At 60.0% G+C, this 54,931-nt stretch carries 58 protein-coding genes and 2 pseudogenes (2 of these 60 running past the window's edge); 22 read left to right on the top strand and 38 right to left on the bottom strand.

The annotated features are described in order from the left end of the window. Positions 1-435: the 5' portion of a glutarate dioxygenase GlaH gene (gene glaH / locus AC1Q6D_RS12050; protein WP_103406592.1), read on the bottom strand. 552 nt of this gene lie to the left of the window's left edge; the window shows 435 of its 987 coding nt (coding positions 1-435); its start codon is at positions 433-435; its stop codon lies beyond the left edge, outside the window. Between the two features lie 190 nt (positions 436-625). Here glaH and csiR point away from each other — a divergent pair, with 190 nt between their 5' ends. Together csiR and AC1Q6D_RS12040 are read left to right on the top strand one after the other, a co-directional pair. Next, positions 626-1,324, top strand: a complete 699-nt coding sequence (gene csiR, locus AC1Q6D_RS12045) for a DNA-binding transcriptional regulator CsiR (protein ID WP_103406591.1) — start codon at positions 626-628, stop codon at positions 1,322-1,324. Positions 1,325-1,407: 83 nt separating this feature from the next. Further along, positions 1,408-1,899, top strand: coding sequence for a GNAT family N-acetyltransferase (locus AC1Q6D_RS12040; RefSeq protein ID WP_103406590.1), 492 nt, complete (start codon positions 1,408-1,410; stop codon positions 1,897-1,899). A 441-nt stretch (positions 1,900-2,340) separates the two neighbouring features. Here the strand turns inward: AC1Q6D_RS12040 and tam are convergent, their stop codons facing one another. Next, positions 2,341-3,111, bottom strand: coding sequence for a trans-aconitate 2-methyltransferase (gene tam / locus AC1Q6D_RS12035; protein ID WP_103406589.1), 771 nt, complete (start codon positions 3,109-3,111; stop codon positions 2,341-2,343). A 181-nt stretch (positions 3,112-3,292) separates the two neighbouring features. Here tam and AC1Q6D_RS12030 point away from each other — a divergent pair. After that, a pseudogene (locus AC1Q6D_RS12030) lies at positions 3,293-3,379 on the top strand (low affinity iron permease family protein); the annotation flags it as partial. A gap of 31 nt (positions 3,380-3,410) precedes the next feature. On the opposite strand, the gene AC1Q6D_RS12025 reads toward AC1Q6D_RS12030, so the two are convergent. From AC1Q6D_RS12025 to AC1Q6D_RS12005, 5 genes are all read right to left on the bottom strand, one after another. Beyond that, positions 3,411-3,914, bottom strand: a complete 504-nt coding sequence (locus AC1Q6D_RS12025; protein ID WP_103406588.1) for a DUF4142 domain-containing protein — start codon at positions 3,912-3,914, stop codon at positions 3,411-3,413. A gap of 74 nt (positions 3,915-3,988) precedes the next feature. Further along, on the bottom strand, positions 3,989-4,147 hold the full coding sequence (locus tag AC1Q6D_RS12020; RefSeq protein ID WP_103406587.1) for a con-10 family general stress protein: 159 nt from the start codon (positions 4,145-4,147) through the stop codon (positions 3,989-3,991). 117 nt (positions 4,148-4,264) lie between these two features. Beyond that, positions 4,265-5,605 (bottom strand): sensor domain-containing protein, encoded by a 1,341-nt coding sequence (locus tag AC1Q6D_RS12015; RefSeq protein ID WP_103406603.1) that lies wholly within the window; start codon positions 5,603-5,605, stop codon positions 4,265-4,267. Between the two features lie 89 nt (positions 5,606-5,694). Next, on the bottom strand, positions 5,695-6,333 hold the full coding sequence (locus AC1Q6D_RS12010) for a LysE family translocator (protein WP_103406586.1): 639 nt from the start codon (positions 6,331-6,333) through the stop codon (positions 5,695-5,697). Between the two features lie 87 nt (positions 6,334-6,420). Then, positions 6,421-7,329, bottom strand: coding sequence for a LysR family transcriptional regulator (locus tag AC1Q6D_RS12005; RefSeq protein ID WP_103406585.1), 909 nt, complete (start codon positions 7,327-7,329; stop codon positions 6,421-6,423). Positions 7,330-7,406: 77 nt separating this feature from the next. Here AC1Q6D_RS12005 and AC1Q6D_RS12000 point away from each other — a divergent pair, with 77 nt between their 5' ends. Beyond that, positions 7,407-7,895, top strand: a complete 489-nt coding sequence (locus tag AC1Q6D_RS12000; RefSeq protein ID WP_103406584.1) for a DMT family transporter — start codon at positions 7,407-7,409, stop codon at positions 7,893-7,895. A 139-nt stretch (positions 7,896-8,034) separates the two neighbouring features. On the opposite strand, the gene yiaY is transcribed toward AC1Q6D_RS12000, so the two are convergent. Continuing rightward, positions 8,035-9,183, bottom strand: a complete 1,149-nt coding sequence (gene yiaY, locus AC1Q6D_RS11995; protein ID WP_103406583.1) for an L-threonine dehydrogenase — start codon at positions 9,181-9,183, stop codon at positions 8,035-8,037. Between the two features lie 157 nt (positions 9,184-9,340). On the opposite strand from yiaY, the gene AC1Q6D_RS11990 reads away from it, so the two are divergent. Then, positions 9,341-10,360, top strand: coding sequence for a DUF4917 family protein (locus AC1Q6D_RS11990; RefSeq protein WP_103406582.1), 1,020 nt, complete (start codon positions 9,341-9,343; stop codon positions 10,358-10,360). A gap of 58 nt (positions 10,361-10,418) precedes the next feature. On the opposite strand, the gene AC1Q6D_RS11985 is transcribed toward AC1Q6D_RS11990, so the two are convergent. Beyond that, positions 10,419-10,961 (bottom strand): helix-turn-helix domain-containing protein, encoded by a 543-nt coding sequence (locus AC1Q6D_RS11985; protein ID WP_103406581.1) that lies wholly within the window; start codon positions 10,959-10,961, stop codon positions 10,419-10,421. A 110-nt stretch (positions 10,962-11,071) separates the two neighbouring features. Between AC1Q6D_RS11985 and AC1Q6D_RS11980 the strand changes: the two genes are divergently transcribed. Beyond that, positions 11,072-11,854 carry an aldolase gene (locus tag AC1Q6D_RS11980; protein WP_103406580.1) on the top strand — a complete coding sequence of 261 codons (783 nt, stop codon included), beginning with the start codon at positions 11,072-11,074 and terminating at the stop codon, positions 11,852-11,854. A 29-nt stretch (positions 11,855-11,883) separates the two neighbouring features. Next, entirely contained in the window at positions 11,884-12,771 is an 888-nt protein-coding gene (locus AC1Q6D_RS11975; protein ID WP_103406579.1) for a dihydrodipicolinate synthase family protein, read from the top strand. A gap of 55 nt (positions 12,772-12,826) precedes the next feature. On the opposite strand, the gene AC1Q6D_RS11970 is transcribed toward AC1Q6D_RS11975, so the two are convergent. The 3 genes from AC1Q6D_RS11970 to AC1Q6D_RS11960 form a co-directional block, all read right to left on the bottom strand. Next, on the bottom strand, positions 12,827-13,171 hold the full coding sequence (locus AC1Q6D_RS11970; protein WP_103406578.1) for a YegP family protein: 345 nt from the start codon (positions 13,169-13,171) through the stop codon (positions 12,827-12,829). A 114-nt stretch (positions 13,172-13,285) separates the two neighbouring features. After that, positions 13,286-13,591, bottom strand: a complete 306-nt coding sequence (locus tag AC1Q6D_RS11965; protein WP_103406577.1) for a ribbon-helix-helix domain-containing protein — start codon at positions 13,589-13,591, stop codon at positions 13,286-13,288. Positions 13,592-13,605: 14 nt separating this feature from the next. Continuing rightward, on the bottom strand, positions 13,606-14,187 hold the full coding sequence (locus AC1Q6D_RS11960) for a DJ-1/PfpI family protein (RefSeq protein WP_047526566.1): 582 nt from the start codon (positions 14,185-14,187) through the stop codon (positions 13,606-13,608). A 238-nt stretch (positions 14,188-14,425) separates the two neighbouring features. Here AC1Q6D_RS11960 and AC1Q6D_RS11955 point away from each other — a divergent pair, with 238 nt between their 5' ends. Further along, the gene (locus tag AC1Q6D_RS11955) at positions 14,426-15,316 is read left to right on the top strand and encodes a DMT family transporter (protein WP_103406576.1); all 891 of its coding nucleotides are present in this window, start codon (positions 14,426-14,428) and stop codon (positions 15,314-15,316) included. Between the two features lie 75 nt (positions 15,317-15,391). Here AC1Q6D_RS11955 and AC1Q6D_RS11950 read toward each other — a convergent pair whose 3' ends face one another. From AC1Q6D_RS11950 to AC1Q6D_RS11940, 3 genes are all read right to left on the bottom strand, one after another. After that, entirely contained in the window at positions 15,392-16,606 is a 1,215-nt protein-coding gene (locus AC1Q6D_RS11950; RefSeq protein ID WP_103406575.1) for a class I SAM-dependent methyltransferase, read from the bottom strand. A 135-nt stretch (positions 16,607-16,741) separates the two neighbouring features. Further along, on the bottom strand, positions 16,742-17,104 hold the full coding sequence (locus AC1Q6D_RS11945) for a hypothetical protein (protein ID WP_103406913.1): 363 nt from the start codon (positions 17,102-17,104) through the stop codon (positions 16,742-16,744). Positions 17,105-17,106: 2 nt separating this feature from the next. Then, a complete protein-coding gene (locus AC1Q6D_RS11940) occupies positions 17,107-17,385 on the bottom strand; it encodes an Ogr/Delta-like zinc finger protein (protein WP_103406914.1) in 279 nt (92 codons plus the stop codon). Positions 17,386-17,685: 300 nt separating this feature from the next. Here AC1Q6D_RS11940 and AC1Q6D_RS11935 point away from each other — a divergent pair, with 300 nt between their 5' ends. Continuing rightward, positions 17,686-18,111, top strand: a complete 426-nt coding sequence (locus tag AC1Q6D_RS11935) for a helix-turn-helix domain-containing protein (protein WP_103406915.1) — start codon at positions 17,686-17,688, stop codon at positions 18,109-18,111. Between the two features lie 24 nt (positions 18,112-18,135). On the opposite strand, the gene AC1Q6D_RS11930 is transcribed toward AC1Q6D_RS11935, so the two are convergent. The 6 genes from AC1Q6D_RS11930 to AC1Q6D_RS11905 form a co-directional block, all read right to left on the bottom strand. Beyond that, complete coding sequence (locus tag AC1Q6D_RS11930; RefSeq protein ID WP_103406919.1) at positions 18,136-18,414, bottom strand: phage holin family protein; 279 nt, start codon at positions 18,412-18,414, stop codon at positions 18,136-18,138. After that, positions 18,414-18,770 carry a putative holin gene (locus AC1Q6D_RS11925; protein ID WP_103406916.1) on the bottom strand — a complete coding sequence of 119 codons (357 nt, stop codon included), beginning with the start codon at positions 18,768-18,770 and terminating at the stop codon, positions 18,414-18,416. Before AC1Q6D_RS11925 ends, AC1Q6D_RS11930 begins: the two co-directional genes overlap by 1 nt. Next, on the bottom strand, positions 18,757-19,053 hold the full coding sequence (locus AC1Q6D_RS11920) for a helix-turn-helix domain-containing protein (protein WP_103406917.1): 297 nt from the start codon (positions 19,051-19,053) through the stop codon (positions 18,757-18,759). Before AC1Q6D_RS11920 ends, AC1Q6D_RS11925 begins: the two co-directional genes overlap by 14 nt. A 132-nt stretch (positions 19,054-19,185) precedes the next feature. Beyond that, complete coding sequence (locus AC1Q6D_RS11915; protein ID WP_103406918.1) at positions 19,186-19,803, bottom strand: TPM domain-containing protein; 618 nt, start codon at positions 19,801-19,803, stop codon at positions 19,186-19,188. Between the two features lie 32 nt (positions 19,804-19,835). Next, complete coding sequence (locus tag AC1Q6D_RS11910) at positions 19,836-20,588, bottom strand: TPM domain-containing protein (RefSeq protein WP_492618467.1); 753 nt, start codon at positions 20,586-20,588, stop codon at positions 19,836-19,838. Between the two features lie 28 nt (positions 20,589-20,616). Next, complete coding sequence (locus AC1Q6D_RS11905) at positions 20,617-21,222, bottom strand: LemA family protein (RefSeq protein WP_103403521.1); 606 nt, start codon at positions 21,220-21,222, stop codon at positions 20,617-20,619. A 263-nt stretch (positions 21,223-21,485) separates the two neighbouring features. Here AC1Q6D_RS11905 and bglX point away from each other — a divergent pair, with 263 nt between their 5' ends. After that, on the top strand, positions 21,486-23,777 hold the full coding sequence (gene bglX, locus AC1Q6D_RS11900; protein ID WP_103403522.1) for a beta-glucosidase BglX: 2,292 nt from the start codon (positions 21,486-21,488) through the stop codon (positions 23,775-23,777). 66 nt (positions 23,778-23,843) lie between these two features. Here bglX and AC1Q6D_RS11895 read toward each other — a convergent pair whose 3' ends face one another. From AC1Q6D_RS11895 to AC1Q6D_RS11875, 5 genes are all read right to left on the bottom strand, one after another. After that, positions 23,844-25,001, bottom strand: a complete 1,158-nt coding sequence (locus AC1Q6D_RS11895) for a phospholipase D-like domain-containing protein (protein ID WP_103403523.1) — start codon at positions 24,999-25,001, stop codon at positions 23,844-23,846. A 1-nt stretch (position 25,002) separates the two neighbouring features. Further along, positions 25,003-25,593 (bottom strand): YceI family protein, encoded by a 591-nt coding sequence (locus AC1Q6D_RS11890; protein ID WP_103403524.1) that lies wholly within the window; start codon positions 25,591-25,593, stop codon positions 25,003-25,005. 132 nt (positions 25,594-25,725) lie between these two features. Beyond that, on the bottom strand, positions 25,726-26,052 hold the full coding sequence (locus AC1Q6D_RS11885) for a hypothetical protein (RefSeq protein WP_047526539.1): 327 nt from the start codon (positions 26,050-26,052) through the stop codon (positions 25,726-25,728). After that, positions 26,049-27,143: a serine hydrolase domain-containing protein gene (locus AC1Q6D_RS11880; protein ID WP_103403525.1), complete on the bottom strand. Its 1,095-nt coding sequence runs from the start codon at positions 27,141-27,143 to the stop codon at positions 26,049-26,051. The genes AC1Q6D_RS11885 and AC1Q6D_RS11880 overlap by 4 nt, the downstream gene beginning before the upstream one ends. 99 nt (positions 27,144-27,242) lie before the next feature. Continuing rightward, positions 27,243-28,121 (bottom strand): acyl-CoA dehydrogenase family protein, encoded by an 879-nt coding sequence (locus AC1Q6D_RS11875; protein WP_103403526.1) that lies wholly within the window; start codon positions 28,119-28,121, stop codon positions 27,243-27,245. A gap of 154 nt (positions 28,122-28,275) precedes the next feature. Between AC1Q6D_RS11875 and olsB the strand changes: the two genes are divergently transcribed. Together olsB and AC1Q6D_RS11865 are read left to right on the top strand one after the other, a co-directional pair. After that, on the top strand, positions 28,276-29,031 hold the full coding sequence (olsB, locus tag AC1Q6D_RS11870) for an L-ornithine N(alpha)-acyltransferase (RefSeq protein WP_103403527.1): 756 nt from the start codon (positions 28,276-28,278) through the stop codon (positions 29,029-29,031). Then, positions 29,031-29,822 carry a lysophospholipid acyltransferase family protein gene (locus AC1Q6D_RS11865; protein ID WP_103403528.1) on the top strand — a complete coding sequence of 264 codons (792 nt, stop codon included), beginning with the start codon at positions 29,031-29,033 and terminating at the stop codon, positions 29,820-29,822. The genes olsB and AC1Q6D_RS11865 overlap by 1 nt, the downstream gene beginning before the upstream one ends. 107 nt (positions 29,823-29,929) lie before the next feature. Here AC1Q6D_RS11865 and AC1Q6D_RS11860 read toward each other — a convergent pair whose 3' ends face one another. Then, positions 29,930-30,508, bottom strand: coding sequence for an acyl carrier protein phosphodiesterase (locus AC1Q6D_RS11860; protein ID WP_103403529.1), 579 nt, complete (start codon positions 30,506-30,508; stop codon positions 29,930-29,932). Between the two features lie 169 nt (positions 30,509-30,677). Here AC1Q6D_RS11860 and AC1Q6D_RS11855 point away from each other — a divergent pair, with 169 nt between their 5' ends. The 4 genes from AC1Q6D_RS11855 (at position 30,678) to AC1Q6D_RS11840 (ending at position 34,062) form a co-directional block, all read left to right on the top strand. Beyond that, positions 30,678-30,980 carry an ArsR/SmtB family transcription factor gene (locus tag AC1Q6D_RS11855; protein ID WP_103403530.1) on the top strand — a complete coding sequence of 101 codons (303 nt, stop codon included), beginning with the start codon at positions 30,678-30,680 and terminating at the stop codon, positions 30,978-30,980. 37 nt (positions 30,981-31,017) lie between these two features. Beyond that, positions 31,018-32,184, top strand: coding sequence for an MFS transporter (locus AC1Q6D_RS11850; RefSeq protein ID WP_103403531.1), 1,167 nt, complete (start codon positions 31,018-31,020; stop codon positions 32,182-32,184). A gap of 30 nt (positions 32,185-32,214) precedes the next feature. Beyond that, a complete protein-coding gene (locus tag AC1Q6D_RS11845; protein WP_103403532.1) occupies positions 32,215-33,264 on the top strand; it encodes an alkene reductase in 1,050 nt (349 codons plus the stop codon). A gap of 366 nt (positions 33,265-33,630) precedes the next feature. Further along, complete coding sequence (locus AC1Q6D_RS11840) at positions 33,631-34,062, top strand: bleomycin resistance protein (protein ID WP_103403533.1); 432 nt, start codon at positions 33,631-33,633, stop codon at positions 34,060-34,062. Between the two features lie 405 nt (positions 34,063-34,467). On the opposite strand, the gene emhR is transcribed toward AC1Q6D_RS11840, so the two are convergent. Beyond that, positions 34,468-35,100, bottom strand: coding sequence for an efflux system transcriptional repressor EmhR (gene emhR / locus AC1Q6D_RS11835; protein ID WP_103403534.1), 633 nt, complete (start codon positions 35,098-35,100; stop codon positions 34,468-34,470). 266 nt (positions 35,101-35,366) lie between these two features. Between emhR and emhA the strand changes: the two genes are divergently transcribed. From emhA to AC1Q6D_RS11815, 4 genes are all read left to right on the top strand, one after another. Beyond that, positions 35,367-36,524 (top strand): efflux RND transporter periplasmic adaptor subunit EmhA, encoded by a 1,158-nt coding sequence (gene emhA / locus AC1Q6D_RS11830; RefSeq protein WP_103403535.1) that lies wholly within the window; start codon positions 35,367-35,369, stop codon positions 36,522-36,524. 3 nt (positions 36,525-36,527) lie between these two features. Then, positions 36,528-39,689 carry an efflux RND transporter permease subunit EmhB gene (gene emhB, locus AC1Q6D_RS11825; RefSeq protein WP_103403536.1) on the top strand — a complete coding sequence of 1,054 codons (3,162 nt, stop codon included), beginning with the start codon at positions 36,528-36,530 and terminating at the stop codon, positions 39,687-39,689. Beyond that, positions 39,689-41,149, top strand: coding sequence for an efflux RND transporter outer membrane subunit EmhC (gene emhC / locus AC1Q6D_RS11820; RefSeq protein ID WP_103403537.1), 1,461 nt, complete (start codon positions 39,689-39,691; stop codon positions 41,147-41,149). Before emhB ends, emhC begins: the two co-directional genes overlap by 1 nt. 356 nt (positions 41,150-41,505) lie before the next feature. After that, positions 41,506-42,765 (top strand): OprD family porin, encoded by a 1,260-nt coding sequence (locus tag AC1Q6D_RS11815; protein ID WP_103403538.1) that lies wholly within the window; start codon positions 41,506-41,508, stop codon positions 42,763-42,765. 161 nt (positions 42,766-42,926) lie between these two features. Here the strand turns inward: AC1Q6D_RS11815 and pcaC are convergent, their stop codons facing one another. The 10 genes and pseudogenes from pcaC to pcaR all read right to left on the bottom strand — a co-directional run bounded on the left by pcaC (position 42,927) and on the right by pcaR (position 52,242). After that, entirely contained in the window at positions 42,927-43,319 is a 393-nt protein-coding gene (gene pcaC, locus AC1Q6D_RS11810; RefSeq protein WP_047526509.1) for a 4-carboxymuconolactone decarboxylase, read from the bottom strand. Between the two features lie 10 nt (positions 43,320-43,329). Next, on the bottom strand, positions 43,330-44,121 hold the full coding sequence (gene pcaD / locus AC1Q6D_RS11805) for a 3-oxoadipate enol-lactonase (protein ID WP_103403539.1): 792 nt from the start codon (positions 44,119-44,121) through the stop codon (positions 43,330-43,332). 11 nt (positions 44,122-44,132) lie between these two features. Next, positions 44,133-45,497: a 3-carboxy-cis,cis-muconate cycloisomerase gene (locus AC1Q6D_RS11800; RefSeq protein WP_103403540.1), complete on the bottom strand. Its 1,365-nt coding sequence runs from the start codon at positions 45,495-45,497 to the stop codon at positions 44,133-44,135. 45 nt (positions 45,498-45,542) lie between these two features. Continuing rightward, entirely contained in the window at positions 45,543-46,847 is a 1,305-nt protein-coding gene (locus tag AC1Q6D_RS11795; RefSeq protein WP_103403541.1) for an MFS family transporter, read from the bottom strand. A 122-nt stretch (positions 46,848-46,969) separates the two neighbouring features. Then, positions 46,970-47,536: a protocatechuate 3,4-dioxygenase subunit alpha gene (gene pcaG, locus AC1Q6D_RS11790; protein WP_103403542.1), complete on the bottom strand. Its 567-nt coding sequence runs from the start codon at positions 47,534-47,536 to the stop codon at positions 46,970-46,972. 1 nt (position 47,537) lies between these two features. Then, positions 47,538-48,242: a protocatechuate 3,4-dioxygenase subunit beta gene (pcaH, locus tag AC1Q6D_RS11785; protein ID WP_103403543.1), complete on the bottom strand. Its 705-nt coding sequence runs from the start codon at positions 48,240-48,242 to the stop codon at positions 47,538-47,540. Positions 48,243-48,278: 36 nt separating this feature from the next. Next, positions 48,279-49,484, bottom strand: coding sequence for a 3-oxoadipyl-CoA thiolase (gene pcaF, locus AC1Q6D_RS11780; RefSeq protein ID WP_178083111.1), 1,206 nt, complete (start codon positions 49,482-49,484; stop codon positions 48,279-48,281). Then, positions 49,481-49,573: pseudogene (locus AC1Q6D_RS11775) on the bottom strand (CoA-transferase subunit beta); the annotation flags it as partial. The pseudogene AC1Q6D_RS11775 and the gene pcaF, both read right to left, overlap by 4 nt. 189 nt (positions 49,574-49,762) lie before the next feature. Continuing rightward, positions 49,763-51,109: a 4-hydroxybenzoate transporter PcaK gene (pcaK, locus tag AC1Q6D_RS11770; RefSeq protein ID WP_047526498.1), complete on the bottom strand. Its 1,347-nt coding sequence runs from the start codon at positions 51,107-51,109 to the stop codon at positions 49,763-49,765. Between the two features lie 290 nt (positions 51,110-51,399). Next, positions 51,400-52,242 carry a pca regulon transcriptional regulator PcaR gene (gene pcaR / locus AC1Q6D_RS11765; RefSeq protein WP_095945396.1) on the bottom strand — a complete coding sequence of 281 codons (843 nt, stop codon included), beginning with the start codon at positions 52,240-52,242 and terminating at the stop codon, positions 51,400-51,402. 682 nt (positions 52,243-52,924) lie between these two features. On the opposite strand from pcaR, the gene AC1Q6D_RS11760 reads away from it, so the two are divergent. Then, a complete protein-coding gene (locus AC1Q6D_RS11760; RefSeq protein ID WP_090317178.1) occupies positions 52,925-53,125 on the top strand; it encodes a hypothetical protein in 201 nt (66 codons plus the stop codon). A 376-nt stretch (positions 53,126-53,501) separates the two neighbouring features. Beyond that, positions 53,502-54,931, top strand: partial view of an inorganic phosphate transporter gene (locus tag AC1Q6D_RS11755; protein WP_103403545.1) — the 5' portion only. Its footprint extends 46 nt past the window's final position; only the first 1,430 of its 1,476 coding nucleotides appear in the window; the start codon lies at positions 53,502-53,504; the stop codon falls past the right edge of the window.

Below are 54,931 nucleotides of genomic sequence, written 5' to 3'. Positions count from 1 at the left end.
GTTATCAACGTTCTCTACGACGAAGCGTGCATAAAACTGGCCGCTCATCGCATCGAAATTAGAACGCCCCAGCAGGTGCGCTACGGCGGTTGAAAACTTGACCATGTCTTCTGCCTGGGAGACATCGTTCAGCCCTTCCGGCTTCACCAACAGACCACCCGTTTCGCGATCCATCAGCGTGTTGACCAAAACCGGACGCAGCGTCTCGCCACAAATTCCGTCCAGGATTTTGCCAATCTGAAAACGCAAAAACGACTTGTACTCAAGTGCCTGAACTGGCCATTGGGACACGGCAGAGAGAAACGCGTCGACGGTGACCTTGGGGAATGTGAGCTCCAGGAAGCGCTTGGACTGAGCAGAAGGCTTGAGAGAGAAACCCACGCACTCAGTGGGCTGTTGCATTACCGGAGCGTTGATCTGAGAGAAGGCGTTCATTGCTGTGTCCTGGCGTAGTGAGTGTGGGCGCTTTCCAGGGCGTCTGGTGAAGCGACGGGCAAAAAATATCGCCACTAAATAAAAATGTCTATATTTTTAAAATACGTAGATAGAAAATGATTTAGTAGCCATTCGGCGAGCCTTTTGAAATGTGGGTATGATTAGGAAAATTTGACGATGAGTGGTCGCTATGGAAGAGCTTGAGCCAAAGCAGAAATCTACTTTCGATGGTTACGAAAGGCTCAAGAAGGACATTATTCGTGGCGTATTTCCGGCTGGACAAAAGCTGCTGATGAGCGCCCTGAAAGATCGATATGGTCTTGGGGTTGGCCCACTCAGAGAGGCTTTGTCTCAGCTCGTCGCGGAACACCTGGTCATTGCGATTAACCAGAAAGGCTATCGGGTAGCCCCCATGTCGTTGGAAGAAATGCGCGACATCTACGACGCGCGCGCCAACCTGGAAGCCATGATCCTCACGCTCGCGATCGAACGAGGCGATGACTCGTGGGAAGCCTCGATCCTGGCGCGAACTCACACGCTATCGAAAGTCATGGAGCTCAGAACGCAGGAGCAAATGCTCGAGATATGGGACTCTCGACATAAGGCGTTTCATAGTGCGATAGCCTCCGGGTGCGGATCCAAGCATCTGCTGCAACTAAGATCGCAACTGCTGGACCAGGCTGAGAGGTACAGACACCTGTGGCTCAAAAGCACTGTCTTTTCCGAAGAGGCACTTCGTCAAAAAAGGGTCGAGCATGCAACCCTCGTTGACGCAATCCTTGCTCGCGATGCGGTAAAGGCGAGCGCCCTGATGAGGGAACATCTGATGACACCTGTTCCTATCATTTCAGAAATAATTAAAAACTCGATGCCGGCATTACACACGTAGTCCACAAATGAAAGGGGCCTCTGAACAAGCCCCTTTTGCATTCAAACTACCTTGGCCGAATTCACAGACCTCAAGGACGCGCGATGATATTGCAATACAGGCCAGTGACGGCGGCTGACATCAAAACCATCTGCAGCTTTCCCCTTAACGCTCAGGAACTGTTTTATATGTTCCCGAAAGCTCAATACCCTCTGACGGAAGCTCAGCTGTCTAACGCGATTACTCAACGATTCGACTCGACGATTGTCGAGGCCGGGAACAGCGTCGTTGGCTTTGCCAACTTTTATCGGGCTGAGACGGGTGGGGTTTGCTGTATCGGCAATGTCATCGTTGCCCAGCAGGCACGAGGTAAAGGTGTGGCGACCTTCATCGTGGAGACGATGACGGCTCTGGCGTTCGAGCGCTATGACGCCAAAGAGGTGCAGATCTCGTGTTTCAATGAAAATACCGCTGGCTTGTTGCTTTATCCAAAACTCGGCTTCTTGCCCTTTGCTGTCGAAGAGAGAACGTCTCTGGATGGTCGCAGATCAGCGCTCATCCATATGACCCGCAGTCGAGCGGGCCGACCAGAATAGTCACCTTGAAAGCCCGCTCATGATCGGGTTCAGGTGCTTCAGTACTGAATGGCAGGCGAACGTGTGACCCCCGGACTGGCCGAAGAACGCGAATGGCCGATGATGTTGCTGGTTGGTGTTTAGCGTTGAACTGACCCCTTGCCGGCCCCGGCACTCGTATTGTTTGCGTATAGATCCGCGCACGCCCGTAAAGAAGCCATCGTGCTGCGTTGAACCCACTGGCAGATACCTTATGCTCCGGGCTCACCTTCCGCCCCCCGAGATCAACATGCAAAATTCAGAGTTGGGAATCATGATCATTTCATTGATCGGGTTGTTCGGCTTTGCTTCGTTTGTTTTTGAGTACTTGAGCGCCAGACGCTCGAAGAGAAGTAAACCGCAGTGATGTTTCCAGGCGATCAAAAAAAGGGGGCAGATGCATCATCTACCCCCTTTCTTGCATCAGCGCGTCGCCACCAGAAACAACCGCGGAAACGGCAGCAGCACCCAACCATCGGCCTGCGCCGGATAAGCCTGCTCGACGGCGGTCAGATACAGCTTCAGATATTCAGCCCGTTCCGCCTCATCCAGTGGATCGAGAAACGGCCGCAAACCACTGCCCTTGAACCACTCGACCACGCCCGAAGCACCGCCTGCGAGTGGATGATGATACGTGGTGCGCCACACATCGACCCGAGCGCAGTGAGGTTTGAGCATTGAGTAATAGCCGCTGGCATCGGCCATCTGCGTGCGTTGACCGGACGCGCCGGTCAGTTTGGTAGCCCAGGGACCACTCGCCGCCACTTCGCGCATCAAGCGATGCGAGGGTTCATTGAGATTGTCCGGCATCTGGATCGCCAGGCTGCCACCCGGTGCAAGTTTGCTCACCAATGAAGGCAGCAACGTGCCGTGATCAGGCAGCCACTGCAACACCGCATTGGCGAAAATCACATCGAATGGGCCAGTTTCGTTCCAGCGATCAATGTCCGCGATATCGAACCGCACCTGCGGCAAACGCTTGCGGGCGGCCTCGATCATGTCGGTCGAACTGTCCAGCCCGCGCACCGTGGCGTTGGCAAAGCGCTCCACCAGCAACTCGGTCGAGTTACCGGGACCACATCCGATATCGATCGCCGAGCGCACATCACCGGCGGGAATGGCCGCCAGCAGGTCACGGGCGGGACGGGTGCGTTCATCTTCAAAAGCGACGTACTGTTTGGCGGACCAACTCATTGCGTTCTCCTGTCGGTGCGTTGTCCTTGGACCGCTACGATACCGCGACAGGCGAGACCAAAGGTTTCAGAACACAGACTTTTGCGCCGCACCGTCACTCCCGCCGAATTTTCTTCCCGCCCCCACTGCCTGAAATTCACGCGCCCTCAGATAAGGAACACGGCCATGAAATCCGCAAAAAATCGCCCAGAAACTTGCCCTGTGGACCGGCAGTCCCAAGACGTTCATCGGGGCGATCATTCTGATTTTCCTGTGGGGACTGAGCGGGCGGCACTGGGTCACCCGCGTGATCGAACGATCTAACGACTGGCTTGCAATGCCCTGGCCATCTGCAGGTGATGTTGCAGCTTGGGCAACGTCTCTTCAGCGAACGCCTTGATCTCAGGCACATCCGTGGTTTGCGCTTCCTGCTGAAGCTGTGCGATGGCTTCTTCGGTGGACTTCACCTGACTGGCCGCATAGGCCTCATCGAAGTTCGCGCCGTCCAAGACTTGCGGCATCAAGGCCTTGGCCTTATCGGCCACCTGCTCACGCGGGGCCACCGGCAAATCCAGCTGTTTGGCGATTTTTGCCAGGTGTTGGTTGGCGGTGGTGCGATCGTTGATCACGACGATGGTGTAGTCCTTGACCTCTTTGGATTCCGACTTCTGGTGCGCCAGACGACTGGTCTCGATATCGGCGATGCCCTGGGCCGACGCATCGTTGATGAACTCGGCGGGGGACTGGGCGAAGGCACTGCTGGCACACAGGCCCAGTAACGTGGCGAAACCGGTGTTGCGTATTTGGGTGGCCATCCGCTTCATGGTCGCGCCCTCCTCAGTAAACATTCAAACGGGAGCTTTCGCCCCCGCTTCTCAATCAAAACCACCTTCGTCCACTACTTGGATTTCTGTCCGGGCTTGCGACCCATGTCGGGTTTCGCTGGCTCTTTATCGACAGTCGTGGTGGTGGTTTTCCCACTCTTGCGACCGGCTTCAGACGCCTTGGTTCGATCGTTGGCGAAATTTCCCGAGTTCGAGTTTCTTGAATTAGGCATGATTCTCTACCTCTTGGTGATGATCGCGGCGAGCTGGCGCCCGCATAGAATCTGAATGGGCGCGATGCAAAAGGTTTAGAAAAAAACGGCGATGCCACGACGAACGGTGAGCGCGATTCAGACGAGCCGCAGGTGATGCTCGCGCTTGGCGGTGTACATCGCCTCATCGGCGTGCCTGAACAGCTGTTTTTCTTCAGTGCCATGCTCGGGGTACTGGGCGACGCCGATGCTTGGCTGAATGTTGAGGCTGTGGCCGTCCAGGCGCAGGGGTTGGGCCAGCACCTGACGGATTTTCACGGCCACGCCGTCGGCATCTCCCGAAGCGTGAATACTGTGTAACAACACCACAAACTCATCGCCGCCAATACGCGCCACCGTATCGGTTTCACGCACGCAGCCCTTGAGCCGATTGGCCACGGTTTGCAGCAACATGTCGCCAACCGCATGCCCGTGGGTGTCGTTGACCTCCTTGAAGCGGTCAAGATCGACATACAGCAAAGCCAAGCGTCCGCAGTCGTCACGCGCCGCTTCCAATGCAGCCTTGAGCCGGTCGCGCAACAATTCGCGGTTAGGCAGTTGCGTCAGTTGGTCGTACTGGGCCATGCGCTCCAGGCGCGCGTGCAATTGCTTGCGCTCGATCGCAGTCGCGACCTGCGCGCAGACGTACTGCAACAACTCTTTATCCTGCTCGGTGTAGCGCTCACTGCCCGGCATGCTTTTGACGATCAGCGCGCCAATGGTGCCGTTTTGCGAGTTCAGCGGCACGCCGAGCCAGCACGGCGTGTTCTGCGCGCTCTCTTGCCTCTCGAACCCCGCAGGTCGATCCTCCTGATCCGGGGTCAGCAGGATCGGCTGGCCGCTGCGGACCACCTCGGCACACAGGCGGCCGGTCATCGTGCAAGGCTGCTCGGGTTCGTGGGCATCAACGTGATAGGGGAAACTCAGCTCGGCACCGTGATCGTCATACAACGCCACGGAAAAATTCAGCGCTGGCAGCCATTCGCCAATGATCAGATGAATACGCTTGAACAGCGCCAATAGATCTTCCGCTGCATGCGCCGCCTCGGAAATCGCATACAGCGCTGCTTGCCGGGACTCGGCTTGCTTGCGCTCGGTGATGTCACGCGCCACGGCGATGCGCAATTGATCGACCTCCGACCAGCGTGCCGACCAGAGGATGTGCGCCACCCGGCCATCCTTGCGCAGGTAGCGGTTTTCGAAATTGAGCCGGGGCTCACCGCCCATGATCTCCCGGGCGGCATCGAGGGTGCGCTGACGATCGGCCGGGTGCACCAGCTCGATCATCGGTCGACCGATCAACTCTTCAGGGCTGTAGCCGAAAATGCGCTCGCAGGCGGCACTGACAAAAACGAAGCGACCTTGTTTGTCGACCGCGCAAACGGCGTCCAGCAAGAGGTCGATGTAGCTCGCCAGCGGCGCGGAATTTCTGGTGGTCATGGCGCTGAATGCATGTCCGGACAATGCGGTAATAAAAAACATCCCTGACCGTTAGAACCTGTGTCACCGAGGCTTCCCTGTACCCGGCTTCAAGCCTTGTTCGTCACCAGGCCCGGTACGGCATGCACCAGGGCGTTGATGGCGAAACCGATGAACATTAACCCGCAAAGCCGGGTGATGGCCAGTTCATGGCGCTGATACAAGGTACGCACCCGCTGCGCACCGACGACGCCAATGAGAATAGCGTAGGCGATAAGACCGCCCACGAAACTCAGCAGGATCAGCCACGGCAACATCGACCAGGTCAGTAATTCTGCTCGGCTCGACAACAAGGCGGTAAACGTGGCCACGGCCACCGGGTAAGCCTTCGGATTGGTCAGGCCAAACAGGATGCCATGCCAGAACGGCTGCCGCGCCGGCCCTTGCGGCGCCTGGGCACTGCTGCGACGCGCCCGCACCGCACGCCAGCCGAGCCAGAACAGATAGAGCCCGCTGAGCACGCCCAGCACATCGAACGCCGTGCTGCCGATCTCCCGCGCCCCGACAATCGCCACCAGCGCAGTGCCGCACCAGACCACGTCCCCCAGCAAATGCCCGCAGAGGAACCCCGCCCCGGCCCGTCGCCCATGGGCCGCGCCAATGCCGAATACGGCCAGCACGCCGGGGCCTGGCGTAATCCCGTAAATAAAACCCGAGGCAAGAACAGCCATTAACAGCGACGGGGTCATGGGAAGTCCTTTTGAACTGTTTGGTGAGTGGGCGCCAGTCTATATCAGCTCATTGGGCATTGATTGACTGATCGTCGAAGAACTTCATCAGCGTTTTATCCCCTCTGCGATTCGTTGATTCAACCAGTTCAACGCCTGATCCCCGCCCCGCCGCTGGTGCCACGCCAACACAAAGGTAAACGACGGAATATGAAACGGCGCAGGCACGACGATCAGCGACGCCTCGTCGAGGTCGCGCAAGCCGCGGGAGGCAACGGTCAAAATCAAATCCGTGCCACTGATCAACTGCGGGGCGACATTCCAGTGCGGCAGGCTGACCGCCACGCGCCGCCGTTCATGCAGCGCGGTCAGGGCGCGCTCGATTTCCGGCGTGCCACTGCCGCGCATTTCCAGCAAAACGTGGGGGCGCGCCAGGTAGGCCGGCAGGTCGAGGGTTGCGTCGGCCGGCAAACTGTCGCGATCCACCAGGCAGGCGTAGTGCTCTTCGAACAGCGGGGTGCTGCGTAGCTCGTTGGGCATCTCCGGAAACACACCGACGGCGATGTCGATGTCACCGTTGAGTATCCCGTCGAGCATGCCTTCGCGGCTGGCGTGACTGATTTGCAGATCGATGCCCGGAGCTTCACTTCGCAACGTGCGGATCAAGCCAGGCAGGACGATGGCGGCACCGTAATCGGACATGGCCAGGCGAAAGGTGCGCCGGGTGGTCGCCGGATCAAAGGCATTGGGCGCCAGCAGCGATTGCACCTGGGCCAGGGCTTCGGTCAACGGCGCCATAAGCTCCATCGCCCGCGAGGTCGGCACCAGGCCGGCACCTGCCCGCACCAACAACGGATCGCCCAGCAGATCGCGCAAACGCGCCAGGGCATGGCTGACGGCCGGCTGACTCAGGTGCAGACGTGCAGCCGCCCGGGTGACGTGTTGCTCGCTGAGCAAGGCGTCAAGAATCACCAGCAAATTGAGATCGATGCGGCGCAGATCATTCATTCGATGCATGCTCTGGATAGCAAAACGGAATTTAAATCTGCGTGACGAATACTCTAGAGTCCAGCAAAACCTGCTGGAGAATGATCATGAGTACGTTGCATGGGATCGGCCTGTTATTGCTGGCCGTGATTGCCGGGGCGGTGGTGCCTTTTCAGAGTGCGATCAACGCGAACCTTGGACGGGGCCTGGGACATCCGTTATGGGCCACCTTGGCCTCGTTGCTGGTGAGTATCCTCGTGCTGTTGCCGATCATGCTGGCGATGCGCGTGCCGTTTCCATCAGTGGCGTTCATCAGCAAGGCGCCCCTTTGGATGTGGGCCGGCGGTGCGTTCGGGGTCTGCTTCATTTCCCTGGCCCTGGTGCTACTGCCCAAACTCGGCGCCTCGGGGTTCATGGCGTTGGCGCTGGCCGGGCAAGTGGTCGCGTCATTGGTGCTGGATCACTTCGGGTGGTTTGGGTTGGTGCAGCGGCAGGTGAGCTTGCCAAGGGTATTGGGCGCCTTGCTATTGATTGGCGGTGTGGTGTTGATTCAGTTTGGTGGAACACATGACAAAGCACTGGCGGCGGTGGGTTAAGGGATCGCCACAAGGTCATGCTGACGAGAAGTATTGGCGGGACCGCCAGCCCTCAGCCCTGGCCGCTGTCATTGTCATGCACGTTGCTGGCCTTGGGCGCGCTGCTTTGCGTGGTGCTCGCGCCCGGCCGCCAAAACGTCTAGAACGCGTTGCGGAAAATCTCTTCGATCTGCCGCTGATCCGCCGCCCGGGGGTTGGTCACGCCGCATGCATCTTTCAGGGCGTTGCTGGCCAGGGTCGGGATGTCGTTGAGCCGGACGCCGAGCTCACGCAAACCGGCGGGGATGTCCACATCGCGGGCAAGGCGGCGGATGGCCTCGATGGCCGCCTGGGCGCCCTCTTCCGGGCTGAATCCGCGAATGTCGGCGCCCATGGCGTGGGCCACGTCGGTCAGGCGAACGGCGCAGACCTGGGCATTGAAGCTTTGCACGTGGGGTAACAGCACTGCGTTGCACACGCCATGGGGCAAGTCGTAGAAGCCACCCAACTGGTGAGCCATGGCATGCACGAAGCCAAGGGACGCATTGTTGAACGCCATGCCCGCCAGAAACTGCGCGTACGCCATGCCTTCCCGCGCCCCCAGGTTTTCACCGTCCTCCACCACCAGGCGCAGGTTATGGCTGATCAGGGTGATGGCCTTCAGGGCGCAGGCATCGGTGATCGGAGTGGCAGCGGTGGACACGTAGGCTTCGATGGCGTGGGTCAGGGCATCCATGCCGGTGGCGGCCGTCAGGCCCTTGGGCATGGCGATCATCAGGTCCGGATCGTTAACCGACAGCAGCGGCGTGACGTTGCGATCGACAATGGCCATTTTCACGTGCCGCGATTCATCGGTGATGATGCAGAACCGGGTCATTTCGCTGGCCGTGCCGGCCGTGGTGTTGATGGCAATCAACGGCAGTTGCGGTTTAGTGGACCGATCGACGCCCTCGTAGTCGCGAATCTGCCCGCCGTTGGTCGCGCACAGGGCGATCCCCTTGGCACAGTCGTGGGGCGAGCCCCCGCCCAGGGACACCACGAAGTCACACCGGGTCTCCTTGAGCAGACCCAGGCCGTGCTCGACGTTGGCGATGCTGGGGTTGGGTTTGGCGCCGTCGAAGATCACCGAATCGATGTCCTGCAGCGCCAGTTTCCCGGCAATCATGCTCGCCACGCCGGCCTTGGCCAGCCCGGCGTCGGTGACGATGAACGCCTTTCGAAAACCGTACTGACGGATGGCGTCCATGGCTTCGTCCAGGCAACCGATGCCCATGATGTTCACGGCGGGGATAAAAAACGTACTACTCATGCGCGAGTCTCCTGACGAGGGGGCAGACCGGCAGCACCGATCCTCTGAAGGCGCTCAGGATCGACCCGTCGCCACGACTGCATGTTGATCTGGCTCAACGTCCGGTCGTGATAAAGTCGCCGCCCATCAGACCTTTTGCTTCGAGACGACAAACGCAATGACCGATTTACAGGATGTCGACGCCCAACTTGAAGACTGGAACGCCTTGCGCTCAAGCGCTGCGTTCGCCGGCTTGCTGGTGGGCAACGGCGCCAGCCGCGCCGTGTGGGACGATTTCGGCTACGACTCGCTGTTCGAGAACGCCCGCACCGTCGAAGAAAAGCCCCTGAGCCAATCGGAATTGAGTGTGTTCGATGCGCTGCAAACCCGCAGTTTCGAACAAGTGCTCAGCGCGCTGAAAACCACCAGCCGGGTCAACAAGGCCCTGGCCGTCAGCTCCGCCGCCCCGCGCAATCGTTACTACGCGATCAAGGAAGCCTTGATCAACACCGTGCACGCGGTGCATATCCCGTGGCGGTTGGTCCAGTCCTCGACCCTGGGCTCGATCAATCAGGAACTGGCCCGCTACCGCACGGTATTCACCACCAACTACGATCTGCTCAATTACTGGGCGATCCAGCACTCGCCGCAGGCGATCACCGATCTGTTCCAGGGTGACGAGCCCGGATTCGACCTCAGCGCCACCGCCACCGACAAAACCCGCTTACTGTACCTGCACGGTGGCCTGCACCTGGTGCGCAATCAGGACGGCACGGCGCGCAAGCTGATGTCGACCGAGGGCACATTGCTGGGTAATTTCGCGATCAACAATACGATCAAGACCCTCGACGACGTGCCGCTGTTCGTCAACGAAGGGCCGAGCGCGGACAAGCTCAAGACCATTCGCAGCTCGGATTATCTGTCGTTCTGCTACGACCAGTTACTGGGTCATGGCGAAGGCTTGTGCATTTTCGGCCATGCCCTGGGTGAGCAGGACAACCACATCGTGCACGCCTTGCGTCAGGCGAAACCGCAGCTGGTGGCGATCTCGATCTATCCGCGCAGCAAGGCGTTTATCCAGCATCAGAAGCGCTATTACGCGAAGGTGTTTGAGGGGACGGGTGTTGAGTTGCGCTTTTTTGACTCGAAGACCCATGCACTGGGTAGCCCGAAGCTGACCGTTCCGGTCGAAGTCTGAGGCCAACACCTGACCGGTGGCGAGGGAGCAAGCACCCTCGCCACAAAAGCGCCAGGGCTCATTCTTCGCTGCTGTGCACCACCACCAGCAACTGCGCCTGAACCTCTCCCACTGACCGTATCCGGTGCGGTTTTTGCGCGTTGAAGTGCAGCGCGTCACCGCGATCGAGCAGCACTCGCTCGTTCATGAAGTCCACTTCCACCTGCCCCTCGTGGACGAACAGAAACTCCTCCCCGGTGTGTTCCTTGAAGGCTTTGTCGGTGAATTCGGCGGGCGGGTAAATGATGAACGGCAGCAGGCTGCGTTCACTGACCTGATGGGCCAGCACCGCGTAACCGGGACTTTGATCGTTGGCCGCCAGGGACTGGCGCTCATGGCTGCGCACCAGGCTGTAGCTGTCGAGGCTGACCTTGTCCTCGGAAAACAACTCCTCGACCTTCACGTTCAGCGCCTTGGCCAGTTTCAGGGCGGCCGCGATCGACGGCGTGTTCAGCCCGCGCTCGACTTTCGACAGATAGCTCTTGGTCATACCGGATTTTTCGGCCAAGGCTTCGAGTGTCACGCCAAGTTTTTTTCTGAGTAATTTCAAACGGATAGACATGTGGAGCGATTAATCCATCAAGGAGCCGACGATTTGTCCTTGCCAATGACACAAAGTGTCATATAGCCTCTTTAGTGTCATCTGCATGAATCACCCCAAAGGACACCGATATGGCCAAGACCTTAGCACTGCCCAAAGAGCAACTGGTCAAGCAAGCGCTGACCCAGATGCAAAACACCCTCGCGGATAATACGTGGACCGACCGGCAAAAGCTGGCCCTGACGTGCCGCATTCTGTTCGAGAACGGCCATGATTCCGGACTGGCCGGGCAAATCACCGCCCGCGGCCCGCAGCCAGGCACCTATTACACTCAACAACTGGGCCTGGGCTTTGACGAAATCACCGCGAGCAACCTGCTGCTGGTCAATGAAGACCTGGAGGTGCTCGCCGGCCATGGCATGCCCAATCCGGCCAACCGTTTCCACAGTTGGGTGTATCGCGCCCGGCCGGATGTGAACTGCATCATTCACACCCACCCGACCCACGTTGCGGCCTTGTCGATGCTGGAAGTGCCGCTGCAGATTTCCCACATGGACCTCTGCCCGCTCTACGACGACTGCGCGTTTCTCGAAGGCTGGCCTGGTGTGCCGGTCGGGAATGAAGAAGGCGAGTTGATTGCCGGGGCTCTGGGCGACAAAAGGGCGATCCTGCTTTCCCACCACGGCCAACTGTCCACCGGCGGCACCATCGAGCAAGCCTGTGTGATTGCCCAACTGATCGAACGCGCCGCCAGGCTGCAACTGCTGGCGATGAGCGCCGGGACCATCCAGCCGATCATCCCCGAGCTGGGCCGTGAAGCCCATGACTGGATCGACCGGCCCAAGCGACACGCCGCCGCTTTCAACTACTACGCCCGGCAGAACCTGCGTCAACACGCCGATTGCCTGAACTGAACCCCGACCTTTTATTACGGAGAGACACCATGTCGAGCACAACCATTCACGGCATCATCGGCTACACCATCACGCCTTTCACCGCCAAGGGTGAAAGTGTCGACCTCGACGCGCTCGGGCGCTCCATCGACCATTTGATCGACAGCGGCGTGCATGCCATCGCCCCACTGGGCAGCACCGGGGAAGGCGCCTACCTGAGCGACGCCGAGTGGGATCAAGTCGCCGAATTCAGTATCAGGCAAGTGGCCAAACGCGTGCCGACCATTGTCAGCGTGTCCGATCTGACCACTGCCAAAGCCGTGCGCCGCGCACGTTTCGCCGAAGCCCAGGGTGCCGATGCGGTGATGGTGTTGCCAACCGCCTACTGGAAACTCAGCGAAGCGGAAATCCTCGCCCACTACCGCGCCATCGGCGATAGCATCGGTGTGCCGATCATGCTCTACAACAACCCGGCCACCAGCGGCACCGACATGTCGGTGGACCTGATTTTGCGCATCGTCAAAGGCGTGGAAAACGTGACCATGGTCAAGGAGAGCACCGGCGACATCCAGCGCATGCATCAACTGCAACGCCTGGGCGAAGGTCAGGTGCCGTTTTACAACGGTTGCAACCCGTTGGCGCTGGAAGCGTTTGCCGCCGGGGCCAAAGGCTGGTGCACGGCGGCACCAAACCTGATCCCGCAGCTCAACCTCGACTTGTATCAGGCGGTGCTGGAAAACGACTTGAGCAAGGCGCGCGAGCTGTTCTATCGCCAGTTGCCCTTGCTGGACTTCATTCTCAAGGGTGGCCTGCCGGCGACCATCAAGGCTGGGTTGCGTGCCACCGGGCTGGAATCGGGCGATCCGCGGCTACCGGTTTTTCCGTTGAGTGAGGCTGGACGCGATCAGCTCCAGGGGCTGTTGAACACTCTGCGCTGATTTCCAACCTCAAAAAAACACTGTGGGATCGAGCCGGCCCGATCCCACAAGTGCCTCAAAGCACTGGCAACGTCTTGTCCTTGACCACCTTGGTTGGCCCGTTGGCCTTCACACTGGCGATGCCTTTTTCCAGAGCGGTCGCAGAAGAAAAGGCCTCGCTGGTGCCGATGACCTCGTGGTTAACGGCCTTGAGGTTGAAATAAGGGTGGCCATCCCGGGTGGTTTTTTTCTCGTAACGCTCATCCATCGGGCTGTTGGCCTGCACCGCCGCGATGCCTTTATCGGCGGCGGCGCGCGTGCTGTAGTGCTCGCTGGTCAGAATGGTCTCGGCATTGGCCGCCTTCAGTACAAACCTGAATTGCCCGCTGATGCTTTTGCTCACTTCGTACCATCCGGACATGCTCTTTCTCCTTTGGCGATTGAGAGGTTGCGCGCTTCAGAGTAAAGATCAGGCCGGGGTGTTTGTCGCCTGTACCGGCCCGCGATGGGGCCGGCCGGTTCGAAGCACATCTATTTATTTCGCCGCTGCCCGCACCACCGACAACTCCGGTGCCTGAGTCCGCCGCTGACTCAAATACCGCGTGCAACTGACCCGCAAGAACGAGGCGAAATTGACCACCTCGCCGCGGTAGTCCATCACCTCTTCATACAGCTTGGCGATCAACTGGTTGGTGGTCATGCCGTCGACCTCGGCAATTTCGCTGAGGATGTCCCAGAACTGATTCTCCAGCCGCAGGGTGGTGACCACTCCGCAGATGCGCAGCGAGCGGGAGCGCGATTCGTAGAGAATCGGGTCAGCTTTGACGTAGAGCTCGCACATGGAAAGGTCCCTCGTTACAGCGTGATTTTGGTGCCCAGCAACCCAAGGAAACCCGCCAGCCAGTTCGGGTGGGCAGGCCAGGCCGGCGCGGTGGCCAGATTGCCTTGAACGTGGCCGTCCGTCACCGGAATATCGATATACGTACCGCCAGCCAGGCGCACTTCCGGCGCGCAGGCCGGGTAAGCACTGCACTCACGGCCTTCGAGAATCCCTGCCGCCGCCAGCAACTGCGCGCCGTGGCACACGGCGGCAATCGGTTTGCCGGCCTTGTCGAAATCCCGTACCAGCTCCAGGACTTTTTCGTTCAGCCGCAGGTACTCCGGCGCACGACCACCAGGCACCAGCAGCGCGTCGTAGTCCGCTGCCGCGACCTTGGCGAAGTCGAAGTTCAGGGCAAACAGGTGACCGGGTTTTTCGCTGTAGGTCTGGTCGCCTTCGAAGTCATGGATCGCCGTGCGCACGGTCTGGCCGGCGGTTTTGTCCGGGCACACCGCATGTACCGTATGACCCACCATCAACAACGCCTGGAAAGGCACCATCACTTCGTAGTCTTCGACGTAATCGCCAACCAGCATCAGAATTTTTTTAGCAGCCATGGGGAGGACTCCTCTGGAAAACGTGGGCTTGCAGGAGTATTCAAGGTAGTCCTTATCCGGCGGGTCGGGTAATAACCTGCTACTACCTGATGGACCGCGTTACCGTTCTTCGCGGGCTTGCCCGCGAAGGCGTCCTCAAACTGTACGGATAACTCTGCACCTAGCTGTAACAGCGCGCCCCCCGCCATTTATGGCTAGATGAAGGCACCTCCCACCCCCCTCGATTCTGGTTGCCATCATGTCCTCCCGCGAAAACACCGGCATGGCCCTTGGCCTGCTCGGCGTTGTGATCTTCAGCCTCACCCTGCCCTTCACACGAATCGTCGTGCAAGAGCTCCACCCACTGCTCAACGGCTTGGGCCGGGCCCTGTTCGCGGCGATTCCCGCAGCACTGCTGTTGCTCTGGCGTCGTGAGAAATGGCCGACCTGGAAGCAGGTCAAAGGCCTGACCCTGGTGATTGCCGGGGTGATCCTGGGCTTCCCGGTGTTGTCGGCCTGGGCCATGCAAACCTTGCCGGCGTCCCATGGCGCCCTGGTCAATGGCCTACAGCCCCTGTGCGTGGCGTTGTACGCGGCGTGGCTGTCCCATGAACGACCGTCGAAGGCGTTCTGGGCCTGCGCCGCACTGGGCAGTGCGTTGGTGTTGGGGTATGCGCTGATCAGCGGTGCCGGGAGCATTCAGGCCGGCGATTTGCTGATGCTCGGAGCGATTGCCGCGGGCGGCCTGGGGTATGCCGAAGGGGGACGCCTGGCCAAGGAAATGGGCGGCTGGCAAGTGATCTGCTGGGCGCTGGTGCTCTCGACGCCTTTGCTGATCGGGCCGGTGGTGTACCTGGCGCTGCAACATCAAGGCGAGATCTCGGCGAAAACCTGGTGGGCTTTCGGCTATGTCTCGCTGTTTTCGCAGTTCATCGGGTTCTTTGCCTGGTACGCCGGTCTGGCCATGGGCGGGATTGCGCGGGTCAGTCAGATCCAGTTGCTGCAAATCTTCTTCACCATCGCCTTCTCGGCGCTGTTCTTCGGCGAACACGTCGAGCCGATCACCTGGCTGTTTGCTGCGGGGGTGATCGTGACGGTGATGTTGGGACGCAAGACCGCCATCAAACCCGCGCGCATTGCCACCGCATAAATCCTGTGGGAGCCCTCTTCCTGGTGGTTGCGTCCCCGTCCTCGCCATCGCCAGCAAGCCGGCTCCTGCATGGGATCAGAGATAGCCGTCCGCCCGCAGCAGGGTTTCCAGGCAATGCTCGCTGATGTGATAGAAATCCTTCAGCTCCTGGATCTTCACCAACAGCTGGGCCGGGTCCACCGGCTCGGCGCGTTTGACCGCCAGGATCATCTTGTTCTTGTTGGTATGGTCCAGTGAGATGAACTCGAACACCTTGGTCTCGTAACCGCAGGCTTCGAGGAACAGCGCACGCAGACTGTCGGTCACCATCTCAGCCTGCTGGCCCAGGTGCAAACCGTACTGCAGCATCGGTTTGAGCAATGCCGGGCTCTGGATTTGCAGGCGAATCTGTTTATGGCAGCACGGCGAGCACATGATGATCGACGCGCCGGAACGGATACCGGTGTGAATCGCGTAGTCGGTGGCGATGTCACAGGCGTGCAGCGCGATCATGACGTCCAGCTCGCTCGGCGCCACGCTGCGCACGTCACCACACTTGAAGACCAGCCCCGGATGCTCGAGCTTGGCCGCGGCGGCATTGCAGAGGGTGACCATGTCCTCACGCAACTCGACACCGGTCACTTCGCCCTCGGCGTTCAAGGTATTGCGCAGGTAATCGTGAATGGCAAAGGTCAGGTAACCCTTGCCCGAACCGAAGTCCGCCACGCGCACGGGCTTGTCCAGCGCCAAGGGTGACGAGGTCAGGGCGTGGCTGAACACTTCGATGAATTTGTTGATCTGCTTCCACTTGCGCGACATTGCCGGGATCAACTCGTGTTGCCTGTTGGTCACGCCAAGGTCGGCGAGAAACGGTCGGTTCAGGTCGAGGAAGCGGTTTTTCTCACGGTTGTGCTCGGCGGACGGCACTTCACGCAATTGCTGGGGTTTGCTCTTGAACAGCGAAGGCTTGCCCTTTTTGCTGTATTCGAGCTGGGCTTCATCGGTCAACGACAGTAAATGCGCATTCTTGAACGACGCGGGAAGCAGTTCGGCAATGCTTGCCACCCCTTCGGCCAGCGGCAGGTTCTTGGTGATGTCGCGGGTTTTGTAGCGATAGACGAAGGACAGGCAAGGCTGCGACTTGACGGTCACCGGCTTGATGATGATCCGCTGCAGCTCCGCCTCTTCGCCGACGTATTTGGCCAGCACCAGTTTGATGAAGGCATTCTGATCGAGGCTCGATTGCAGCAAGTCGATGAATTGAGCGTGATGATCCGGCGCGAGGCTGGCGGGAGTGGCGGTGACAGACATGGAAAAACGGCCTCGGGCGATACGAATCGGGGGAATGCCGGGTATTTTAGGGGGGCCGGGGGTTTTGGGCACGGGGTTATTTTGTGGCAGGTCTTGGTCACGCCACCCAAGACCTGAATAATTGCCTTTAAAGCATCACGGCTCAACCAGTCGCAGCTTGCGGTTACTCGGCGAATTGATCACGTATTTGACGATCAGCCCGACCGGTACCGCCCAGGTAAGACCGTTGAGCGGGTCAGTCACCACCGCGACGGTTTCAGAACTCGCGGCGATGTCCAGGCGCCGACGATCATGGCTCGATTTGAGCTCCCCATAAGCATGACTGACCAGCCTTTCCGCCACATGCATGGGCACATCGACACTTTGCAAATGCTTGACGGCACGACAGAACAACACCTGGTCGTCGAGCAATCCGTCGCTTTCATGTCGAACCAGAAAGGCCTGGGCCATGGCCAGCAGATCCTCATTAAATTCCGGGTTTTCATCGACTTCGTTCATGCTCAAGACTCCTGTTGCGTGTCCGTCGATGTTTCACTGACCGCAACAGGCCGGGCGGCACGGCGCAAGTCCGGCCCGGCGCAAGGTAACCGAACCGCCGGGTTGGGCATTCCACTGGGGGAAAGCTCATGGGTCATTTCGAACTCGGCGCGAACCGACCAGCCGCACGCTTCCGACGTACATTGCAAATAGGCGACCCGCAGAAAAATATGACGGCCCTCGCTGGTTCGGATACGCATCCGGCTCAAGCAGTGCGGACACACCATCTTGTAAGTACTCATGCCTGCTTCCCGGTGGTCATCTGGTGGTAATCGAGATTGTCAAACGCAATACTGCTTGAAGCGTTGCTCGCCAGGATCCGCCCTTGCGAATGGCGCCTGCCGGACAAAGGGAAGTGCAATGGGCAGAAGCGTATTGGGTAAGAACTAAACCCGTAGGAAATCACCTTGCTACCATTAGGAAGTTTCGACATCGTATTCTTCTGATTCATAGTTGACGATTGATTACTCACAAGAAAAAAAGTACTCATTACGCATAAGTTAGGCACTCAAAAAGCATATGTCAAAAGGAAGAGGCTCAAATTGCGTAGCAAAAAATCACAGGCTGTTCTGACGCGCCTGAAGCAAATTACCGGTACAAAAAGCGATGCATCGTTATCCTCCGCACTAAAGATCAGTCCACAAACCCTCAGTAGCTGGAAAGGTCGCGATAGCACACCATACTCATTATGCGTAGATATCGCACAAACCCGTGGCATCTCTCTTGATTGGTTACTGCTCGGTGAAGGGCCGGTATTACGGCCTGTTGCCGGGCACTCACCCGAGGAAAATCAAGACAATTCGAACCGGGAAAATACAATTCTCGCGTTATGGCGATTGCTCAATGAAGAGGATCGCCACGCCATTCAACATGCACTGGAGGAAAAGCGACGCCTGCGTGACATGGAACTTCAACTAGCGGAAATGGCCGCCATCCTTGCGACACTTCAACCAGCCAAAGAAACATAAAGTCATATCTAAACAGAAGTGCGGTTACTTCAAGGCGCGCCATAGCACAATGATATTTCCTTCATTTCGTATGATCAGTACGCATAACAACACGCTCACCACTGAATGCCATGGACTCACAGGTACAGTGGTTATAAGTACATCCATCCCGGCCACGCAAAACAGCCCCCCACACAGGCTGGTCAACAGCCCGTCACGCCAACGGTGTCGCACTTCATCACGCTGATAACAGGCCAGCCTGAATGCACTCAACAAATGAGCAATGCCGGTTATGAGGACAAGTGCAACGGCGTCATCACCCATCATCCTCGCCCTCTCAAATGCCGAACGATTTCCCCCAGGGCGGCACCGTCAATCCACTGCATGAGCTTGATGCTGATGGGAATGACGACCAGCGCACAAAGAAACGCCGTCACGCCCGCTGTCAGGAATGGGGTCAACGGCAGTGCCACCGGCGTGAAGAGATAACCGACGCCCGCCGACAGCAACCAGGAGCCGATACGCTGCCACGCCTTGAAATTGGTGCGCGTCGTGGTCACCAGCCACCCCCCGAGCGATGCGCCGAACAGCACCTCGCCATCAATCGCGGGCAGAGTCGCGATACCCAAGCCCAACAGGAGCCCACCCACACTGTTGTAGGTCGAGTCAGTCAGGCTCATGGGGGCCTCGCCATTCAACCTCGCCCACGCGGATGGCGCCCGACTCAATGGCTTTGAGCAAGGCAGCGCTACGAGACCTGACCGCAAACTTGCGGCGAATATTGGAGAAGTGGAAGTTGACCGTGGATTCCGAACAATTCTGAATCCTGGCGATTTCCCACGAGGTTTTACCTTTGAAGCACCACATCAGGGTTTGTGTTTCTTTGGCCGTCAGTTGCACCGGCAGAGCCTGCGCGCCGCCGCGGGCGCCAGCCAAAGAGTCGAGCATTTGATGCATTGACATAGGAACTCTCTCTTATCAGAACGCCCGTCGTGCGGCGTTCACTGTTAGGAGAGATGTTGAAGACTGGCCTGAACCCGGACAACCGGCGGTCATTGTCCCTGGAAGCGCTACAAAAGATCGTGGTCAAAATGCCTAGCCAAGCACTACCAGGCGATTGGGCAACTCATTGCGCACATGGGTCACCGGCACATGAACCTTGAGTAACTCGCCGCACGCCTCGACGCAGTTGACGAACCCCTGCAACGTCTGCCCTTGCCGCACTTGTTGGGTGAACGTCGCGACAATCGCGTCCCAATTCTTGTCATCCAGGCGACTGGAAATCCCTTCATCCACCAGGATTTCCACATAGCGCTCGGCCTCACAGACGAATATCAACATACCGGTGCGGCCTACCGTGTGGTGCAGGTTTTGCTCCAGGAACTGTCGCCGCGCCAGGTTGGAAGCACGCCAGTGCCGCACCGCGCGCGGGATGAGGTGGGTAGTGATTGTCGGCAGGCGGAACACCAGGCACAGGACGATGAAACTGATCCATTGCACCAGCAGCAGGCTGTGCAGGGTCAACCACCCCGTCAGGTAATGCACGATACCCGGCACCACCAGCGCCAGCAGACTGGCCCAGAGCAGCGGGATGTACGCATAGTCGTCGGCGCGGGCCGCGAGCACCGTCACCAGCTCCGCGTCGGTGTCGCGCTCGACCCGGGCAATGGCCTCGGCCACTTTGCGTTGTTCGTGTTCAGTGAGTAATGCCATGTCTTGAAGATGCCTGTTCGCTATTGTTTTTATCACCAGCCGCCCGACGAACCACCGCCCCCGAAACTGCCCCCGCCGCCGCTGAAGCCCCCGCCGCCACCGCCGCCAAAACCTCCACCGCCGAAACTGCCTCCGGAGCCGCCCGAACCCCCACGGCCGGCGGGAAGGATACCGAGCATCTGGCAGACAAACACAGTCAGGATGAACAGCAGCACCAAAAACACGAAGATACCCGGATGCCGCGAGACGAAATCGTCACCCGGATCGCCTCTGGATTCATAGGCGGTCGATGGCTCGTCCAGGGCGTTGCCACCCAGCACCACCAACATCGCCGCCACTCCGTCGCTAATACCTTTGCTGAAGTGACCGGCCTTGAAGGACGGAGTGATGACCTGATGGATGATCACTGAACTCTGGGCATCGGTCAGGCGATCTTCCAGGCCATAACCGACTTCGATGCGCAGTTTGCGCTCATCACGGGCCACGATCAGCAAGGCTCCGTTGTTCTTGTCCTTCTGCCCGATCCCCCAGTAGCGCCCCAGTTGATAGCCGAAATCGGCGATGTCGGTGCCCTGCAAGTCCGGCACCGTGACCACGACCACCTGCTCGCCGGTGGCTTTTTCATGGGCCTGAAGCTGCTGGGTCAGTTGCTCGCGTACCGCAGGCTCAATCATCTGGGCGTTATCCACCACCCGGCCGGTCAGCTGCGGAAACTTCAATTCGGCCTGGGCCGCCAGGGCAACCCACCAGACCAACAGCATCAGGCCTATCTTCAACGCTCGCATTGGCAACCTCGACAGCACCGACGGTAATTCAGAATTTGACCTCGGGCGCCTTCTCCGAACCCGGCGTGGCTTCGAAGGTCTCGCGAATCGGCAGATTGCTGTACATCACGCTGTGCCACAGGCGTCCGGGGAACGTGCGGATTTCGGTGTTGTACTTCTGCACCGCAAGAATGAAATCGCGGCGGGCGACGGCGATGCGGTTCTCGGTACCTTCAAGTTGCGATTGCAGGGCCAGGAAGTTCTGGTTGGCCTTGAGGTCCGGGTAGCGCTCGGAGACCACCATCAGCCGGCTCAACGCACCACTGAGCTGATCCTGAGCCTGTTGGTATTGCTTGAGTTTTGCCGGGTCGTCCAGGGTCGAAGCATCGACCTGGATCGACGTGGCCTTGGACCGGGCTTCGATCACCGCAGTCAGGGTTGCCTCTTCGTGCTTGGCGTAGCCCTTGACGGTCTCCACCAGATTGGGAATCAGGTCGGCACGGCGCTGATACTGGTTTTGCACCTGGCCCCAGGCAGCCTTGGCCTGTTCATCGAGGGTCGGAATATTGTTGATGCCGCAGGCGGTCAGCAATGTGGCCAGCACCAGCAGCGTGGCGACCTGCAAGCGAGAACGGTAGGTTGGACTGACATTCATCAGGATGATGCTCCCTTGTACATTTAATGAAAAAACCGACCGTGAAACCTTCTGGGTCGGCTCTTGGGGCATAATCGCCCGCGCCTCTGGATTGCAACGGGCCGATGGGCTAAAAAGAGCCCCTGCGCAAAGACGCATCCGATTCGGCTGCCGTATTTTGGCTGTCGTTTATCGAGTCTGCACCCGAACAACAATAGTCGCTCCCTAAATTTTGGCTGGCCGGCGTGTGTACATCGCCGTTTGGGCCCTTGAGAAAACTATTCATGAAGAAGCTGTGTTTGCTGGGCCTGCTCGTCAGCCTGGCCAGTCATAACGTATTGGCCGCCACGACGCCCGCACCTCTGGAGAACAAGGACGCCTTCATCAGCAAACTGATGAAGCAAATGACCCTCGATGAAAAAATCGGCCAGTTACGCCTGATCAGCATCGGCCCGGAAATGCCCCGGGAGCTGATCCGCAAGGAAATCGCGGCTGGCAACATCGGTGGTACGTTCAACTCGATCACCCGCCCGGAAAACCGCCCGATGCAGGACGCGGCGATGCGCAGCCGGCTGAAGATCCCGATGTTCTTCGCCTATGACGTGATCCACGGCCACCGCACCATTTTCCCGATCCCGCTGGCCCTGGCCTCGAGCTGGGACATGGATGCCATCGGCCTGTCCGGGCGCATCGCCGCCAAGGAAGCCGCGGCTGACAGCCTCGACATCACCTTCGCGCCGATGGTCGACATCTCCCGCGACCCGCGCTGGGGTCGCACGTCCGAAGGCTTCGGCGAAGACACTTATCTCGTCTCGCGGATTGCCGGCGTGATGGTCAAGGCGTTCCAGGGCGCCGGCGCGAACGCCGCCGACAGCATCATGGCCAGCGTCAAGCACTTCGCCCTGTACGGCGCGGTCGAGGGCGGTCGCGACTACAACGTGGTCGACATGAGCCCGGTCAAGATGTACCAGGATTACCTGCCGCCCTACCGCGCCGCCATTGACGCCGGCGCTGGCGGGGTGATGGTCGCGCTGAACTCGATCAACGGCGTGCCGGCCACCGCCAACACCTGGCTGATGAACGACCTGCTGCGCAAGGAGTGGGGCTTCAAGGGGCTGGCGGTCAGTGACCACGGCGCGATTTTCGAACTGATCAAGCACGGCGTGGCCGCTGACGGTCGCGAAGCGGCGAAGCTGGCGATCAAGGCCGGCATCCACATGAGCATGAACGACACGCTCTATGGCAAAGAGCTGCCGGGGCTGTTGAAGTCTGGCGAGATCAAGCAAAGCGATATCGACAACGCCGTGCGTGCCGTACTGGGCGCCAAGTACGACATGGGCCTGTTCAAGGACCCGTACCTGCGCATCGGCAAGGCCGAGGATGACCCGGCCGACACCTACGCCGACAGCCGCCTGCACCGCGCCGAAGCCCGCGATGTGGCGCGTCGCAGCCTGGTGCTGCTGAAGAACCGGAACGAGACCCTGCCACTGAAGAAAACCGCGAAAGTCGCGCTGGTCGGACCGCTGGCCAAGGCGCCGATCGACATGATGGGCAGCTGGGCCGCCGCCGGGAAACCCGCGCAATCGGTGACCCTGTTCGACGGCATGAACGCCGCCGTCGCCGACAAGGCAACGCTGATCTACGCCCGTGGCGCCAACATCACCAACGACAAGAAAGTCCTCGATTACCTGAACTTCCTCAACTTCGATGCCCCGGAAGTGGTCGATGACCCGCGTCCGGCCAATGTGCTGATCGATGAGGCAGTCAAGGCCGCCAGGGATGCCGATGTGGTGGTGGCCGCCGTGGGTGAATCCCGTGGCATGTCCCACGAATCCTCGAGCCGCACCGACATCAATATCCCGGAAAACCAGCGCGAGCTGATCCGCGCCTTGAAAGCCACCGGCAAACCGCTGGTGCTGGTACTGATGAATGGCCGTCCGCTGTCGATTCTCGAAGAGAAGGAACAGGCTGACGCGATCCTGGAAACCTGGTTCAGCGGCACCGAAGGCGGCAACGCCATCGCCGACGTGCTGTTCGGCGACTACAACCCGTCCGGCAAACTGCCGATCACCTTCCCGCGTTCGGTGGGGCAGATTCCGACCTACTACAACCACCTGACCATTGGCCGGCCGTTCACGCCGGGCAAACCGGGCAACTACACCTCGCAGTATTTCGATGACACCACCGGCCCCCTGTACCCGTTCGGCTATGGCCTGAGCTACACCGACTTCAGCCTGAGCGAGATGGCCCTGTCATCGACCACGCTGAACAAGACCGGCAAGCTCGACGCCAGCGTCACGGTGAAAAACACTGGCCAGCGTGACGGCGAAACCGTGGTGCAGCTGTACATCCAGGACGTGACCGGCTCAATGATCCGGCCGATCAAGGAACTGAAGAACTTCCAGAAAGTGATGCTCAAGGCCGGCGAACAGAAGGTCGTGCACTTCACCATCACCGAGGACGACCTGAAGTTCTTCAACGCCCAGCTCAAGTACGCGGCGGAACCGGGCAAGTTCAACGTGCAGATCGGCCTGGATTCCGAGGACGTGACGCAGCAGAGCTTTGAACTGCTGTAATCCTTAGAGCTGCATGAAGTACCTGTGGGAGCGAGCTCGCTCCCACAGTGTTTTTGGGTGTAGCACCTATCCCCGGCGATCCAGCAGATTCACCACCAGCCGATCCACCCATCCCCATACCCTCTGCTTCACCCGCCGCCACAGCGGTCGGCGCTTCCACGACTCCAGGCTCACTTCCTGGCTCAAGGCGAAGTCGTTTTCGAAACTCGCCTTCACCGCCCGGGTCAGTCCGGCGTCCAGTGATTCAAGGTTGGCTTCGAGGTTGAAACGCAAATTCCAGTGATCGAAATTGCACGAGCCGATGCTCACCCAGTCATCGATCAGAACCATTTTCAAATGCAGGAAGCAGGGCTGGTACTCAAAAATCCTCACCCCGGACTTGAGCAGTCGCGGGTAGTAGCGATGCCCGGCATAGCGCACGGAAGGGTGATCGGTTCGCGGCCCGGTCAGCAGCAGCCGTACATCGACACCGCGACCCGCCGCGCGACGCAATGAACGCCGGACTCTCCAGGTCGGCAGAAAATAAGGGGTGGCGAGCCAGACTCGCTTGTGCCCGCTGTTCAAGGCACGAACCAGCGAATGCAGGATGTCCCGATGCTGGCGGGCGTCGGCATAGGCGACCCGGCCCATGCCCTCGCCCGTGGAGGGCACCCGCGGCAAGCGCGGCAGGCCGAAGTGTGAGGCGGGTTTCCAGGCGCGGCGATGGCGGTTGGCGATCCATTGCCGATCGAACAGCAACTGCCAGTCGAGGACCAGCGGCCCCGTGATTTCCACCATCACCTCGTGCCACTCACTGACATCCTCGCCCGGCGTCCAGAATTCATCGGTGACACCGGTGCCGCCGACCACCGCCAGGCTCTGGTCCACCAGCAACAGCTTGCGGTGATCGCGGTAGAAATTACCGACCCAACGCCGCCAGCTCAGGCGATTGTAGAAACGCAGCTCGACCCCGGCGGCCATCAGGCGCTGACGCAGGTTCAACGTGAAGGCCAGGCTGCCGTAATCATCGAACAGGCAACGCACGCGCACACCACGCTCGGCGGCCTGGACCAGCGCCTGAACCATGGCCTCGGCGCAGGCACCTGCCTCCACCAGGTACAACTCCAGTTCAACTTGCTCTTGGGCACGGGCAATCGCCACCAGCATGCGCGGAAAAAACTGCGGCCCGTCGATCAGCAGTTCGAAGTGGTTGCCTTCACGCCAGGGAAAGACGGGGCCGGCCATGTCAGCGCGCCGTGAAGATCAGGACCGCACCCACCGGCACCGACAGGCTGATCGCCGACAGCCCAGCGAGCTTGCGCAACGCTTCCAGGCCGGGGGCCAGGTCGAAGTCTTCGGCATTGATCACCACCGGCTCCAGCGTCACCACCTGAAAGCGCCGGTCATCGAGACGGGTCGCCAGCAACTCGGTGTTGTAGGTGTGTTGCTGGCCATGCAGGTTGACGGTGAGCGGCAAGCGCAGTTCCAGCTGCGCACCGGGGGCAAGATCGTTGATCGGGCGCAGATCGATCTGCGTGGTGATCAGCGCTTCGGGAAACTTGTCGATCTCGAACAGTTCTTTGCGCATGCGCTCGTCGCGCAACGGAATGCCGCTGTTGATCGATTCAAGCTCGACCTCCACCTCGGCCGCCCCTTTGGGATCGACCTTGCCGTGCAACACCAGAAAGCGCTGCACTTCGGAAACATTGGCGTTTTTGGTACTGACGAACGACAGCCGCGAAGACTCGCCGTCCAGGTACCAGTTGGCCTGGGCCGACAATGAAGCGCCGGCCAACAGCAGGATGGAGAAGCTTTTGATGATGGAACGCTTGAACATAGTGACTCGTGGGGCAGATAAACCTGTGCTGAACCTTAACTGCCCTGACACAGGTTGCAAACATTAATGCCAAAGAGCCTGAATCAAAGGCACACGTCTGTGGCAAACCCCCTCGCCACAAAAAACGTCGATTCAGTCAAGGCGACAGCCTTGACGCTCACCGATCCACACGGAACTGTTGCTGCGTCCCAAACCGCTGACGGTAACGCGCTTGCTGGCGGCGTCATCGGTAAACCCGCTGATGGGCAGCCACTGTTTCACGTAGCCACGGCAGTACTCGGCGCCGTTATTCATCACGTAGCGACACGAGCAATATTCCTTGGCGGTGTAGGCGCTGATGATGTCCGGGAACGCCGACAGCGCCACCCGCTCCCGCCAGATCCAGCCGGACAAGACGATCAGCACAATCAACAGCAGGGTGCTGAACGGCCGGCGACGAACGAAGCTGCGACGGTTCATGGCTGCACCTTGCCGCCAAAGGCCTTGAGCGCGAGTTTGAGTAACTGGTTGTGTTGGTAACTGTCGTCGCGGTCATCGCCGTAGCGCACGATCACCAGGTTTTCGCTGGGGATCACGTACATCGCCTGCCCCCAGTGTCCGAGTGCGGCGAAAGTGTCTGCGGGTGCGTCGGGCCAGGGCTGGGGCGCGCCCTCCACGGCGCGGTTGAGCCACCAGTGGCCGCCGGGCACGGCGTCATCCTGCCTGGCGTGATAGCGGGCGAAGGGTTCGCGGTTGAAGGCCACCCAATCCTTGGGCAGCAACTGGCGCTCGCCCCAGCGCCCGTCGCGGGCCATCAACAGGCCGACCCGCGCCAGATCCCGCGCGGTGAGGTAGGCGTAGGACGAGGCGACGAAGATACCCGTGGCGTCGGTTTCCCAGATGGCATGGCGAATGCCCAGGGGTTCAAACAGCGCGGTCCACGGATAGTCTGCATAGCGGGCCGGACCGACGATGCCCTTCAGCGCGGCGGACAACAGACCGCTGTCACCGCTGGAGTAACGAAACACCTGACCCGGCGCGGTGTAGGCGTCCTGATCGACGGTAAACGCCGCCATGTCGCGGTGCCCACGGGTGTAGAGCATCGCCACCACCGAGGATTTCAATGGCGCGTATTCGTAGTCTTCCTGCCAGTCCAGGCCCGAGGCCCAGTGCAGCAGGTCGGCCATGGTCATGTCAGGGTGTTTTTTCAGTGGCGGATAGAACTTCGCCACCGGGTCCTGCAGATTGAACCGGCCTTCGCCGTAGGCCACGCCCAGCACCGTGGCCATCAGGCTCTTGCTGATGGACCAGGTCAGGTGTGGCGTTGCGGCGGTGGTCGGGCCAGCGTAACGCTCGAAGATCAACTGGCCATCGCGAATCACCAGCAAGGCATCGGTGCGGACACCCTGGCGAGTGGTGTCGTTGCGCGGTGGGAAGGCGTAATTCTCAAACGTCCGAAGCGCAGGCCCGGTGACGCTCGGGCCGGGTGACCACTGTTCGCCAGGCCAGTTTTCAGCGTGGGCCGCGAGACTGAACAGCAACACAACAAACAGCGACAGGCCTTTGGGCATGGCGAGTGCTCGTGGGGATTAACCTTCTGAGCCTAGTCGAGGTTGATGACAGTTTTGAAAATTGCATTGCCGGAACGATGGCTATCGCGTTGGGGCCAGTCAGATCGCCGCCAATGCTTTGGCAAGACGCTTGCCCCGTGCCCCCGTTGCCAGATCCATCACCGCCTGATCGCGCTGCCACATCGCCGCCCACTGTGGCGGGCCTTCGGCCAGCGCTTGATTGATTTCAGCCTTGAGTCCCTCGAACTGCGCAAACAAGCCGCCGAGCAACACATGCCCGCACGGATTGTTCGGTGCCTGGCGGCTGACTTCCGCGCACCCGGCCAGCAGCGCCAGCAAGCGCAGTTGCAAGGCTTGCGGCCAATCACTGTCCTGGCCGACGCCGTACAGCCACGCCGTCATGGCGCTCAACACATAGATGTCTTCCAGGGTTCGGAACGGTTTGACGTAGGCGTCCCAACCGTCCCCGGCCAGTAACTCGCACAAAGCGTTGTCCAGAAACACCCGGCCATGGCTGACGTCCGGCATCAACGGGATCGCCGCCAGTTTTTCCACTCGCACGCCCGGTTCATCGGGATAAACCACCGCCAGGCTCAGACACGGATCGTCGCCGGGGGCCTCACTGCGCGCCGCGATCAACAGCCAGTCGGCGGCATCGCCAGCGGTGACAAAATCCTTGCGCCCGCTCAAGCGCAAATCGTGCAGACGGGTTTGCATGTCCGCCACTCGCAGGCTGCGCTGCTCAGTGGCGCATAACGCGCCGAGGCTCAACGGCGCGCTCGGCCACAACATGCGCAACGCCGCTTGATACCCCACCAGAAATGCCAGCCCCGGGGTCGCCATCATCCGCCCCCCCGCCACCGCCAAATCAAAGGGCGTGACCGAGCCCAAGAGGTGCAACAAGGTCGCGAAGCCCTCACCCAGGTCCGGGTTGGCGGGCAAGCGATCGCGGCGAATCAACAGGTTTTGCCAGGGCATAAGAGGCTCCTTGTGGGCTGTCATATAAGCATCACCAAAGCTTAACGGCGATGACACCGGCGCTACATAGCCTGACTTTGCACAACACGGCTGCATAAAGAAAGTCGACCGGCTGCACCCAAAGACGAGTGAACAGCCCGCACGGAGATTCGCCATGACTCAGATCGCCCGCATCAGCGACACCGGCAACGAACGCCGCCTGCAAGCCGAACGCCTGGTCGGCATCGAGGCTCTGCAGGAAGCCCAGGCCCTGCGCTTCAACGTGTTCAGCGGCGAATTCAACGCCACACTCAAGGGCGCGGAACTGGGTCTGGACATGGACGACTATGATGTTCACTGCGCCCACATCGGCGTGCGTGACCTCAACACCGGGCGCCTGGTGGCCACCACTCGTTTGCTCGATCACACCGCCGCCAGCAGCCTGGGCAAGTTTTACAGCGAAGAAGAATTCAGCCTGCACGGCCTGATCCATCTGCAAGGCCCGATCCTGGAAATCGGCCGCACCTGCGTCGACCCGGCCTACCGCAACGGCGGCACCATCGCCGTGCTCTGGAGCGAACTGGCCGAAGTGCTGAACCAGGGTGGCTACAGCTACTTGATGGGGTGCGCGAGCATTCCGATGCAGGACGGCGGGATTCAGGCCCACGCGATCATGCAGCGCCTGCGCGAACGCTACCTGTGCACCGAACACCTGCGGGCCGAGCCGAAGAAGCCGCTGCCGACCCTGGATATTCCATCGAACGTGATCGCCGAAATGCCGCCGCTGCTCAAGGCCTACATGCGCCTGGGGGCGAAAATCTGCGGCGAGCCGTGCTGGGACGAAGACTTCCAGGTCGCGGACGTGTTCATCCTGCTCAAGCGCGATGAGCTCTGCCCACGTTACGCCAAACACTTCAAGGCGGCTGTGTGATGCGTCGGTTGCGCGTGTACGCGCGAATCGCGCGGGTGCTGCTGGTGGTCGGGCTCGGCCTGAGCATGGCCACCGTGTTCGGGGTGTTCGAGCGCCTGGGCATGGCGCACTCGATGGAACGCCGTCAGCGCTGGTCGCGTTTTTTCATGGCGCGCCTGAGCAACGCCCTGCCCTTCGACGTGACGGTGCAAGGGGAACTGCCGAAGACGTCGATGCTCTGGGTCAGCAACCATGTGTCCTGGACCGACATCCCGTTGCTGGGGATGCTCACGCCGTTGTCGTTCCTGTCCAAGGCCGAAGTGCGTACCTGGCCGGTGGCGGGCTGGCTGGCGGCCAAGGCCGGCAGTCTGTTCATCCGTCGCGGCTCGGGCGACAGCCAGTTGATCCGCAAACAGATGACTCGCCACCTGGAGCAGGCACACCCGCTGCTGATGTTCCCGGAAGGCACCACCACCGATGGCCGTTCGCTGCGCACCTTTCACGGTCGCTTGTTGTCGGCGGCGATTGATTCCGAAGTGAAGCTGCAACCGGTGGCGATTCGTTATGTGCGTGACGGTGAGCCTTGCATGCTGGCACCGTTTATTGGCGAAGATGATTTGCTGTCGCACCTGATGCGTTTGTTTGCCAACGACCGGGGGCAAGTGGAAATCCATCTGCTCAAGCCGATCGCTTGCGAAGGTCGCGAACGCGCCGCACTGGCGTTCGAGGCGCAGCAGGCGGTGCAGAAGGTGTTGTTTGGGGCGATTCCGGAGAAACAACCGGCGCCGATGCGCCCCGCTATCGCGGCCTGAACACATCCCCCCTGTGGGAGCTGGCTTGCCAGCGATAGCGGTGGGTCAGCCAATGGAGATGTTGGATGATCCGGACTTATCGCTGGCAAGCCAGCTCCCACAGTGATCTATGTTGTCGGATGGCTCTGCGCAAAATCCTGAAGCTGCGGATAGAACAACCGAAAGTCCTCGCTCAACGGCTCGTACAACACCCGCAATTCCTGCATCGCGGCGGCCAGTTCCTCAGGCCGGGTCAAGCGCCGGGAAATCCCCCTCAGCACCTGTTCCAGCACCTCAAACTCCCGGTAAGACCCCAACCAGTCATTGGCCACCATGTGCGGTGCGATTTTCGCCAGCCGTTCGGGCAACTGCCGCTCACTGGACAACACCCGGTATACATCCGAGGTGAAATGCTCCAGCGGCCGATCCGCGTACAGCACCCAGTCCCGCGCCAGGCAGTGGTCGAAAAATACGTCGAGGACGATCCCGGCATAGCGCCTGCGCGTCAGGGAAAACCGCGACAACGAAGCATCCACCAACGGGTGGCGATCGGTGAACACGTCGATGCTGCGATGCAGCTGGATGGCCGTTTCGATCTCCGGATCGAACTGCCCTTGCAGCCGTCCCTTGACGAAATCGCCATACAGACTGCCGAGCAGTTGACCGGGACGCTGGCCACCGAGGTGAAGATGTGCGAGATAGTTCATGGGCGCAGCTTAGCACTGCCCCCAATAACTACACACCAACGCATCGTTATAACTCGATATACCGAAATGTGAGCTGGTCAGAGCCAAATCATATTTGTATATCGCGAAATACCGATTTAAAGTTCGCCCCATCGCGATATAGCGTTTTAATCATCACGAGCCCACACCCATGACCCTCAATCTCGACGAAATAATAAAAGCCCTGGCGCACCCGGTACGGCGAGAAATCCTGCACTGGCTCAAAGACCCGGACGTCGAATTTCCAGACCAGACCCACAGCAACGAGCACGGCGTTTGCGCCGGGCAGATCGATCAACGTTGCGGCTTGTCGCAGTCCACGGTGTCCGCGCACCTGGCGACCCTGCAACGCGCCGGCCTGATCAGCAGCCGCAAAGTCGGCCAATGGCATTTCTTCAAACGCAACGAGGAAACCATCCAGGCGTTCCTCAAGACCTTCAGCAAAGAGCTCTGACCCTTAACGTCAGTCGGCTCAAAAAAGGAATTAACCCATGCCCCTCTCGCTACTCATCCTGGCCCTGAGCGCCTTCGCCATCGGCACCACGGAATTCGTCATCATGGGTTTGCTGCCCAACGTGGCGGCCGACCTCGGTGTGTCGATCCCCGGCGCCGGCTGGCTGGTGACCGGATACGCCCTGGGCGTGGCCATCGGTGCGCCGTTCATGGCGCTGGCCACCGCCAAACTGCCGCGCAAGGCTGCGCTGGTGGCGTTGATGGGCATATTCATTGTCGGCAACCTGCTGTGCGCGGTGGCCAGTGACTACAACGTGCTGATGCTCGCCCGTGTGGTGACAGCGCTGTGCCACGGTGCCTTCTTCGGGATTGGCTCGGTGGTGGCGGCGGGCCTGGTGCCGGCCAACAAACGTGCATCGGCCGTGGCCTTGATGTTCACCGGCCTGACCCTGGCCAACGTCCTCGGCGTGCCGCTGGGCACCGCGCTCGGTCAGGAAGCCGGCTGGCGCTCGACCTTCTGGGCGGTGACGGTCATCGGTGTGATCGCGCTGATCGGCCTGATTCGTTTTCTGCCGGCCAAGCGCGATGAAGAAACACTCGACATGCGTGCCGAACTGCGCGCCCTCAAAGGCGCCGGCATCTGGTTGTCCCTGAGCATGACCGTGCTGTTCGCCGCCTCGGTGTTCACCCTCTTTACCTACGTCGCGCCGCTGCTGGGCGAAGTCACCGGCGTCTCGCCCCGTGGCGTGACCTGGAGCCTGATGCTCATCGGCCTGGGCCTGACCGTCGGCAACATCATCGGCGGCAAGCTGGCGGACAAAGGCCTGGCCGCGACGCTGATCGGCGTCTTCATCGCCATGGCCGTGGTCTCCACCGTACTGACCTGGACCAGCGTCGCGCTGATCCCCACCGAAATCACCCTGTTCCTCTGGGCCACCGCGTGTTTCGCCGCCGTGCCGGCCCTGCAAGTCAACGTGGTGACCTACGGCAAGGCCGCGCCGAACCTGGTGTCGACCCTGAACATCGGCGCATTCAACGTCGGCAACGCACTCGGCGCCTGGATCGGCGGCAGCGTGATTGCCCACGGCTTCGGCCTGACCAGCGTACCACTCGCCGCAGCGGCACTGGCGGTGCTCGCCCTGCTGGCAACCCTGATCACTTTCCGCCAGAGCGGCAATCCCGAACTGGCTCCTGCGACTAACTGATTGACCATTACCTCACGAGGGTTGTAATTAATGACGACTATTTTCGATCCGATCAAACTGGGCGACCTTGAACTGTCCAACCGCATCATCATGGCCCCGTTGACCCGCTGCCGCGCCGACGAAGGCCGAGTGCCGAACGCGCTGATGGCCGAGTACTACGTACAACGCGCCTCTGCCGGCCTGATCCTCAGCGAGGCCACTTCGGTCACGCCGATGGGCGTTGGCTACCCGGACACCCCGGGCATCTGGTCCAACGATCAGGTACGCGGCTGGACCAACGTCACCAAAGCCATCCACGGCGCCGGCGGCAAGATCTTCCTGCAACTGTGGCATGTCGGCCGGATCTCCCATGAGTCGTACCTGAACGGCGAAAAACCGGTCGCGCCAAGCGCCATCCAGCCAAAGGGTCACGTCAGCCTGGTTCGCCCGTTGTCCGACTACCCGACCCCGCGCGCCCTGGAAACCGCCGAAATCGCTGACATCGTCGACGCCTACCGCGTCGGTGCCGAGAACGCCAAGGCCGCCGGTTTCGACGGCGTGGAAATCCACGGCGCCAACGGCTACCTGCTCGACCAGTTCCTGCAAAGCAGCACCAACCAGCGAACCGACATCTACGGTGGCTCCCTGGAAAACCGTGCACGCCTGTTGCTGGAAGTGACCGACGCCGCGATCGAAGTCTGGGGCGCCGGCCGCGTCGGTGTACACCTGTCGCCACGTGCCGACTCCCATGACATGGGCGACGACAACCTGGCCGAGACCTTCACCTACGTGGCCCGCGAACTGGGCAAGCGCGGCATCGCCTTTATCTGCTCCCGCGAGAAAGAAGGCGCTGACAGCCTCGGCCCACAAATCAAGGAAGCCTTTGGTGGCCCGTACATCATCAACGAACGCTTCACCAAGGACAGCGCTAACGCCTGGCTGGCCGCCGGCAAGGCTGACGCCGTCGCTTTCGGTGTACCGTTCATTGCCAACCCGGACCTGCCGGCACGCCTGAAGGCCGACGCGCCGCTGAACGAGGCTCATCCGGAAACCTTCTACGGTAAAGGTCCGGTGGGTTATATCGACTACCCGACGTTGTAATGGTCAGCCGTTGAAATGCAAAAGCCCCGACTTGAGAGAGTTGGGGCTTTTTTGTTGCCCTTGACAGCGACCCGACCCGAATGCTCAAGGTGTCCTCAGTCCCAGGACAGCGGACACCTTGCCGCTGCACCCTCTTGTGCCAGTGCGCCCTTGTTTAGTTTCGTTTAATTACGAAATCGCAATATCGGATGTAGAACGGCCAGAAGCCGCCATTCAACTCGACTCGATAATACTCAGCCGAGCATGCATCATGATGCTCACCACCTTCTCCTGTGGCGCCGTGCCAGAAGAGCACAGGCTGATTTCGCGAATCAGCTTTTTACACTGCCCCCCGGCGAATGAGCCGATTGAAATGGAAGTCATCTCATGTTCGAACGTAGCAAACTGGTTCCAGAGTTAATGGTCACTGACCTGGATAGCAGTCTGGCCTTTTGGGTTTCTTGCCTAGGATTTGAAGTGGCTTATCAACGCCCAGAAGACGGATTCGTTTACCTCGACTCGAACGGTGCGCAAGTAATGCTTGAGCAGGCTGACCCGGACGCAGGCCAATGGCTAACTGCCCCTCTAAGTAAGCCGTTTGGAAGAGGCATCAACCTCCAGATTGACGTTGTGGCTGTCGGCCCGATCATCCAAAAACTTGGTCAGGCTGGATTTCCACTCTATCGAGAATGCAAAGACACCTGGTATCGGGCTGACAATGTGGAAGTCGGTCAGCGCGAATTCATTGTCCAGGATCCTGATGGCTATCTCGTAAGGTTGGTAGAGCGTTTGGGAGAGCGCCCGGTTTGTTCAATCTGAACTCAGGCTAAGGCGACCGTCCGTTTAGGATCGATCTCTACCGGTCAAATCCGATGCAAATGACTGGTCAGCTCGAATGCAAATGGGTGGGCAAGTCCGTGCAATTAGCCATTAGCTGAACGAAAGTCTGAGGTCGGCGATGGCATTCAATTTTCGGTCGATTGACCCACCACCATCGCGAGCAGGATCGCTCCTGCAGAGTGCGGTGTTTTGCTGCGGTTTTATGCCAAGTGCACCCACTGCCCACAGAATCGACACAAAATTCCTACAAATTACGTAGCTGACCACCTGTCATCCGGGTGAACGTACGTATATAAAAGCACCCCATTAGCGCAAAGCGGGTGAAGAACTGTTCATCTGCGGCTTCAATGGTTGACACACGCGGAACCGATTAAGCATTTTGTTTCAATTACGCAGGCTGGGGCTCAGGCGCAGCATGTCCAACCCTGTATCGGCCCAGCGTTCGGCTTCGGTGTGCAGTTCGAAGCTGTCGGGTGCCAATAGCCACTGGTACAGGATGCCATCGATATAGGCGTGCAAACTGATGGCCGCCCGGGCGGTGTCGAGGTTTTCCGGCAACTGCCCACGATTCACTGCATTTCTCAGCGCCACGCTGATCCGCACATTGCAGTCGAGGCTGGCGGACACGCGTTGCTGACGCAGGTCGCACATTTCATCGGTGAATTCGCACTTATGAAAAAGAATCTCATTGATGCGTCGGGTTTTCGGGTCCATGGCAATCTGATGAAACAAATGAATCAACAAATTGCGCATGCAGCCCAGTGGATCAGGTTCGTCTTCGTTTTCGCTGGCTTTGGCCATTTCGTCCAGTGGTTCATGCAAGGTATCGAGCATGGCCTGAACCAGATCCGCCTTGTTGCTGAAATGCCAATAGATGGCCCCGCGCGTGACGCCGGCCAGGGTCGCGATGTCGGCCAGCGTCGTGCGCGCCACGCCCCTTTCATAGAAGGCTTTCTCGGCCGCCTCGAGTATCTGGCTGCGCGTTTCTTGAGCTTCCTCTTTGGTACGACGAACCATGGCAGTACAACCTCAATCAGGATGCTTCAGCGATGCTTGACGATCAGCTGAATAAAAGTAGGGCGAGCGCTCTTGGGTATCGTCCCCGGGCAAACAATTCGAGCCTTTAAACGGCGCCTGTAACGGTGCGGGTACAGTGCCAAGGTATTTACAAACAACCATGAACGTAAGTATATTCCTTAGCAAGCTACTTATCCACCCGGCATCCATTTTTAACCTTCCATCTTTTCTTGTGCGTGTCTTGCGCGCCTGACCCGAGGATTTTCATGCAATTCAAGCCAGCTGTTACCGCTCTGGTCGCCGCCATCGCCCTGGCATCATTGCTCAGCGGATGTAAAAAGGAAGAGGCAGCCCCGGCTGCACCACCGCCTCAGGTCGGCGTCGTCACCCTGCAACCGCAATCTTTCACCTTGACCTCTGATCTTCCGGGCCGCACCAGCGCGTTCCGCATCGCTGAGGTCCGTCCGCAGGTCAACGGCATCATCCTCAAGCGGATGTTCAAGGAAGGCAGCGATGTCAAAGCCGGCCAGCAGTTGTATCAAATCGATCCCTCGATCTATGAAGCGACGCTCAAAAGCGCAGAAGCCAACCTGCGTTCGACCAAATCGATCTCCGACCGCTACAGGCAACTGGTTGATGAGCAGGCCGTAAGCCGTCAGGAATACGACACCGCCGTGGCCAACCGCCTGCAATCGGAAGCCGCGCTGCAAAGCGCCCAGATTAATGTGCGCTACACCAAGGTTTACGCGCCGTTGACCGGCCGTATCGGTCGTTCGTCGGTGACCGAGGGCGCGCTGGTCAGCAACGGTCAACTCGAAGCCATGGCCGTGATTCAGCAACTGGACCCGATCTATGTCGACGTGACGCAATCCTCGGTCGAACTGCTTGAACTGCGCCGCGAACTGGAAAGCGGTCGCCTGCAAAAGGCTGGCGACAATGCCGCCAAGGTCAAGCTGACCCTTGAGGACGGCAGCCAGTACAAGCTGGACGGCAAGCTGGAGTTCTCCGAAGTCTCGGTTGACCAGACCACCGGTTCCGTGACCCTTCGCGCCGTGTTCCCCAACCCTGACCATACGCTGCTGCCGGGCATGTTCGTGCACGCCCAATTGCAGGCCGGCGTGAACAGTGCGGCGATTCTGGCGCCGCAACAGGGCGTGACTCGCGACCTCAAAGGCAGCCCGACCGCGCTGGTCGTCGGCCCCGACAACAAGGTCGAACTGCGCCAGCTCAAGGCCAGCCGTACCGTCGGCAATCAATGGCTGGTCGAAGACGGTCTGAAGGCCGGCGATCGGTTGATCACCGAAGGCCTGCAATACGTCAAGCCTGGCGTGGAAGTCAAAGCCAGCGAAGCGACCAACGTTGCCGCAAAGAACCCGGCCCCCGCTCAGGCAGCTGACAAAGCCGCCGGCGGCAAAGGGGAGTAACTCATGTCAAAATTTTTCATCGACCGTCCGATTTTCGCCTGGGTGATTGCCCTGGTGATCATGCTGGTCGGGGCACTCTCGATCCTCAAACTGCCGATCAACCAGTACCCGAGCATTGCGCCTCCGGCCATCGCCATTTCCGTGACCTACCCGGGTGCTTCCGCGCAGACCGTGCAGGACACCGTGGTGCAAGTGATCGAGCAACAGCTCAACGGTATCGACAACCTGCGTTATGTGTCTTCGGAAAGTAACTCCGACGGCACCATGACCATCACCGCGACCTTCGAGCAAGGCACCAACTCCGATACCGCGCAGGTTCAGGTGCAGAACAAGCTGAACCTGGCCACCCCGCTGCTGCCGCAAGAAGTGCAGCAGCAAGGTATCCGCGTGACCAAGGCAGTGAAGAACTTCCTGCTGGTGATTGGCGTGGTCTCGCGCGATGGCAGCATGACCAAGGACGACCTGTCCAACTACATCGTGTCGAACATGCAGGACCCGATCTCCCGGACCGCCGGTGTCGGTGACTTCCAGGTATTCGGTTCGCAGTACGCCATGCGCATCTGGCTCGACCCGGCCAAGTTGAACAACTACAACCTGACCCCGATCGACGTCAAAACGGCGATTGCCGCGCAAAACGTGCAGATTTCGTCCGGCCAGCTCGGCGGCCTGCCTGCCCTGCCCGGCACGCAGCTCAACGCCACGATCATTGGCAAGACCCGCCTGCAGACCGCCGAGCAGTTCAACAAAATTCTGCTCAAGGTCAACAAGGACGGTTCCCAGGTTCGCCTCAAGGATGTCGCCGAAGTCGGTCTGGGTGGCGAGAACTACAGCATCAACGCCCAGTTCAACGGCGCTCCGGCTTCTGGCCTGGCGGTGAAACTGGCCAACGGTGCCAACGCCCTCGATACAGCCAAAGCCCTGCGCAAGACCATCGACAGCCTCAAGCCATTTTTCCCACAAGGGATGGAAGTGGTATTCCCGTACGACACCACCCCGGTGGTGACCGAGTCGATCAAGGGTGTGGTTGAAACCCTGGTTGAAGCGATCGTGCTGGTGTTCCTGGTGATGTTCCTGTTCCTGCAGAACTTCCGCGCCACCGTCATCACCACGATGACCGTGCCGGTGGTGTTGCTCGGTACGTTCGGCATCCTCGCGGCGGCCGGTTTCAGCATCAACACCCTGACCATGTTCGGTATGGTCCTGGCCATCGGCTTGCTGGTGGACGATGCCATCGTCGTGGTGGAGAACGTCGAACGGGTCATGAGCGAGGAAGGCCTGTCGCCCAAGGAAGCCACCAAGAAATCCATGGGCCAGATCCAGGGCGCCCTGGTCGGTATCGCCCTGGTGCTCTCGGCGGTACTGCTGCCGATGGCGTTCTTCAGCGGCTCCACCGGTGTAATCTACAAGCAGTTCTCGATCACCATCGTCTCGGCCATGGCCCTGTCGGTACTGGTTGCCCTGATCTTCACCCCGGCGCTGTGCGCCACCATGCTCAAGGCGATTCCGAAAGGCGAGCACGGCACGCCAAAACGCGGCTTCTTCGGCTGGTTCAACCGCAACTTCGACCGTGGCGTACGCCGTTACGAGCGTGGCGTGGGCAGCATGCTCGCGAACAAGGCCCCGTACCTGCTGGCTTACCTGCTGATCGTGGTCGGCATGATCTGGCTGTTCACCCGTATTCCAACGGCGTTCCTGCCGGAAGAAGACCAGGGCGTATTGTTCGCCCAGGTGCAGACGCCTGCCGGCTCGACCGCCCAGCGCACCCAGGTGGTGGTGGACGAGATGCGTGAATTCCTGCTGCGCCCCGGCAAGGATGGCGGTGAAGGCGATGCGGTGAACTCGGTGTTTACCGTGACCGGTTTCAACTTCGCCGGTCGTGGCCAGAGTTCGGGCATGGCGTTCATCATGCTCAGACCCTGGCATGAACGTAACGCCGACAACAACGTGTTCAAGGTCGCGGCCCGCGCCCAGCAGCACTTCTTCACGTTCCGCGATGCCATGGTGTTCGCCTTCGCGCCACCGGCCGTACTGGAACTGGGTAACGCCACCGGTTTCGACGTGTTCCTGCAAGATCGCGCCGGTATCGGTCACGAAAAGCTGATGCAAGCCCGCAACCAGTTCCTCGGCATGGCCGCGCAAAGCAAAGTGTTGTCGCAAGTGCGTCCGAACGGCCTGAACGACGAACCGCAATATCAATTGGAAATCGATGACGAGAAGGCCAGTGCCCTGGGCATCACCATCGCCGACATCAACAACACCCTATCGATTGCCCTGGGCAGTAGCTACGTCAACGACTTCATCGACCGCGGTCGGGTGAAGAAGGTGTACGTGCAAGGCCAGCCGGGGTCACGCATGAGCCCGGAGGACCTGAAGAAGTGGTACGTGCGTAACAGCGCCGGCACCATGGTTCCGTTCTCGGCGTTCGCCAAGGGCGAGTGGATCTACGGCTCGCCGAAACTGGCCCGTTACAACGGCGTGGAAGCGATGGAAATCCTCGGTGCCCCGGCGCCGGGTTATTCCACCGGTGAAGCCATGGCCGAAGTCGAAGCCATAGCCCAGAAACTGCCGGCCGGTGTCGGTATTTCCTGGACCGGCCTGTCCTATGAGGAACGTTTGTCCGGTTCCCAGGCACCGGCGTTGTACGCCCTGTCGCTGCTGATGGTGTTCCTGTGTCTGGCCGCGTTGTATGAAAGCTGGTCGATTCCGATCGCGGTGATGTTGGTGGTGCCGCTGGGGATCATTGGTGCGCTGATGGCCACCAGCCTGCGCGGACTGTCCAACGACGTGTACTTCCAGGTGGGTCTGTTGACGACCATCGGTCTGGCGGCGAAAAACGCCATTCTGATCGTCGAATTCGCCAAGGAACTCCACGAACAGGGACGCAGCCTGCGCGATGCGGCGATCGAAGCCTGCCGCATGCGTCTGCGACCGATCATCATGACCTCGCTCGCCTTCGTTCTCGGTGTGGTACCACTGGCTATTTCCACGGGTGCGGGTTCCGGTAGCCAGCATGCCATCGGTACCGGGGTGATTGGCGGTATGATCACGGCCACTGTGCTGGCGATCTTCTGGGTCCCACTGTTCTTCGTCACCGTGTCGTCCATGGGCCAGCGTAAAAACGCCGACCAGGACGACGCCACTGAAACTCCTAAAGAGGCTGGCTAATGAGCAAGTCGCTACTCTCCCTGGCAGTCGCCGCCTTCGTACTGGGTGGCTGCTCGCTGATACCTGATTATCAGCAGCCGCAAGCGCCAGTGGCGGATCAATACCCGCAGGGGCCGGCGTATTCGCCAGCCCAGGCGCCTGCCCAGGCCGCCGCGGAACAAGGCTGGAAGCAGTTTTTCCACGATCCGGCGCTGCAGCAGTTGATCCAGGTCGCCCTGGAAAACAACCGAGACCTGCGTGTCGCGGCCCTGAACATCGACGCCTTCGCGGCTCAATACCGCATCCAGCGCGCCGACCTGTTCCCGGCCGTTTCAGCCAATGGCAGCGGTAGCCGCCAACGCGTTCCGGCCGACTCCTCGCAAACCGGTCAGGCTGGCATCAACAGCTCCTACTCGGCAACGGTCGGTATCAGCGCGTATGAGCTCGACCTGTTCGGTCGGGTGCGAAGCCTGAGCGAAGAAGCCTTGCAGAGATACTTCGCCACCGAAGAAGGCCGTCGAAGCACGCAGATCAGCCTGGTGGCCAGTGTGGCCAACGCTTACCTGACCTGGCAGGCCGACAAGGAACTGCTGAAGGTCACCCAGGACACCCTCGGCGCGTTCGAGGAGAGCTACAAGCTCACCGCCCGCAGCAACGAAGTGGGGGTCGCCTCGGCCCTGGACCTGGCGCAGTCGCGTACCTCGGTGGAAAACGCCCGTGCGCAATTGGCCAAGTACACCCGCCAGGTCGCCCAGGATGAAAACAGCCTGGTGCTGCTGCTTGGCACCGGCATCCCGGCCAACCTGCCCGCCGCCAGACCGTTGTCTGACGAACTGCTGGCCGATGTACCGCCAGGCCTGCCGTCGGACTTGCTGCAACGTCGTCCGGACATCCTCCAGGCCGAATACAACCTCAAGGCCGCCAACGCCAACATTGGCGCCGCGCGGGCCGCGTTCTTCCCGAGCATCAGCCTGACGGCCAACGCCGGGACCCTGAGCCCGGACCTGTCCGGTCTGTTCAAGGGCGGTTCGGGCACCTGGCTGTTCCAGCCGCAGATCAACCTGCCGATCTTCAACGCCGGCAGCCTGAGCGCCAGCCTGGACTACTCGAAGATCCAGAAAGACATCGGCGTGGCGAACTACGAGAAGTCCATTCAAACGGCCTTCCAGGAAGTCGCCGATGGCCTGGCCGCGCGCCAGACCTATGTTCAGCAGTTGCAGGCACAGCAAGACTTCGTCAGTGCCAACCAGGACTACTACCGCCTGGCCGAACGCCGCTACCGCATCGGTGTCGACAGCAACCTGACCTTCCTCGATGCCCAGCGCCAGCTGTTCAGCGCCCAACAAGCGCTGGTCACCGATCGTCTGGCGCAACTGGTCAGCCAGGTCAATCTGTACAAGGCACTGGGGGGTGGCTGGAACGAACAGACGGCGAAGAACGAGCCGTTGAAGGAAGAAGCGCCGAAGATGAAGTATTTCTGATAGCGCCCCGAATGACAGGAAGCCCACCTTTTGGTGGGCTTTTTGTTGGCGGCGAGAAAAGTTTTGTCGTCAGGCAGTGCCCCATCGCCGGCAAGCACACTCACCGCCTATCCATATTGAATCTTGCGTTCGATTATCGCCCAGAACCCGCTTTCACAGATTGAACCATCCAGTACATTCCAAGCACCATCCGAACCACAAAACCAATAACAACAGGTTCGACACCATGTCCCCGCGCCCTGCCCTGTCCGGCTGATACCCAGGTTCCACCCCGAATTGACCGAGTTTTTTTGTCTGCACCCAGCGGGTTGCGGCATGCCCCCATTCATCCACAAGAATTAGAGAGACCCGAGCCCATGACGCCTTCCAACGCGCCGTATTTCGTACCCAGCCTGATCGCCATCGCCCTGGCCAGCGCGACCCTGCCTGCCCAGGCCGAAGAGTCGGGCTTTGTCGAAGGCGCCAAGGTCAACCTGAACCTGCGCAACTTCTACATCAACCGCAACTTCACCAACCCGACCAAGGCTCAAGGCAAGGCCGAGGAGTGGACGCAGAGTTTCATTCTCGATGCCAAATCCGGGTTCACCCAGGGCACCGTCGGCTTCGGCATGGATGTGCTGGGGCTGTACTCGGTGAAACTCGACGGCGGCAAAGGCACCGGTGGCACGCAGTTGCTGCCGCTGGACCACGATGGTCGCCCGGCGGATAACTTCGGTCGCACCAACGTGGCGTTCAAGGCCAAGCTGTCGCAGACCGAGGCAAAGGTGGGCGACTGGATGCCGGTGCTGCCGATCCTGCGTTCGGATGACGGGCGCTCTCTGCCGCAAACCTTCCGCGGCGGCCAGATCACCTCGAAGGAAATCGACGGCCTGACGCTCTACGGCGGTCAGTTCCGGCAGAACAGCCCACGCGACGACAGCAGCATGAGCGACATGTCGATGACCGGCAAAGCGGCGTTCACCTCTGATCGATTCAACTTCCAGGGCGGCGAATACCAGTTCAACGAAAAACGCACCCAGATCGGTGTGTGGAACGCTGAACTCAAGGACATCTACAGCCAGCAATTCATCAACCTGGTGCACAGCCAGCCATTGGGTGACTGGACCCTGGGCGCCAACCTCGGTTTCTTCTACGGCAAGGATGACGGCAGCGCCCGCGCCGGCCAACTGGACAACAAAACCCTGTTTGGCCTGTTCTCGGCCAAGTACGGCGGCAACACCTTTTACGTCGGCCTGCAGAAACTCACCGGCGACAGTCCGTGGATGCGGGTCAACGGCACCAGCGGCGGCACCCTGGCCAACGACAGTTACAACTCCAGCTACGACAATGCCCGGGAAAAATCCTGGCAAGTGCGTCACGACTACAACTTCGTCGCCCTCGGCGTGCCGGGCCTGACCCTGATGAACCGCTACATCAGCGGCGACAACGTGCATACCGGCAGCATTACCGACGGCAAGGAATGGGGACGTGAAAGTGAACTGGGCTACACCGTGCAGAGCGGTGCGCTGAAGAACCTGAACCTGAAATGGCGCAACTCGACCATGCGCCGGGATTACAGCAACAACGAGTTCGATGAGAACCGCCTGATCATCAGCTATCCGATCAGCCTGTTGTAGGAGCATGGCTTGCCAGCGATGGCGATCTCACCGACGCCATCGCTGGCAGGCCAGCTCCCACAGGGATCTTCAGTGACCACAGAATTGGCGTTCACATCGGACCACTGTGGGAGCTGGCCCTCCAGCGATAGCGTCAGCTCAGGCACCGAAAACAACCAGGATCACTCCCGCGACTCAATCCCCAATTCATCCCACACCGACTCGGCCAGGTGGAACGTGGCGTTGGCTGCCGGAATGCCGCAGTAAATCGCGCTCTGCATGATTACTTCCTTGATCTCGCCACGGCTGACGCCATTGTTGGCGGCGGCGCGCAGGTGCAGTTTGAGCTCCCCCTCGCGGTTCATGCCGATCAGCATGGCGATGGTGATCAGGCTGCGGGTGTGGCGCGGCAGGCCCGGGCGGGTCCAGATGTCGCCCCAGGCGTGGCGGGTGATCATTTCCTGAAACTCCGAGTTGAACTCGGTCAACGCGGTCAGGCTGCGGTCGACGTGGGCGTCGCCCAGTACCGCGCGACGGACTTTCATGCCCTCGTCGTAACGTTGTTTTTCGTCCACGACAGTCCCCTTAATGAGCCAACAAAAACGCAAGAACCCGCTCGCTGAACGCGGCGCCGGCCTGAACGTTGGACAAATGCGCGGCATAGAACTCGGCGTACTCGGCGCCGGCCACATGCTCCTGAATGAAGTGCCCACCGGACGGCGGCGTTACCGCGTCTTCGGTTCCGGCGATCACCAGCAGTGGCACCTTGATCGAGCCCAATTGATCGCGGAAATCGGCATCGCGTACCGCCGCGCAGTTGGCTGCATAGCCTTCGGGTGAAGTGGCCGCCAGCATGTCGGTGATCTGCTTGGCCGCCGTCGGGTTGGCGGCGGAGAAGTCCGGAGTGAACCAGCGAGCAATCGACGCATCGCGCAAGGCAACCATGGCCGCAGGGCCGTCACGCAGCACGGTTTCGATGCGCGGATTCCACACCGACAGTTCGCCGATTTTCGCCGAGGTGTTGCACACCACTAGCGAATTCAAGCGTTCGCCGGCATTGATCCCCAGCCACTGGCCGATCAAGCCGCCCATGGACAAGCCACAGAAATGCGCACGCTCGATGTGCAAGGCATCGAGCAGCGCGAGCACGTCGTGGCCCAGTTGCTCGATGCTGTACGGGCCCGGCGTCACCAGCGACTGGCCATGGCCACGGGTATCGAAACGCAATACGCGGAAATGCTCGGTGAAGGCCGGCATTTGCGCGTCCCACATGTGCAGGTCAGTGCCCAGGGAGTTGGACAGCACCAGCACCGGCGCATTGGCCGGGCCGTCGAGTTGGTAATGCAATTCGCCCTCGGCGAGTTGTACGAAAGCCACAGCAATCTCCTTCAGGCAGTCAATGCAGAATGTTCAGCCACCGCTCGCTCGACCCAGGTACGGGCCTGACCGAGGTAATGGGCGGGGTCCAACAGATGATCGAGTTCAGCCGCCGACAGCTCGGCGGTCACTTGCGGCTCGTCGCCGAGCACCGCGCGCAGGTGCCGGTGTTCGGCCACCGCGCGTTTGCAGCATTGCTCCAACAGATGATGCGCCGTATCGCGCCCCACCCGTTGTGCGAGGACGATGCTCACCGCTTCGGCAAGCACCAGGCCCTGGGTCAGGTCGAGGTTACGGGCCATTCGCCCGGCATCCACTTCCAGGCCTTGGGTCACCAACAGCGCTTGTTTCAGGCTGCCGGACACCAGGCAGCAAATCTCCGGCAGGGTTTCCCACTCGGCATGCCACAGCCCCAGGCTGCGCTCGTGTTCCTGCGGCATGGCGCTGAACAGCGTCGAGAGCAAGCCCGGCACGCGAGTCGCGGCGCCGATCAGTACCGCCGCGCCCACGGGGTTGCGCTTATGCGGCATGGTCGAGGAACCGCCCTTGCCGGGAGCCGAGGGCTCGAACACTTCGGCGGCTTCGGTCTGCATCAACAGGCTGATGTCACGCCCGAGCTTGCCGAGACTGCCAGCGATCAATCCCAGCACCGAACCGAACTCCACCAGACGATCACGCTGGGTGTGCCAGGGTTGATCGGGCAAGGTCAGGCGCAGTTCCTCGGCCAAGGCCTGGGCAATCGGCATCGCCTGCTCACCGAGTGCTGCGAGGGTTCCCGAAGCGCCACCGAATTGCAGCACCAGCAAACGCGGTTTGAGTTCGAGCAAACGCTGGCGGCTACGGGTGACTGCACCCAGCCAGCCAGCGATCTTCATGCCCAGGGTGACCGGCGTTGCGTGTTGCAACCAGGTGCGCCCGGCCAGTGGCGTGGCCGCATATCGTTGGGCCTGGGTGGCGAGCGTCTGGCCCAGTTGCGCCAGATCGCTGTCGATCAGTTGCAGTGCGCGACGCAATTGCAGGACCAGACCGCTGTCCATCACGTCCTGACTGGTGGCGCCCAAGTGCACATAGCGCTCGGCCTGGGCATCGTTCGCGGCGATCTGTTTGCCCAAGGCCTTGACCAACGGAATCGCCGAATTACCCGCCGTGGCAATGGCTTCGCCGAGAGCCGCAAAATCGTAATGCCCGGCCTGGCAGGCGGCCTCGATCGGCGCCACCGCCGTGTGCGGAATCAGACCGACCCGAGCTTCGGCCCGGGCCAGCGCCGCTTCAAAATCGAGCATGGCCTGAACCCGGCCCTGATCGCAGAACACCTCACGCATATCGCGGGCAGTGAAATAGGCATCGAACAATTGATTGCCCGGTCGCTCGTTCATAAACAGTCCCTGGAAGCGCGGGCCACCCGGGCCCGCGGGTATGGATCAAAGGTCGTGATGCAGGTACTTCGCTTGCTTGGGCAGGCGCAGGCTGAACAGAAACGCGATCGCCATCATCACGGTCACGTACCAGTAGAAAGAATTTTCCATGCCCCCCGCTTTAAGGCTCAAGGCCACATATTCCGCCGAACCGCCAAAGATCGCATTCGCCACCGCATACGCCAGGCCGACGCCCAGTGCCCGGACTTCCGGCGGGAACATCTCGGCTTTCACCAGGCCGCTGATCGAGGTGTAGAAACTGACGATCGCCAGCGCCACGGTAATCAGCACAAAGGCCAGGAACGGACTGCTGATACTTTTCAGGCTCAGCAGGATCGGCACGGTGAACAGCGTACCGAGGGCGCCGAACCAGAGCATCGAGTTACGACGGCCGATCTTGTCGGCGAGCATGCCGAACAGCGGCTGCATGCACATATAAAGAAACAGTGCGCCCGTCATGATGTAGCTGGCGGTCTTGGCCGGCATGCCGGCGGTGTTCACCAGGTACTTCTGCATGTAGGTGGTGAAGGTGTAGAAAATCAGCGAGCCACCGGCGGTGTAGCCGAGCACGGTGATGAACGCGGCTTTATGGTCGCGAAACAGCGCGGTGATGCTGCCGGCGTCCTTGTTTTCACGCATTTCCTTGCTGGTGGTTTCTTTCAGCGTACGACGCAGGAACAACGAAATCAGCGCGGCCACCGCACCGACCACGAACGGGATCCGCCAGCCGTAGGCACGCAGGTCATCTTCGGTGAGGAACTGTTGCAGGACCACCACCAGCGACACCGCCAGCAATTGCCCGCCAATCAGCGTCACGTACTGGAATGAAGCGAAGAAACCACGCTGGCCCTTGAGCGCGACTTCGCTCATGTAGGTGGCGGTGGTGCCGTATTCGCCGCCCACCGACAGGCCCTGGAGCAAACGGGCGAACAGCAGCATGATCGGTGCCCAGACGCCAATGCTGTTGTAGGTCGGCAGGCAAGCGATGAGCAATGAGCCGAAGCACATCATCAGAATCGAGATCAGCATCGAATTCTTGCGCCCGTGCTTGTCCGCGACTCGGCCAAAAATCCATCCGCCAATCGGCCGCATCAGGAACCCGGCGGCAAACACACCGGCAGTGTTGACCAACTGCACCGTAGGGTTATCGGACGGAAAGAAGGCAGGCGCGAAATAGATCGCACAAAAGGCGTAGACGTAGAAGTCGAACCATTCAACCAGGTTGCCGGACGAGGCGCCGACAATGGCGAAGATCCGCTTATTGCGTTCTTCGCCAGTGTATAGCGGTTCTGAAACAGTAGTCGTTGTCATTGTTTTTCACTCAATGGGGACAGTGTGAGTCTAGACACACTTTGCAACAGCCCCGTTCCGCAGATGCATCAATCCCCTGTAGGCGCTGGCAAGCCAGCGCCTACAGGGAATGCATTGTTCACTCAATAATCAAAAAACACTGTCTCGGCATCAGTGCCTTGCAGGATTACGTTCCACTGATAAACCCCGGTCGCATCTTGCTTCGCCAGCAGCGTAGTGCGGCGCTCGGCCGGTACACATTCGAGCAATGGATCTTCGACGTTAGCAGGCTCGCCATCGAAGTAGATCCGCGTCAACAGGTGCTTGACCAAGCCACGGGCAAACACCAGCACCACCAGGTGCGGCGCCTGGGTTGTACACTTCAGCCCTTCCACGGTGCCCGGTTTGATAGTGGTGAAACGGAACCGACCTTCGGCATCCACCGGTATCCGGCCAAAACCTTCGAAGTTCGGGTCCAGGGGTTTGTCCTGGTCGTCTTCCGGGTGGTCGTATTTGCCGGCGGCGTTGGCCTGCCAGACTTCCAGCATCGCATCGTTGACAACGTCGCCGTTGCCATCGAGCACCTGCCCGGTGATGGCCACGCGCTCACCCAGGGTCTGTTCGACGGTCAGGTTTTCGCGGTTCAGCCAGGTCAGGCCGATGTGGTAGTAAGGTCCGACGGTATGGGATGTGGTCGCAGTCAGCGTCATCTTATTTCTCCATCGGCGTGGCATCGCGGCCGCGCAAAACGATGTCCCAGCGATAACCGAGGGCGTAGGAAGGGATGGTTTTTTCCAGGTCGAAGCTGGCGATCAAGCGTTCTTTGGCACTGGTGTCGGGCACGCAGTTATAGATCGGGTCGTACGCCAGCAGCGGGTCGCCCGGGAAATACATTTGCGTGACCAGGCGCGTCAGAATGCTCGGCCCGAACAGCGAGAAATGAATGTGCGCCGGGCGCCAGGCATTGTGGTGATTGCCCCACGGATAGGCACCGGGCTTGATGGTCTGGAACTGGTACCAGCCATCAGCGTCGGTGACGGTGCGGCCGGTGCCGGTGAAATTCGGGTCCAGCGGCGCGTCGTGCAGATCGCGGGCATGGTTGTAGCGACCGGCAGCATTGGCCTGCCAGATTTCCACCAGAATCCCCGGTACCGGCAGACCATTCTCGTCCAGCACGCGGCCGTGGATGATGATGCGCTCACCCAACGGCTCGCCCTCATGCTGAGCCGTCAGGTCATTGTCCTGCTCGTGGATGCGCTCGGCGCCAATGGTCGGCCCGGTGATTTCCGACAGCGAATGAGGCAAGAACACCAGAGGCTTGGACGGCGAGCGCAGGTTGGTGGATTGGTAAGCCGGGTGCAGGTACGGCGGCTGAGTGCCTTCCTGCGGGCGACGGTAACCAGGCTTGTCAGTCATGAAGCATTCCTCTGTTGTTCTTGTCTTCGAAGCGGGTCAGACGCGCTCGATTGCCAACGCCAGCCCTTGGCCAACGCCGACGCACATGGTCGCCAGGCCTTTCTTGCCACCGGTTTTTTCCAGTTGATGCAGAGCAGTCAAGACCAACCGCGCACCGCTCATGCCCAGTGGATGACCCAAGGCGATGGCGCCACCGTTCGGGTTGACCTGAGGTGCGTCGTCCGCGATCCCCAGCTCGCGCAGCACCGCCAAACCCTGGCTGGCGAAGGCTTCGTTGAGTTCGATCACGTCGAAGTCGCTGACAGCCACGCCCAGGCGTTCGGTCAGTTTGCGCACCGCCGGCACCGGGCCGATGCCCATCACCCGAGGCGCAACACCGGCACTGGCCATGCCCAGCACTTTGGCACGAGCGGTCAGGCCGTGTTTTTTCACGGCTTCGGCCGACGCCAGGATCAGTGCCGCCGCACCGTCGTTCACGCCCGAAGCGTTACCGGCGGTGACGGTTTTATCGGGACCATTGACCGGCTTGAGTTTGGCCAGGGTTTCCAGGGTGGTGTCAGCGCGAGGATGCTCATCCTGACTGACCACGGTTTCACCCTTCTTGTGGGCAATGCGCACTTCGACGATTTCTTCGGCGAAAAAGCCTGCGGCCTGGGCAACGGCGGTGCGTTGCTGGCTACGCAGGGCGAAAGCGTCCTGGTCCTCGCGGGACACTTCGTAGTCATCGGCCACGTTGTCGGCGGTCTGCGGCATCGCATCCACACCGTACTGGGCTTTCATCAACGGGTTGATGAAGCGCCAGCCAATGGTGGTGTCTTCGAGCTTCATGTTGCGCGAGAACGCGGCATCGGCCTTGCCCATCACGAACGGCGCGCGGGACATCGACTCGACGCCACCGGCAATCGCCAGCTCCATTTCACCGCTGGCAATGGCGCGGAATGCGGTGCCAATGGCGTCCATACCCGAAGCGCAAAGTCGATTGAGGGTCACGCCCGGAATGGTCTCCGGCAATCCCGCCAGCAGCAGCGCCATGCGCGCCACGTTGCGGTTGTCTTCACCGGCCTGGTTGGCGCAGCCGAGGAACACCTCGTCCACCGCATTCCAGTCCACCGACGGATTACGCGCCATCAAAGCCTTGATTGGCACGGCGGCCAGGTCGTCGGCGCGAACCGCCGACAGACCACCGCCGAAACGGCCGATGGGGGTACGAATCGCGTCGCAGATATAAACGTCACGCATTATGCTTCTCCTGGGGCTTGGCCGTCGGCCGCTGCAGTACGGGCTTCGAGATCACGCTGTGCCGTCAGCTCGACTTCGGTCGGGTCGGCACTGCTATCGATGTGATCGGCAAAACAGCCATTGGGGCGGACTTCCGCTTGGTATTAACCGACAGTGAAAAAGGCGCCGATGCGCAGCGCCGGAATCACTGAAGATTAAGCCCCTGAAAAACGCCAAACAATCCGATAATCGAATGAGCGTTCGCCTATCGAACACATTGTTGTCTCACTACCGATCATCGGTCAGGTCGCATCCGCATGACTGACCAGGCCCTTGATCACCACAGCCGTCGTGGCGAGCGCCGCCGGAATCACCAGCGCGGTCAGCACTTGCTCGAAATTCCAGCCCAGGCCCAGTAGCGTTGCCCCCATCCATGCACCGAGGATGGCGCCAAAGCGGCCAATGCCGAGCATCCACGACACCCCGGTGGCACGCCCCTGGGTCGGATAGAACCGCGCCGCCAGCGAAGGCATTGCCGACTGTGCACCGTTGACGCACATCCCGGCGATCAGCACCAGGGTCGCCAATATCGTGATGTTGCCCAGGCTCTGCCCTACCGCGTAGGCAAACACCCCGGCCAACAGGTAGAAAGTGCCGATGACCTTGTGTGGATTGAACCGGTCCATCGCCCAACCCACGCCCACGGCACTCAATACGCCACCGAATTGGAACAGTGCGCCGATGAACGCCGCTTGCTCCATGCTGGCGCCACTGTCACGCATCAGGGTCGGCAGCCAACTGGTCAGCAAGTACACGATCACCAGGCCCATGAAGTAGGTCAGCCACAACAACAGCGTGCCGACGCTGTAGGTGCCGGAGAAGATCACCGCGAATACGTTGCGCGCCTTCACGGTTTTCTGTTCCGGCACACTGAAACTGGAAGCCTGGGCCACCACCGTCGGGTCGATCGGCGCCAGCGCCTTGCGCACTTTGTCGGTGCCACGGTTGCGCACGACGAGATAGCGCGCCGATTCCGGCAGCCACAGCAGCAACACGACGCCGAGGATCAACGGCAGGACCCCACCGATCAGCAACAAGCTGTGCCAGCCGAACGTCGGGATCAACTTGGCGGAAATAAATCCGCCCCCGGCCATGCCAAGGTTGAAACCGCAGAACATGCTGGTCACCAGCAAGGATTTCTTGCGCTCCGGGGTGTATTCCGACAGCAACGTAGTGGCGTTGGGCATGCCCGCACCCAATCCCAGGCCAGTCAGGAAACGCAACACGAGCAACTGGTCGACATTGGTGCTGTAGGCCGAGGCCAGGCTGAACGCACCGAACAACAGCACCGCCCCCACCAGTACGACTTTTCGCCCGAAGCGGTCAGCCAAAGGGCCGGAGCCCAGCGCGCCGAACACCATGCCGATCAGTGCCGCACTCATCACCGGGCCAAGACTGGCGCGATCGATGCCCCAGTCCTGAGACAGGGCCGGTGCGATGAACCCCATGGCGGCCGTGTCGAGGCCATCGAGGAAGACAATCAGAAAACACAGGATCACCACTCGCCACTGATAGCGCGAAATGGGTTGAGCGTTGATGAAGGACTGCACGTCGAGGCAGTTACCTACAGCAGACTGAGGCTGGTTCATTATTTTTATTCCACGCAAAAAACGCCGTCGAACAGGTGCCAGCCGTGGCTGACGCTGTTACAGGAAAAAGGGGTGTCGGGATCAGGCGATTCGGGCCTGGCAAGAAAAACAGTGGGAACGGCTGCAGGTAGGGAGCATGCGCATGAGGGGGGCCTCTTCTCATTATTATGGGGTCGTCGTCCGGCGCCGAATCGGTACTGACAGCGCCGGATGACGCTGCCGCGACATTAATGAGCCAAGGGAAAGAGCGTCAATTCATCGAACGCGACTCTGTGCGTTTATCGAACAGCTTAGGTAAACAGCTGGGTACTGAGGTCGCGGCTGGCACTCAACAGGCCGGGCAGGAAGCGCTGTTCCAATTCGTTGCGACTCACCCGTCCGGCGTGGGTGCTGACGTTCAGGGCCGCAACGACCTGACCGGAGGCGTCGTACACCGGAACGGCAATCGAGCGCAGGCCCTGCTCCAGTTCCTGATCGACGATGCACCAACCCTGTTGCCGCACTTCCTGCAAGCACTCCAGCAGTGCTTCGGGGGTGTGGATGGTTCGACTGGTCTTGGCTTGCAGCTCCGCGTGGTCGAGGTACTCACCCAGCGACGTATCATCCAGGGCGGCCAGCAGGATCCTGCCCATCGACGTGCAATAGGCCGGCAAGCGCCCGCCCACCGAGAGGTCAACGGAAATCAGGCGCTGGGTGGTTGCCGAGCGGGCGATGTACAAGATGTCATCCCCTTCCAGGGTCGCCATGTTGCAGGCTTCGTGCAGTTGCTCGCTCATGCGGTCCAGATACGGCTGGGCAGAGACCGCCAGCGGCGTGGAGGAAACATAGGCATGCCCGAGGGTCAGCACTTTGGGTAGCAGGGAATAAGTCCGGCCATCGGTGGTGGCATAACCGAGCTTGATCAGCGTATGCAAGCAACGGCGCACGGCAGCGCGGGGAATTTCCGTGCGATGACTGATCTGGGCGATGGTCAGGTGCCGCTTGCGTTCCTGGAACGCTTGCACGACGGCCAGTCCACGCGCCAGGGACGTCATGAAATCCGGGTCGCCGGTCAGGGCCTGGATCCGTTTGGCGGGTGAAGCGACAATCGGCGGAGCCACTGAAGCGAAAGAATTGCGCAATTGATCGTTCATTTAAGGTCCTTATCCACACGGATCGGTGACTATTACAAGCGGCTACTGGCCTGCTGCACCAGTCCACCCCATCAACATTGGGCGATTATCGAACTATCGACCGATAATCGCAATCGACGCTGTGCGCAATCCCGCCGCTCACTGACCGGGCTGCACGGTTTTCCTGAGATGTTGTTACTCTGGAATCCGTGCGGAATTTACGATTCGATGTAGTTGCCCAAGTTGCTCGACTTAATGGCGTCAGAAAGACATCGCAGCCAAGTGGCATCAGACACCTATCTAGTTAGCCGAAAGTTAGGGGTAACAAACCAATCACACATCAAGATCGACTTTTAACTCATTGGCGATAGTGTTCTGTGATTCGCTCGCTATAATGCAATTCAGTCGCCAAGCGTTTTTTTACTTGCCCAACCGACTACGCGGTGGCGCGAGATTCCATCGCCGCCACCCACAGCAAGCGCCTGACGCTGCCTGCATTTGCATCGCCAACGCGCTCGCTGAACAGGAAACTGATGCTACGTCAGCCGTTCTTCTCTGGTGCCGTGGCCGCCTGCAACATGGAAGTATAGATCCCACTGCCGTAAACGATGCCTTCAAGGGCGTCGTCATTTCGATGAGTGTGGTCAATACATTGAGCAGCGCGTTTTCACCAGAATTTATCTCAACTCAATCAGGTAGCACTGTGACGAAAGACGAACTGCGCGCGGAACTTGAGCGCCAGGAACAACGTTACAAGGAAGTTTACGGCGGGGAAGTCACCACCTACGCCGCCCAGCCCGAACCGGAACGCAAACCCTGGCGTAAACGCGCCACCGTTCAGGATCAGGCATTCATCCAGGAACTGCAGAAGATGGAAAAGGAACTCAAAGCCGAAGAGCCATGACTGCTTCGGCCTGAGTCCTTTCAAGGGTCTGCATTTACACCTGTTAAAAGCGGGATGTATTGATGTTGCCTTTGCGCCCGCTACAAGCGGGCAGCGACCACCTTGACCGTCGGACGAGGTAAAAGGCTCATATCTGACCCTCCTCTCAGAAATTTCATACAAGCATTCAGCACTCTCCTCTCTGGGAGTGAAACCCTTGTGGTGTAAGGCTTTTCAAATAAATTCAATGACTTGCAAGGCCTGAAAAATCACGGATTTTTTGGGTACTGATGCAAAATAATTCGTTGAAGAATGTTACCGATGAGCAGCTAGTGCATCGATTCACAGTCTTTTCTGGCATAATCGCGCCCCCTTATGACCGGGTCAGAAAACCTTCATGATCGATTTATTCAGCGGACTGGATGCTTGGGTGCTTGTGAGCCTCTTGCTCGCCCTGGCTTTTGTCCTCGCCTTCGAGTTCATCAATGGATTTCATGACACCGCTAACGCGGTCGCCACTGTTATCTACACCAAAGCGATGCCGCCGCACCTGGCAGTGTTCTTTTCCGGTGTGTTCAATTTCCTCGGCGTACTGCTGGGCGGCGTTGGCGTGGCGTATGCCATCGTTCACCTGCTTCCGGTGGAACTGCTGATCAATGTGAACACCGGCCACGGCCTGGCAATGGTGTTCTCGTTGCTCGCCGCCGCCATCACCTGGAACCTGGGCACCTGGTACTTCGGCATCCCCGCTTCCAGTTCTCACACATTGATCGGCTCGATCCTCGGCGTGGGCCTGGCCAACGCACTGATCAACGATATCCCCCTGGCTGACGGGGTGAATTGGCAGAAAGCGATCGATATCGCAGCATCGCTGGTGTTCTCGCCGATGGCGGGTTTCCTGATCGCCGCGCTGATACTGATGGGCCTCAAGTGGTGGCGCCCACTGTCGAAGATGCACAAGACTCCGGAACAGCGCCGCAAGATCGACGACAAGAAACATCCGCCGTTCTGGAACCGCCTGGTGCTGGTGATTTCGGCGATGGCCGTGAGCTTCGTACACGGTTCCAACGATGGCCAGAAAGGTATTGGTCTGATCATGTTGGTATTGATCGGTATCGTACCGGCGCAGTTCGTACTCGACCTGACCAGCACCACATACCAGATCGAGCGGACCCGTGACGCGACCCTGCACTTGAGCCAGTTTTACCAGCGCAATAACGAAACCCTGGGTGAATTCCTGGCCCTGGGCAAAAGTGTGGAAGGTGATCTGCCGGAGAAATTCCGTTGCAACCCGCAACAGACCGAACCGACCATCGCCGCCCTGCTCGGCACCCTCAAGGGTGTGGCCGACTATCACTCGCTGACCTCGGAACAGCGGATCGAAGTACGTCGCTACCTGCTCTGCCTGGACGACACGGCGAAGAAAGTCAGCAAGTTGCCAGGCCTGGCGGCACGTGAAAAAGCTGACCTGGACAAGCTGCGCAAAGACCTGACCACCACGACCGAATACGCCCCGTTCTGGGTGATTCTGGCGGTCGCACTGGCCCTCGGCATGGGTACCATGATCGGCTGGAAACGCGTGGTACTGACCATCGGCGAGAAGATCGGCAAGCAGGGCATGACCTACTCCCAGGGCATGTCGGCACAAATCACCACCGCGAGCCTGATCGGCCTGGCCAATATCTTCAGCCTGCCGGTGTCCACGACTCACGTCTTGTCTTCAGGTGTGGCCGGTACCATGGTCGCCAACAAAAGCGGCCTCCAGGGCGGCACTGTCAGAAACATCCTGCTGGCCTGGGTTCTGACCCTGCCAGCCACGGTGGGCCT

The sequence above is a fragment of the Pseudomonas sp. MT92 genome, assembly GCF_058792515.1.
The sequence above is the reverse complement of the archived record's forward strand: the minus strand, read 5'-3'. Positions and strand labels throughout refer to the sequence as shown.

Excerpts from the sequence above, each read along its gene's own strand:
- AC1Q6D_RS11800 (WP_103403540.1), bottom strand. The coding sequence starts at position 45,497 with ATGAACGAGCGACCGGGCAATCAATTGTTCGATGCCTATTTCACTGCC.
- AC1Q6D_RS11970 (WP_103406578.1), bottom strand. The coding sequence starts at position 13,171 with ATGTCCGGATGGTACGAAGTGAGCAAAAGCATCAGCGGGCAATTCAGG.
- pcaG (WP_103403542.1), bottom strand. The coding sequence starts at position 47,536 with ATGACGCTGACTGCGACCACATCCCATACCGTCGGACCTTACTACCAC.
- AC1Q6D_RS11975 (WP_103406579.1), top strand. The coding sequence starts at position 11,884 with ATGTCGAGCACAACCATTCACGGCATCATCGGCTACACCATCACGCCT.
- yiaY (WP_103406583.1), bottom strand. The coding sequence starts at position 9,183 with ATGAGTAGTACGTTTTTTATCCCCGCCGTGAACATCATGGGCATCGGT.
- AC1Q6D_RS11940 (WP_103406914.1), bottom strand. The coding sequence starts at position 17,385 with ATGAGTACTTACAAGATGGTGTGTCCGCACTGCTTGAGCCGGATGCGT.
- AC1Q6D_RS12040 (WP_103406590.1), top strand. The coding sequence starts at position 1,408 with ATGATATTGCAATACAGGCCAGTGACGGCGGCTGACATCAAAACCATC.
- emhC (WP_103403537.1), top strand. The coding sequence starts at position 39,689 with ATGAGCAAGTCGCTACTCTCCCTGGCAGTCGCCGCCTTCGTACTGGGT.
- AC1Q6D_RS12005 (WP_103406585.1), bottom strand. The coding sequence starts at position 7,329 with ATGCATCGAATGAATGATCTGCGCCGCATCGATCTCAATTTGCTGGTG.
- AC1Q6D_RS11980 (WP_103406580.1), top strand. The coding sequence starts at position 11,072 with ATGGCCAAGACCTTAGCACTGCCCAAAGAGCAACTGGTCAAGCAAGCG.
- AC1Q6D_RS11860 (WP_103403529.1), bottom strand. The coding sequence starts at position 30,508 with ATGAACTATCTCGCACATCTTCACCTCGGTGGCCAGCGTCCCGGTCAA.
- olsB (WP_103403527.1), top strand. The coding sequence starts at position 28,276 with ATGACTCAGATCGCCCGCATCAGCGACACCGGCAACGAACGCCGCCTG.
- emhA (WP_103403535.1), top strand. The coding sequence starts at position 35,367 with ATGCAATTCAAGCCAGCTGTTACCGCTCTGGTCGCCGCCATCGCCCTG.
- pcaR (WP_095945396.1), bottom strand. The coding sequence starts at position 52,242 with ATGAACGATCAATTGCGCAATTCTTTCGCTTCAGTGGCTCCGCCGATT.
- AC1Q6D_RS11880 (WP_103403525.1), bottom strand. The coding sequence starts at position 27,143 with ATGCCCAAAGGCCTGTCGCTGTTTGTTGTGTTGCTGTTCAGTCTCGCG.
- AC1Q6D_RS11795 (WP_103403541.1), bottom strand. The coding sequence starts at position 46,847 with ATGACAACGACTACTGTTTCAGAACCGCTATACACTGGCGAAGAACGC.
- AC1Q6D_RS11865 (WP_103403528.1), top strand. The coding sequence starts at position 29,031 with ATGCGTCGGTTGCGCGTGTACGCGCGAATCGCGCGGGTGCTGCTGGTG.
- AC1Q6D_RS11850 (WP_103403531.1), top strand. The coding sequence starts at position 31,018 with ATGCCCCTCTCGCTACTCATCCTGGCCCTGAGCGCCTTCGCCATCGGC.
- tam (WP_103406589.1), bottom strand. The coding sequence starts at position 3,111 with ATGAGTTGGTCCGCCAAACAGTACGTCGCTTTTGAAGATGAACGCACC.
- AC1Q6D_RS12010 (WP_103406586.1), bottom strand. The coding sequence starts at position 6,333 with ATGACCCCGTCGCTGTTAATGGCTGTTCTTGCCTCGGGTTTTATTTAC.
- AC1Q6D_RS11855 (WP_103403530.1), top strand. The coding sequence starts at position 30,678 with ATGACCCTCAATCTCGACGAAATAATAAAAGCCCTGGCGCACCCGGTA.
- AC1Q6D_RS12000 (WP_103406584.1), top strand. The coding sequence starts at position 7,407 with ATGAGTACGTTGCATGGGATCGGCCTGTTATTGCTGGCCGTGATTGCC.
- pcaH (WP_103403543.1), bottom strand. The coding sequence starts at position 48,242 with ATGACTGACAAGCCTGGTTACCGTCGCCCGCAGGAAGGCACTCAGCCG.
- AC1Q6D_RS11990 (WP_103406582.1), top strand. The coding sequence starts at position 9,341 with ATGACCGATTTACAGGATGTCGACGCCCAACTTGAAGACTGGAACGCC.
- AC1Q6D_RS11950 (WP_103406575.1), bottom strand. The coding sequence starts at position 16,606 with ATGTCTGTCACCGCCACTCCCGCCAGCCTCGCGCCGGATCATCACGCT.
- AC1Q6D_RS11840 (WP_103403533.1), top strand. The coding sequence starts at position 33,631 with ATGTTCGAACGTAGCAAACTGGTTCCAGAGTTAATGGTCACTGACCTG.
- AC1Q6D_RS11945 (WP_103406913.1), bottom strand. The coding sequence starts at position 17,104 with ATGAACGAAGTCGATGAAAACCCGGAATTTAATGAGGATCTGCTGGCC.
- AC1Q6D_RS11885 (WP_047526539.1), bottom strand. The coding sequence starts at position 26,052 with ATGAACCGTCGCAGCTTCGTTCGTCGCCGGCCGTTCAGCACCCTGCTG.
- AC1Q6D_RS11875 (WP_103403526.1), bottom strand. The coding sequence starts at position 28,121 with ATGCCCTGGCAAAACCTGTTGATTCGCCGCGATCGCTTGCCCGCCAAC.
- bglX (WP_103403522.1), top strand. The coding sequence starts at position 21,486 with ATGAAGAAGCTGTGTTTGCTGGGCCTGCTCGTCAGCCTGGCCAGTCAT.
- AC1Q6D_RS12015 (WP_103406603.1), bottom strand. The coding sequence starts at position 5,605 with ATGACCACCAGAAATTCCGCGCCGCTGGCGAGCTACATCGACCTCTTG.
- AC1Q6D_RS11965 (WP_103406577.1), bottom strand. The coding sequence starts at position 13,591 with ATGTGCGAGCTCTACGTCAAAGCTGACCCGATTCTCTACGAATCGCGC.
- AC1Q6D_RS11910 (WP_492618467.1), bottom strand. The coding sequence starts at position 20,588 with ATGCGAGCGTTGAAGATAGGCCTGATGCTGTTGGTCTGGTGGGTTGCC.
- AC1Q6D_RS11960 (WP_047526566.1), bottom strand. The coding sequence starts at position 14,187 with ATGGCTGCTAAAAAAATTCTGATGCTGGTTGGCGATTACGTCGAAGAC.
- AC1Q6D_RS11905 (WP_103403521.1), bottom strand. The coding sequence starts at position 21,222 with ATGAATGTCAGTCCAACCTACCGTTCTCGCTTGCAGGTCGCCACGCTG.
- AC1Q6D_RS11985 (WP_103406581.1), bottom strand. The coding sequence starts at position 10,961 with ATGTCTATCCGTTTGAAATTACTCAGAAAAAAACTTGGCGTGACACTC.
- AC1Q6D_RS11815 (WP_103403538.1), top strand. The coding sequence starts at position 41,506 with ATGACGCCTTCCAACGCGCCGTATTTCGTACCCAGCCTGATCGCCATC.
- AC1Q6D_RS11920 (WP_103406917.1), bottom strand. The coding sequence starts at position 19,053 with ATGTCAATGCATCAAATGCTCGACTCTTTGGCTGGCGCCCGCGGCGGC.
- AC1Q6D_RS12020 (WP_103406587.1), bottom strand. The coding sequence starts at position 4,147 with ATGCCTAATTCAAGAAACTCGAACTCGGGAAATTTCGCCAACGATCGA.
- AC1Q6D_RS11895 (WP_103403523.1), bottom strand. The coding sequence starts at position 25,001 with ATGGCCGGCCCCGTCTTTCCCTGGCGTGAAGGCAACCACTTCGAACTG.
- AC1Q6D_RS11890 (WP_103403524.1), bottom strand. The coding sequence starts at position 25,593 with ATGTTCAAGCGTTCCATCATCAAAAGCTTCTCCATCCTGCTGTTGGCC.
- emhB (WP_103403536.1), top strand. The coding sequence starts at position 36,528 with ATGTCAAAATTTTTCATCGACCGTCCGATTTTCGCCTGGGTGATTGCC.
- emhR (WP_103403534.1), bottom strand. The coding sequence starts at position 35,100 with ATGGTTCGTCGTACCAAAGAGGAAGCTCAAGAAACGCGCAGCCAGATA.
- AC1Q6D_RS11925 (WP_103406916.1), bottom strand. The coding sequence starts at position 18,770 with ATGAGCCTGACTGACTCGACCTACAACAGTGTGGGTGGGCTCCTGTTG.
- AC1Q6D_RS11955 (WP_103406576.1), top strand. The coding sequence starts at position 14,426 with ATGTCCTCCCGCGAAAACACCGGCATGGCCCTTGGCCTGCTCGGCGTT.
- AC1Q6D_RS11915 (WP_103406918.1), bottom strand. The coding sequence starts at position 19,803 with ATGGCATTACTCACTGAACACGAACAACGCAAAGTGGCCGAGGCCATT.
- pcaK (WP_047526498.1), bottom strand. The coding sequence starts at position 51,109 with ATGAACCAGCCTCAGTCTGCTGTAGGTAACTGCCTCGACGTGCAGTCC.
- AC1Q6D_RS11930 (WP_103406919.1), bottom strand. The coding sequence starts at position 18,414 with ATGGGTGATGACGCCGTTGCACTTGTCCTCATAACCGGCATTGCTCAT.
- AC1Q6D_RS11845 (WP_103403532.1), top strand. The coding sequence starts at position 32,215 with ATGACGACTATTTTCGATCCGATCAAACTGGGCGACCTTGAACTGTCC.
- csiR (WP_103406591.1), top strand. The coding sequence starts at position 626 with ATGGAAGAGCTTGAGCCAAAGCAGAAATCTACTTTCGATGGTTACGAA.
- AC1Q6D_RS12025 (WP_103406588.1), bottom strand. The coding sequence starts at position 3,914 with ATGAAGCGGATGGCCACCCAAATACGCAACACCGGTTTCGCCACGTTA.